Here is a 56,492-nt window from a genome sequence, read left to right on the forward strand (position 1 = left end):
GGGCTCGGACCTGTGTGTTCGCCCCTTTTTTAGCCCGCACATGGGCGGAGTCGAGGACGGCCCGCGACAGGTCGAGCAGGTTCTCGTCGTCCAGGATCGCCTCGTGCAGCCGGCCCCACACGCCGGCCCGGGACCAGATCAGGAACCGGCGGTGGGCGGTCGACTTGGAGATACCGAAGCACGGCGGCAGTGCTCGCCAGGCACAGCCACTGACCAATACGTAAATGATCGCAGCGAACAGCGTCTCATCAGGGATGTCCTGCGTCCCGCCGCCCTGCGGCCGCACCCTCGACGGCGGGATCAGCGGCTTCGCGATCTCCCACAGCCCGTCCGGAACAATCCAACTCCACGTACCCCGCCCCATACACAGCCCAACGAGCCATCACCACATAGGACACCGTCTTAGACGCCGCGTTCGCGTTCGGTGCCCGTGATCACGAACGCCGACAGCAGCAGCGCGGCCAGGGCGATCAGCGAGCCGACGCCGAACGCGCGGGCCGAGCCCTCGGTGAGGATCTCCGACGCCGAGCCGTGGGCGTGCTGTGTCGCCGTGCCGAAGACCGTGACCAGAACGGAGAGCCCGAGGGTGCCGCCGAGCCACTGGAGGGTCTGCAGAAGGCCTGAGGCGGCGCCCGCCTCGCGCGGTCCGATGCCCGCGAGAATGGTGGCGTTCAGCGGCATGAAGCTCAGACCGACTCCCAGCCCCATCACCAGCAGTGGGCCGAGCAGCCCGGACAGATAGCCGTCGCCGGGTTCCAGCAGCCACAGCCAGCCGGCCGCGACGGAGATCAGCGCCATGCCGGTGAGCAGGACCGGCTTGGCGCCGAAACGCTGGAGCAGCCGCGGCACGAGGCGCACGGTCGTGAACATCAGCAGAGTCATCGGCAGGAAGGCGAAGCCGGCCCGCAACGGGCTGTAACCCAGGGCCTGTTGGCTGATCAGGGTGAGAAAGTAGAACGCGCCGAACATGCCCGCGGGCAGCAGCAGGACGCCGGCGTAGCCGCCCGCGCGGTTGCGGCTCGCGAAGAGGCGCAGCGGCATGATCGGCTGCTCGGCGCGCGCCTCCACCAGGGCGAAGCCGGCGAGCAGGGCCGCCGCCGTGCTGAAGCCCAGCATCGCCCGGGTGTCGCTCCAGCCCTCCTCCGAGACCCGGATGAACGCGTAGACCAGCGAGGTCATGCCCGCCGTGCCGGTGAGCGCCCCCGCCGCGTCGAACCGGCCCGCGTGGCGTGGGGTCTCGGTGACGAAGCGCGGGAGTGCGGCGGCGACCGCGATGCCGATCGGCACGTTGATCAGCAGGGACCAGCGCCAGGACGCCCATGAGGTGAGCATGCCGCCGAGGACAAGTCCGAGCGAGGCGCCGATCCCGGCCATCGAGGAGTAGACGCCGAGGGCGTGATGGCGGCGCGGTCCCTCGGGGAAGTTCGTGGTGATGAGGGCGAGGGTGCTGGGGGCGATGAGCGCGGCGCCCACGCCCTGAAGCGCGCGGGCCGCGAGCAGCCAGGAACTCTCGGTGGCCAGACCGCCGAGCAGGGAGGAGGCGGCGAAGAGGAGGGCGCCCGCGGAGAGGGTGCGGCGGCGGCCCGCGATGTCGCCGATCCGGCCGCCGAGCAGGAGCAGGCCGCCGAACGCGAGCGTGTACGTGTTGAGGACCCAGGACAGGCCGGTGGCGGTGAAGCCGAGGTCCCGCTGGACGTCGGGCAGCGCGACGTTGACGACGGTTGAGTCGACTCCGACCATGAGGTAGGAGGTCACGATGACGAGGAGGGCGGTGGTCGCCTCGGCCGGGTGAAGCGGCCGCGGGGGTAAGCCGGCTGACGGTGTGCCAGGGGTGGGGGCGCCCGTGGACGGGGTGGACGGGGTGGACATGGAGTTCTCCTGGTCTGATGTCCCCGGTACGGTGCGGGTGGGCAGCGCCGACTGCCCGCCGAGATAAGCGGGGACTGTCTCCGTTTGACTCTCGTCAAGATACGGAGAGAGTCCCCGGTTCGCAAGGAGTCTCTGAATGACCCAGGTCAAGCCGATGCGTGCGGATGCGCGGCGGAACTACGAGCGGCTCCTCCAGGCGGCGGCGGGCGCGTTCGCCGAACACGGGGAAGGTGCGTCACTGGACGACATCGCCAAGCGGGCAGGCGTGGGATCCGGGACGCTGTACCGGCACTTCCCCACGCGGCAGGCGCTGCTGGGGGCCGTCTACGTGGACGCCATCGAGGCGATCGCCGTGCGCGCGGACGAGATCGCGGCGGAGCTGCCGCCGGGTGAGGCCCTCGTGGAATGGCTGAACGAGCTCGGCGAGGGGATGATCCAGGTCCGCGGGCTGAAGGCGCTGCTCGGGTCGGCTGTCGCGGACGGGAGTTCGGAGGTGCTGGCGCGCTGCGGGACCTCGGTCAAGGAGGCGGCCGGGCGGCTGGTCGAGGCGGCTCAGCGGGAGGGAACCCTGCGGGCCGATGTGGAGCCGATCGAGATGCTGCGGCTGGTGCACGGGGTGGCCAGCGCGTCCGAGCTCGGGAACGGGGACGGGGCGTACATCCGTCGGTATCTGTCGCTGCTGACGGAGGGGTTGCGGGCGTAGCCCTCCGTGCCGCTTTCGGGCGCCGGGTGCCGTCCTCGTGTGCTGGCTGCCGGGTGCCGTCCTCCGGTGCCGGGTGCCGGGTGCGGATTCGGCTTTCGGGCGCGTGGTGGGTCGGGGCCGTGCCCGTACATCCCGGTCGTCACGCTTGGATCGGACGTGGGCTTCCGGGGAGCCGTCGCTCGGCCCGAACGTGAGCGACGGACACTCGGGATGTACGGGCACGGTCCCTCCGCGTGGAACCGGTGCGGGTGGTGCCTGGCGTGGCTGCTGCCCGTCCAGCGCGTTTCGGCAGCGGGGCGGGATTCAGTCCCTCCCGCGCCTGAGGGCGGGATCCGGGCCGGAGTCGCGGTCACGGAGTCGCGGCGGCTGGGCCGGGAGGGTGCTGCCGGAGCCCGGAAAGGTCCTGTCCCAGGGGCTCGGCAGGCCCTGTCAGAGGGACTGGGCCGCCGGTTTCACCATGCCTCGGACCGTGCGGGACTTGACGAAGTCGCCCATCGCCGTCATGTCCCACTCGCCGGAGAACTGCTTGATCAGCTTGGCCATCATGACGCCCGTCTGGGCCTCGGCGTTGGTGAGGTCGAAGCGGACGAGCTCCTCGCCGGTGGCGGCGTCCAGGAGACGGCAGTAGGCCTTGGCCACCTCGGTGAACTTCTGGCCGGAGAAGGAGTTGACCGTGAAGACGAGGCCGGTGACCTCCGGGGGGAGGTGGCCGAGGTCGACGGTGATCACCTCGTCGTCTCCGCCGCCCTCACCCGTGAGGTTGTCGCCGGAGTGCTTGATCGCGCCGTTCACGATGGAGAGCTTGCCGAAGTAGCAGCTGTCGATGTGGTTGCGCTGGGGGCCGTACGCGATGACCGAGGCGTCCAGGTCGATGTCCTTGCCGCGGAACGCGGGCTCCCAGCCGAGGCCCATCTGGACCTTGGAGAGGAACGGGCTGCCGCCCTTGACCAGGGAGACCGTCTGGTTCTTCTGGAGGCTGACCCGGCCCTTGTCGAGGTTGATCTTGCCGGTGGGGGCCGGGGCCGCGGGGGGAGCCGGGGGAGCGGCCGGGGCGGTGACCCGGGGGTCAATGGACGGGGCCGGGGGTGTCACCGGGGGCTGCGGAGGCTGCGCCACGGGGGCGGGCCGGGCGGCCGGGGCGGGTTCCTCGACACTCACGCCGAAGTCGGTGGCGATGCCCGCAAGTCCGTTCGCGTAGCCCTGGCCGACCGCGCGGGCCTTCCAGGCGCCGTTGCGGAGGTAGACCTCGACGATCACCAGAGCCGTCTCCGTGCCCAGCTGGGGCGGGGTGAAGGTGGCCAGGACCGTGTTGTCGTCCGCGTCGCGGATCGTCGCGGTGGGTTCGACGCCCTGGAACGACTGGCCCGCCGCGTCGGGGCTCGCCGTGACGACGATCTTCTCGATGCCCGGGGGGACCGCGGTGGTGTCGACCGTGATCGCGTCGGGCGCCGTGCCGCCGCCCGAGCGGTAGGTCACGCCGGGGCCGGTGGGCTGGTTGTAGAAGATGAAGTCGGCGTCGGAGCGCACCTTGCCGTCGGCGGTGAGCAGCAGGCTCGACACGTCGAGCCGCACCGGGGCGGTGACGTCCACCGTCACGCGGGAGACGGGGAGAGGGATGTTCGAGCCGGGGGTCATAGCTGTCATGCCTGGGGTAACGAGCGGAGGCGCTTTACCGTTCCCTTACCCAAGGGGTGACTTGCGGGGCCATGTCCTCCTTCGCCCCCGCCACTCGGGTTCGTTCCTGGTGAGTGTGCGGAGGAAGCCTTTGGGGGCCTGGGCGGAGCCGCCGGTCACCGGAGGCTCTCGCGTGGTAGCGCGTGACCCCTTCGGTGGATTGGTCGAACACCGGGATGAATTCACTGTCCCCCAGAAGGGTGACGCGGGGCTGTTGCCGATCTTGGTCGTGAGCCGGCGGGGAAGGGATGCCCCGGCCCGAACGATCAGCGGTGTCCGCGCGGGCGCCGCACGTCAGAATGGAGTCGGCCTTGAACTCCGTACCGAACGGAACCTGGGTGATCACCCGTCCCGGCGAGCAGATGCTCACCATGGAGGGAGGGGTGTCGGAGCCCAAGACGCCCGTCGTGCTGCTGCCGCCCACCGGCAGCCCCGGCGAGCAGGAGTGGCAGCTGGAGAACCTCGGCAACGGCAACTGCGTGATGCGCAACGTCAGCAGCGGGACGTATCTGTCCTTCGACACCGATCCGGAGGTGAACAAGCCGGTCGCCGGGTTCCCCGAAGCGCGCGAATGGGTGCTCTACCAGGGCGAGAGGCCGCACACCTTCCACATCGTCGTCCCCGGAGGCCCCGTCGACGGCTACGAGCTGGCCCTCGACCTCGGCCTGCTGCGGATCTTCCCGCCCCGCCTCGCCCTGCGGCCGCTCGAGATCGGCAACGCACGCCAGGCGTGGATGTTCCAGCCCGTGGAGTAGTGGGCGATGTTCCAGCCCGTGGAGTAGCGGCGTGAACCGGGTGCCCGGGTCGGCGACCGACCCGGGCACTGCTCCGGCACGACGGCGATCTCGCGCCCCGCGCCGGCCCGGACTGTTCCAGTGCCGTCCGCTCCCCGTCGCCGCGTCAGTACGGCCAGATCGGCGGGTGCGTCGTGAAGTGGCCGCCCAGGTGGGCGTGGTCCGGGTTGCCGGGGTCGAGGTCGCCCTGTTCGGCGACGAGCTTGTCGGCGTACGGCTCGGAGTCGTCGCGCGGTTCGTAGCCGAGGGCGCGCGCCGTCGAAAGGTCCCACCACAGGCGGGTGTTGGCGGACGAGCCGTAGACGACCGTGTGCCCCACGTCCTTCGCGGTCAGGGCCGCGTGGAAGAGGCGGGCGCCGTCCTCGGGGCTCATCCACACGGAGAGCATGCGCACGCTGGTGGGCTCCGCGAAGCAGGACCCGATGCGCACCGAGACGGTTTCGAGGCCGTGCTTGTCCCAGTAGAACTGCGCCAGGTCCTCGCCGAAGGACTTGGAGAGGCCGTAGAAGGTGTCCGGGCGGCGCGGGGTGTCGACGGGGATCAGGGGGTCGTCGCCCAGCGGGCGCGGGGTGAAGCCCACCGCGTGGTTGGAGGAGGCGAAGACGACACGGCGTACGCCCTCCTCGCGCGCCGCCTCGTACAGGTTGTACGTCCCCTCGATGTTCGCCTTGAGGATCTTGTCGAAGGAGGCTTCCAGGGAGATGCCCGCGAGGTGGATGATCGCGTCGACGCCCCGCACGGCCTCGCGCAGTGCCGCCCGGTCGGCGAGGTCCGCGGTGATCGCGTCCGGCTCGCCCTCGACGGGGAGCACGTCGAGCAGGCGCAGCTCGTAGCCGTACTCCGGCAGCAGCCCGCGCATCAGGGTGCCGAGTCCGCCGGCGGCGCCGGTGAGCAGAACGGTGCGGGGAGCGGGCATGCGGGGGTCTCCTCGGTGCGGGCCGGCGGGTCGGGGCGGAGGTTCCGCCGGACAGTCGGCATGGGCTCTGTCCGGCGGACGTATTCGTGTCCGATATTCACATCCATGGACACGCTAGGGAGCGCTGACGTGCTGCGTCAAGTGTCGCGCGGAGGGGGGAAATCCGCCTTCGTGTTGCGGCTTTGTGTGCTTGACCGGCCCCGAGGTGGCGGCTTAGCGTGGGCGCGTTCAGAGATATGGACGTGGATCAGAAACGTGCACCCGGTGGGCACCTTTCAAAGGAGAGTCCGTGACGTCAGCCCCTCTTGCCGCTCGGCTGAGCATCCCCAGCGGGCCGCTCTTCTTCCCCGTCACCGCGTACGGACCCGACGGCTCGGTCGACCTCGACGTCTACCGGGAGCATGTGCGGCGCGGCGTCGAGGCCGGAGCCGCGGCGGTCTTCGCGTGCTGTGGCACCGGCGAGTTCCACGCGCTCGTGCCCGAGGAGTTCGAGGCGTGCGTACGGGCGGCCGTGGAGGCGACCGCGGGACGGGTACCGGTGGTCGCGGGCGCCGGATACGGGACCGGCCTCGCCGTGCGCTACGCGCGGCTCGCGGAGGCCGCCGGGGCCGATGGGCTGCTCGCCATGCCGCCGTATCTCGTGACGGCAGGACAGGAGGGGCTGCTGCGGCACTACCGGGAGATCGCGGCCGCCACCTCCCTGGACGTCATCGTCTACCAGCGCGACAACGCCGTCTTCACTCCCGAGAGCGTGGTCGAACTCGCCCGCACCGAGGGGATCATCGGCTTCAAGGACGGGCTCGGCGACCTGGACCTGATGCAGCGGATCGTCAGCGCCGTGCGCAGCGAGGCCCCCGGCGACTTCCTCTACTTCAACGGTCTGCCCACGGCCGAACTGACCGGACTCGCCTACCGGGGACTGGGGATCACGCTCTACTCCTCGGCGGTCTTCTGCTTCGCCCCCGAGATCGCGCTGGCCTTCCACCGGGCGCTGAACACCGGGGACGACACGACGGCGAACCGGCTGCTGGACGGCTTCTACCGGCCGTTCGTCGACCTGCGCGCGCGGGGCCGCGGCTACGCGGTCGCCCTCGTCAAGGCGGGCGTCCGGCTGCGCGGACTGGAGGTCGGCGAGGTGCGGCCCCCGCTGAACGAACCGGCCGAGGACCATGTCAAGCAACTCGCGCAGCTGATCGACCGCGGGTACGCGCTCCTTGAGGGGGACATGTGAGGACGTCCGCGTTCCTGTACCCCTGGGACGTCAACGGGGACCCGGAGGCCGCCGCCAGGACCGCCGGTCTCGGCGTCCGCCAGGTGACGCTCGCGTCCGCGTACCACTCCACGCGCGCGTCGACGCCTCGCCACCCCCGGCACCGGATCGTCACGGCCTCGCACGCCTCCGTGCTCCACCCGGTGGACGAGGCGCGGTGGCGGGGGCGTGCCCTTCGCCCGTACGCGGCGGGCGACTGGGCGCCCGGCGACGCGTACGGCGAGGCCGCCGCGGCGCTCGCCGAGGCCGGGCTCGACGTCCACACCTGGGTCGTGCTCGCGCACAACTCCCGTATGGGGGAGGAGCATCCGGCGACCTCCGTCGTCAACGCCTACGGAGACCGCTACCCCTGGGCCCCCTGCGCGGCGCAACCCGCCACGCGTGCCTACCTGGCCGACCTCGCGGTGGAGGCCGCGGTCCGGCCCGGCGCGACCGGTACGGAACTGGAGTCGCTCGGCTGGTACGGGCTCGCCCATCTGCACGCCCACGACAAGATCGGCGGGGTGGCGCTCGGGGACGCCGGGCAGTACCTGATGTCGCTCTGCTTCTGCGCCGCTTGCGCGGACGGGTACGACCGACAGGGGCTCGACGCGGAGGAGTTGGGGTCCTTCGTGCGCGGTGCTCTGGAGCCGGTGTGGCGGGGGGCGCCGTCCGACGGGGACTGGGCCGGTGTCGAGAAGCTGCTCGGGGCGGAGACCGCCGCGGCCACCCGACGGTGGCGCGACGGGGTGGCCCGCTCACTCCAGGAGGACACGGTCTCGGCCGTCCGCTCCGCCGCACCGGCGGGGTTCCAGGTGCTGCTGCACGCCGATCCCGTCTCCTTCCACTGCGGTGCGAACGCCGGGGTGGACCCCCGGCACATCCTGTCCGTGGCCGACGGGGTGGTCGTGCCGTGCACCGCGGGCGCCGGGCCGCTGACCCCGTTCGCGGACGCGGTGCGCGCTGGCGCCAAGGGGCGGGTCCTGGCGGCCAACTTCACCGTGGTGTCGGGGATGGGAGGCCGGCCGGACAGCCTGGCGGCGGACGCGGCGCGCGCGGTCGAGCTGGGCGCGACGGAACTCCGGCTGTATCACGCGGGGTTGGCCTCGGACGCCGATCTGGAGGTGGTACGGGGGGTGTTGGCGGGGCTGTAGTCCAGCCCCTCGGGCGGTGACGGTCCAGCGCCTCGGGCGTGACGGTCCAGCGCCTCGTCAGTCCACCACCGGCGCAGGGGCGGTCCGCAGAAGAGGGCTCAGGGTCACCAGCCGGATCAGGCCCAGCGCGGGCAACAGGACCCGGTAGTCGACCAGTTCGACGAGCCCCGCCCCTAGGGCCAGCCCGACGGCGTTCGGGGCGTACAGCAGCGTGTTCACGGTGGCGGAGGTGCGGCCCAGCAGGTCGGCCGGGGTCTCGCGCTGGACCGCGGTGTACGTGGCGATGAGCACGCAGGGCAGCCCGGCCCCCACGGCCGTGCTGGAGACCAGGGCCACCGGATCGAGGGGAACCGCCCGGAGGGCGACCGCGACGGCGGTCAGCGCGATGCCGCAGGCGGCGAAGCGCCGTTCGCCCAGCCGCCGCAGCAGCGTCCCGGACACCAGCCCGACGCCGACCGACCCGGCACCCTGGGCGACGTACAGGACGCCGACGTATGCGGGGGACCGGCCCAGCCCCTCGGCCACGGCGTAGACCGTCGCGCCGTTGATCCCCCCGAAGAGCATGGTCGTACCGCCGGCCAGGACCAGGACCCGGAGCCGGGGGTTTTGCCGGAGGTGGCGTACGCCTTCCGCGGTGCGGGTGCGCAGGCTCACGGCGGACGTCCGGACCGGCGGGGTCTCGCGGACTCTCAGCAGCGCGTACACCCCCGCCGCCAGCACGAAGGTCACCGCGTCCAGGAGCGCCACCCGCGCGCCGCCGTACGCGGCGTAGAGACCCGCCCCGGCGAGCGGGGCCACCAGTTTCATGCCCTCGTTGGCCGTCATGCGCAGGCCGTTGAGGTCGCCGAGGAGACGCTCGTCGATCGCGCCGGCCAGCAGCGCGGTCTCGGCGGCGTCCTCGATCACCCCCGCCGTGCCGTAGACCAGGAGCACCGCGAACAGGATCCACAGGCGGCCCTGCCCGTCCACGGTGAACAGGACGGGCAGGAGCGCGGCCAGGACCAGATTCGTCCCGATGAGCAGGGGGCGGCGGCGGGTCCGGTCGGCGAGGGTGCCCAGGACGGGGCCGATCAGCGTGGGGGCCCAGAGGACGACGGCGCAGAGCGCCGCCAGACCGTTCGAGCCCGTCAGATCCTTGACCCAGATGCCCGAGGCCAGCCACATCGCCGACGTGCCAAAACCGGAGACGATCACTCCGGTCAGATACGGACCGGCGTTGCGATCGCCCAGAACCCTCATCACTGTCCATGCCATGGCAGGTGATCATGGTTCTAAGGCGGGATCGAGGGGATCGGGCAACTGCCTTAGACACGGGCACTGCCGAGGCCCGTCGGCGGACGACGGCTCAGTCGCTCGCCGCACGGACGGGGGCGCCTCCTCACCCCGGGGTCCCTCAGTTCTTCAGCAGCGCGCAGACGAAATTCTCCTCGACCTTGCGCAGCTCCTTCAGCAGTTCCGGTTTGGTCGCCTCGTTCACCTGGGTGGTGAGCGAGACGGTCAGGGACCGCCGGCCGTCGGGTGTGGCGGCGATCAGCTGTGTGTAGCCCGGGAAGTTGCCCGTGTGGCCGAGGACCACTCCGCAGCGGGTGGAGTAGCGGAAGATCGCCGCTCCCGCCTTGTTCTCGCCGGGTCCCGCCGGCTCCGAGGCCCCGTCGATCCAGCGGCGCTGCTCGCGCAGGGTGGCCTTGGAGATCAGGGCGCCGCCCGCGTAGCCGCGGATGAAGCGGGTCAGGTCCGCCGGAGTCGAGATGATCCCGCCCGACGCCCACACGCCCGACGCGCTGAGCACCTCGCTGATGTCCTCCGGGGGGTTCGGTGGCTGGACGTCGTAACCGTGCATGTACGGCTCGGGCATCTCGTAGCCCTGCGGGAGGCTCGTGTCGCGCAGGCCGAGCGGCCGGTAGACGAGTTCGCGCAGCAACCGCTCGTAGCGCTCGCCGGTCGCCGCCTCGGCCATCAACGCGACCGCGATGTTGTCGGAGTTCGAGTACTTGTACTGCGATCCGGGCCGGAACAGCAGCGGTTCGCCGGCCACGAAGTCGAGCAGCCGGCGCGAGTCGAAGTGGTGACGCGGATCGGCGGTCAAGATCTTGAGGAACTCGGGACTCTGGGAGTAGTCGGGCAGCCCGCTGGTGTGGTTCAGCAGCTGGCGCAGCGTCACGGCGTGCCACTTCCGCGGCAGGGACGGCAGCCGGCGGCCGATGGTGTCGCCGAGGGAGAGCGTGCCCCGGTCCACCAGGCCCAGCGCCACGGCACCGCTGAACGCCTTCGCCGTACTGGCGATCCGCGTGTGGTCGTTCGGTTCGATCGGACGGCCGCTGTCGATGTCGGCGACTCCGGCGCGCACGACGCGGGACTCGCCCTCCCGGCGCAGGACGGCGATGACACCGGGCGGGCCGCCGGGGCTGCGCACGAGCTCTTCGAGCTGCTTCTGCAGCGCGCGGTCGTGGTCGCGGTCCGTGGAGCCGGAGCCGGAGCCGGCGTCAGCCGGTGCGGACACGACACCGGTCAGACAGGCGGCGGCCAGCAGCGCGCTGAGCGGCAGGCGCAGCCGGGGGCGGCGGGGCAGTTGCATGGGGTTCTCCCGAGTCGGACGGTGGCCGGGGCACGCCCAGCTTCGGTCCCGGGCGATCCACTCGCCTGCGCCGCTGCTGCATACGGAGGAGCGGGCCGTCCGGCGTCGGGTCGTCCGGCTGTCCTGGTGCGGGGGCCCGGGAGCGGGGAACCGATGAGTTTTGTGTGCGGACGGGGTCTATCCCATGGGCCCGGCCTCCATGGGCCCGGCCTCCATGGGCCCGGCCCCCATGGGCTTCCCCCTGAAGTGGACACGAGTTCTGAGGAGAATCGGATGACCGGCCAGACTTTCGACCTCGGGCCGCAGGCCCTGATCGTGGCGCGTCTCGCGGACGCGGTCACGGACGACCGGCTCGACGGGGCGACCCCGTGTCCGGACTACGCGGTGCACAACATCCTGGGGCACCTGGCCGGACTGTCCGTCGCCTTCCGTGATGCCGCGCGCAAGGACCTGGGCGCGTCGACCGACACGAGCCCGGACTCCGCCGTCCCCGACATCGGGCCCGGCTGGCGCGAGGCACTGCCGAAGACGCTCGACGAACTCGGCGACGCCTGGCGTGACCCGGACGCCTGGACCGGAATGACCCGAGCGGGCGGAGTGACACTGCCGGGCGCTGTGGCGGCTGCGGTGGCCGCCGACGAACTGGTGGTGCACGGCTGGGACCTCGCGCGGGCCACCGGCCAGGACTACGAGCCCGATGCGGTCGCCCTGCAGGCCTCGTACGAGTTTCTCAGCGCCGCGGCCGAGGACCCGACCCGGGGCGGCGGCATCTTCGGCCCCCTCGTCCCGGTACCCGACGACGCGCCCCTCCTGGACCGCGTGATCGGCCTCAGCGGCCGCGACCCAGGCTGGAAGCCGTAGCGGGGGAGCAGGAAGCGCAGAGCCGTGATCCGCCTTCGCTGAATCACGGAGGCACACGGGTCGGGCGCCAGGTGTGCGACCCGGAAACCGAGGTTCTACGGGCTGCCCGTCGCGTACGCGGGCAGCCCGATCTTGTGCTCTGGTGCCCGTACACCCCAGTTCTGCCCTGCCAGGTCCTTGCCGAACGCGCCGTCGGCACCTGCCCGTGCCCTGCCGGGCCGACCTCGACCGACATCGCGAAAGCGAACGCCCGATGCGCCTCACCCCAAGGGTGGCATCCGGACCCTCCGAGGCCTCGCACCCCGCGCGTCACATCAACTTCCTCTGCCGGAAGCGTTGACGAAACACGGTCGCGCTCCTACCTTCAACGCGTCGTACTTCGTACGTCATATATGAGACGCGATATGCGAGATCCGGGATCGATGTCCACGGTCGGGGCCCGGATCCCGTGATCCGAGCCGTGAGACCGGAGAGGCGCGCATGACCTCTGTGCCCACCCCGATCCCCTCCCGCACGCAGTTCGTGCTGGAAGGGATCAAACACCGCATCCTCACCGGGCAGTTGACCCCGGGACAGGCCCTGGTCGAGACCGACCTCGCCGCACAGTTCGGGGTGTCCAAGACCCCCGTGCGCGAGGCGCTCAAGACCCTGGCCGGTACCGGGCTCGTCGTGATGAACCAGTACAAGGGCGTCACGGTACGCATGGTGGACGCGGACATGGCGCGCGAGGTGTACGACGTACGGCTGCTCCTCGAACCCGAGGCGCTGCGTCGGGTGGTGCGCCGCGGAGCCTCCCTCGACGACGCCCGGGACGCGCTCACCCGTGCCGACGACGCCGCCGACACCGCCGAACGGTCCCTGGCCAACAGGGAGTTCCACCGCGCCCTGTACGTCCCCTGCGGCAACCCGCTGCTCGGCCGGATGCTCGACGAGGTGCGCGACCAGGCCGCTCTCGTCTCGGCGGTCGCCTGGGCGGCCGACCCCTCCTGGGAGCGGGAGGCGAGCGAGCACCGGGAGATCCTGCGGCTCGCCCTCGACGGTGACGCCGACGGCGCGGCCGGAGCGCTGCACGCGCACATCGCGTCGTTCGTGCAACGGGCCTTCCCCCAGGGCCAGGAAGAGGGCGGACAGGAATGACAGCGACGTTCGAGACCCAGCGGGCGGCCCTCGCCGAGGTCGTGGCGATCCCGGTGACGCCGTTCGCCGAGGACGGCACGATCGACCGGGACACCCACCGGGCCCTGCTGCGCCGGCTGATCGACGGCGGCGTCCGCACCCTCACCCCCAACGGGAACACCGGCGAGTTCTACGCCCTCACCCCCGAAGAGCGCCGGACCGTCACCGAGTTGACCGTCGAGGAGGCAGGCGACCGCGCGGTCGTCCTCGTCGGTGTCGGGCACGACGTACCGACCGCCGTCGCCTCCGCGCGGCACGCCCGTGCCCTCGGCGTACCGATGGTGATGGTCCATCAGCCCGTGCATCCCTACGTCTCGGAGAGCGGCTGGGTCGACTACCACCGGGCCATCGCGGAGGCCGTGCCCGAGCTGGGCGTCGTGCCCTACATCCGCAACGCGGGGCTCGCGGGCGCGCGCCTCGCCGAACTCGCGGACGCCTGCCCGAACGTCATCGGTGTGAAGTACGCCGTTCCCGACGCGGCGCGCTTCGCGTCCTTCGCGCGGGACGCCGGGCTCGAACGGTTCGTGTGGGTGGCCGGACTCGCCGAGCCGTACGCTCCCTCGTACTTCTCGGCCGGCGCCACAGGCTTCACCTCGGGCCTGGTGAACGTCGCCCCGGCCGTCTCGCTGAACATGATCGAAGCGCTCCGGTCCGGCGACTACCCGGCCGCGATGAAGGTCTGGGAGCAGATCCGCCGCTTCGAGGAACTGCGCGCCGCGAACGCCTCCGCGAACAACGTCACCGTGGTCAAGGAAGCCCTGTCCTCGCTCGGGCTGTGCCGCCGCGACGTCCGCCCGCCGAGCAGGCCGCTGCCCGCGGGCGAGCGTTCCGAGGTCGCCGCGATAGCCGCCGGATGGTCCCTGTGAAACGGCCCGAGGACCTCAGAAGCCATCAGTGGTACGGCACCGACGGGCTGCGTTCGTTCAGCCACCGGGCCAGGACCCGGCAGCTCGGCTACCTCCCCGAGGAGCACCTGGGCAAGCCGGTCATCGCGATCCTCAACACCTGGTCCGACATCAACCCGTGCCATGTGCACCTGCGCGACCGCGCGCAGGCCGTGAAGCGGGGCGTGTGGCAGGCCGGCGGATTCCCGCTCGAATTCCCGGTGTCCACCCTGAGCGAGACCTTCCAGAAGCCGACCCCGATGCTCTACCGCAACCTGCTCGCGATGGAGACCGAGGAACTGCTGCGGTCGTATCCGGTGGACGGCGCCGTGCTGATGGGTGGCTGCGACAAGACCACGCCCGCGCTGCTCATGGGGGCCGCCTCGGTCGATCTGCCGACCGTCTTCGTGCCCGCGGGGCCGATGCTCCCGGGCCACTGGCGTAACGAAGTCCTCGGCTCCGGCACCGACATGTGGAAGTACTGGGACGACAAGCGCGCCGGTCTCATCGGGGACTGCGAGATGACCGAGCTGGAGAGCGGGCTCGCCCGGTCGCCGGGGCACTGCATGACGATGGGCACGGCGTCCACGCTGACGGCCGCCGCCGAGGCGCTCGGCGTCACCGTGCCCGGCGCGTCGAGCATCCCGGCCGTCGACTCCGGACACGACCGGATGGCCGCCGCGGCGGGGCTCAGGATCGTCGAACTCGTCCACAAGGACCGGACGTTGTCCGACATCCTCACCGCGGACGCCTTCACCGACGCGGTGACGACGGTGCTCGGTCTGGGCGGTTCGACGAACGCCGTGATCCATCTGATCGCCATGGCCGGACGGGCCGGAGTCGCCCTCACGCTGGACGACTTCGACCGGATCGCCCGGACCGTGCCGGTCCTCGCCAATGTCCGGCCCGGTGGACGGACGTACCTCATGGAGGACTTCCACTTCGCCGGCGGTCTGCCCGGCTTTCTGTCGCGGATCACCGATCTGCTCCACCTGGACCGGCCCACGGTGTCCCACGACAGCATGCGCGAGCAGTTGGCGACCGCCCGGGTGCACAACGACGACGTCATCCGCACCCGGGAGAACCCGGTCGCGGCCGAGGGCGGGGTGGCCGTGCTGCGCGGCAATCTCTGTCCCGACGGTGCCGTCATCAAGCACATCACCGCCGAGCCGCACCTGCTCAAGCACACCGGTCCCGCGGTCGTCTTCGACGACTACCGCACCATGCAGCGGACCATCGACGACCCCTCGCTCGGCATCACCGCGGACAGCGTCCTCGTGTTGCGGAGCTCCGGCCCCAAGGGCGGTCCGGGCATGCCCGAGTACGGCATGCTGCCCATCCCCGACCACCTGCTCAAGCAGGGCGTCCGGGACATGGTGCGGATCTCCGACGCCCGGATGAGCGGCACCAGTTACGGCGCGTGTGTGCTGCACGTGGCGCCCGAGTCGTACGTGGGCGGCCCGCTCGCCCTCGTGCGGAGCGGGGACACGATCACCCTCGACGTCGAGGCACGGTCACTCCAGCTCAACGTGGACGACGCGGAGCTGGAGCGCAGGCGGGCGAAGTGGACTCCGCCGCCCGTCCGGTACGAGCGCGGCTACGGCGCGCTCTACAACGAGCAGATCACCCAGGCCGACACCGGCTGCGACTTCGCGTTCCTGGCCCGGCCGGGCCAGGTGCCGGACCCGTACGCGGGCTGAGGCCCCCGCACCCGCACGTGGAAGTGCTCGACGCATGTGGTCGTAGCAAGCGCTTCCTGCACCCGCTGTACTTGCCCCACTGCGAACGGAGAACAGTCATGGCCCAAGCCGCAGCCGTGGCGAAACCGCCCGCGCCACCCCGGCGGCGCCGTGCTTCCGCGACCCCGCGCAGGCTTCCGTATTTGCTGATCGCCCCGGCGGCGCTGCTGATGCTCGGTTTCATCGCCTACCCCGTCATCAGCGTCTTCTACTACAGCCTGCAGAACTACAACCCCACCAAACCCTGGCGCAACGGCTTCGCGGGCTTCGGCAACTTCACGCACGCCTTCACCCAGGACCCCCAGTTCTGGGACACGCTGACCTTCAGCGCGAAGTGGGTCGTCGTAGAGGTGGGTCTCCAGCTGCTGTTCGGCCTGGCGCTCGCGCTGATCGTCAACCAGACCTTCGCCGGGCGGGCGTTCGGACGTGCGCTGGTCTTCTCGCCGTGGGCCGTCTCCGGGGTGCTGACCTCGGCGATCTGGGTGCTGCTCTACAACTCCCAGACGGGCATCACCCGTTACCTCGCGGACGCCGGCATCGGCTCGTACGGGACGAGCTGGCTGTCCGACACCTCCACCGTCTTCCCGGCGGCCGTCGTCGCCGATCTGTGGCGCGGGGTCCCCTTCTTCGCGATCCTGATCCTCGCCGATCTCCAGTCCGTCTCCAAGGACCTGTACGAGGCCGCCGAGGTCGACGGAGCGAGCCGCGTCCGGCAGTTCCTGCACATCACGCTCCCGCACCTCAAGGACGCGATCATCCTCTCCACCCTGCTGCGCGCGGTGTGGGAGTTCAACAATGTCGACCTGCTCTACACCCTGACCGGCGGCGGACCCGCGGGCGAGACGACGACCCTGCCGCTCTACATCGCCAACACCAGCGTGGACGCCCACAACTTCGGCTACGCGTCGGCCCTCACCACGGTCGCGTTCGTGATCCTGCTGTTCTGCTCGATCGTCTATCTGCGGCTGAGCAAGTTCGGAGGCGGGGACAAGTGATCACCAAGGACGCCGGGACGATCGCCCCGGCCGCACCCGCCCCGCCCGTCGAGGTACCCCGCCCGCGTGAAGGGAGGAAGCACCGCGCCTGGGACGAGGTCCCGCGCCGGCACATCTATCTCCCCCTGGGCATCTACCTGCTCTTCACCCTGATCCCCTTCTACTGGATCCTGCTCTTCGCGCTGCGCCCGGCCGGGTCGACCTCGCTCGTGCCCTGGCCCATGACGTTCGAGCACTTCGACAAGGTGTGGACCGAGCGCAGCTTCGGGACCTACTTCCAGAACAGCGTCCTCATCGCCGTCGCCACCCTGGTGATGACCACGCTCGTCGCGCTCGCCGGCGGCTACGCGCTCGCCCGTTTCGACTTCCGGATCAAGCGCGGCTTCATGCTCGCGCTGCTCTGCTCGCAGTTCGTGCCGGGCGCGCTGCTCCTGGTCCCGCTCTTCCAGATCTTCGCCGAGCTCCGGATGATCAACTCGCTGGTCAGCGTCATCATCGCCGAGACGGTCTTCCAGCTGCCGCTGTCGATGATCCTGATCAGCGGCTTCATCAGGAACGTGCCGTACAGCCTCGAAGAGGCCGCCTGGGTGGACGGCTGCAACCGCTTCGACGCCTTCCGGATCGTCGTCCTTCCGCTGCTGCGGCCCGGGTTGATCGCCGTCGGCTCCTTCGCCTTCGTGCACGCCTGGAACCACTTCCTGTTCGCCCTGATGTTCCTCAGCGACCAGAGCAAGCAGACCATCCCGGTCGGCCTCAACACCCTGATGAGCTCCGACAGCGTCGACCTGGGCGCGCTCGCCGCGGGCGGCATCATCGCCGCCGTCCCCGTGGTCGTCGTCTTCGCCTTCATCCAGAAGTGGCTGATCACCGGATTCAGCGCCGGGGCGGTGAAGGGATGACGACCATCTCCCAGCAGGGTGGCGCCCGCCGCGCGGACGGTCCGCGGACCGCGCCGGCCGGAGATACCGCGCACACAGGCCCGCGGACCGCGCCCACCCCCGCCCCGGCGAACACGACGGCCCCCGCGGCCCCCCTGCCCGTCGTCCTCGCGGGCGCCCGGGGCCACGGCCGCTGGCACCTGGACAACATCCGCCGGCTCCAGGACAAGGGCCTGGTACGCCTCGCCGGGGTCTGCGAGCTGAACCCGCTCACCGAGGAGGAGCTCGGCGGGCAACGCGTGGAGCAGTCCGCGGATCTCGGGGCCCTCCTCGACTCCACCGACGCCGTCGTCGCGGTGATCTGCACCCCCATCCCCACCCACACCGACCTCGCGCTGACCGCCGCGCGCAAGGGCGTCCACCTGCTCCTGGAGAAGCCGCCCGCGCCGTCCTACGCCGAGTTCCGGCGGATGGCGGACGGGGTCGCGGCGGCCGGAGTGGTCTGCCAGATCGGCTTCCAGTCGCTCGGATCGCACGCCGTGCCCGCCATCAGGAAACTCCTCGCCGAGGGCGCGCTCGGCCGGGTGACCGGCATCGGCGGGGCAGGCGCCTGGGCGCGCGACGAGGCGTACTACCGGCGCGCGCCCTGGGCGGGAAAGCGCCGGCTGAACGGCGTGGACGTGGTGGACGGTGTCCTGACGAACCCGCTGGCCCACATCGTCGCCACGGCACTCGCGCTGGACGGTTCGACCCGCGCGGAGGACGTCACCGGCATCCGGACCGAGCTGCTGCGCGCCAACGACATCGAGTCCGACGACACCTCGTGCGTACGGGTCACGACCACCGGGGGCCGGATCACGGTCGCCGCGACGCTGTGCGCCGAACACCCCGGGGAGCCGTACGTCCTGGTGCACGGCACCGGCGGCCGGATCACCTTCTGGTACAAGCAGGACCGGGTCCTCGTGCAGCGGTCCGGGCGCGGCCCCGAGGAGACCGAGTACGGCCGCACGGACCTGCTGGAGAACCTCGTCGAGCATCTGACGGGCGGCGCCGAACTGCTGGTCGCGCCCGAGTCGACGGGCGCCTTCATGAAGGTCGTCGAAGCGATCCGGCAGACACCCGACCCGATCGCACTGCCCCCGGACGCCTGGGAGCTGCTCCCCGGAGAGCGGCGCCGGGTGGTGCGCGGCATCGACGGATTCGTCGCGGCGGCCGCCGACACCCTCGCCCTCTACTCCGAGCTGGGCGCCCCCTGGGCGCTCCCGAAAGAGGTGAGCACCCGATGAACAACGACTCGCCGGTCCTGCGGATCGGCGGCCGCCCCGTCGGCCGCTACGTCACCCGGCCCGCGCTGCCGGACCGGCTCTCCCCGCGCCCGTATCTGCACCCCGTCACCACCCTGGCCGGCACGGCCGTCACCGAGCTCAGCCCGGCCGACCACGCACACCACCTCGGCGTCGGTGTAGCCGTACCCGACGTCGAGGGGCACAACTTCTGGGGCGGGCGCACCTACGTCCGCGACCAGGGGCCGACCGAGCTCGACAACCACGGCGCCCAGCGGCACACCGCCTTCCAGCTGTGCGACCCGGACGGCTTCGTGGAGGAGCTGCGCTGGATGGCCGCGGGCACCGAGCTGCTGCGGGAGCGCCGTACGGTGGCGGCCGTCGGACTCACCGACTCCGCCTGGGCGCTGGACTTCACCTTCTCGCTCACCAACGTCACCGCGCGCGGGCTCTCCCTCGGCAGCCCGGCCACCAACGGACGGCCGGGCGCGGCGTACGGCGGCTTCTTCTGGCGGGCCCGCAAGGAAGCGGACGCCCCGCGCGTGTTCACCGCCGACGCCGAGGGCGAGGAAGCGGTCCACGCACGCACCGCCGACTGGCTCGCCCTCGCCGGCGACGGCTGGACGCTCGTCCTCGCCGGGGCGACCGACGCGACGCGCCGCGACCCGTGGTTCGTCCGCACCGCCCAGTACCCGGGCGTCGGCTCCTCCCTCGCCCACGAGAAGCGGCTCACCATCGAGGAGGGCGGCACGCTCGTACGCCGGGTCGTCACCGTCGTCGCCGACGGCACCCTCGACCGGAGCGAGGCCGCGGCGCTGGTCCGCAAGGCGGTGAGCCCCTGATGGCCCTGCCCTCCGCAGACCTGGGTGACGGCACCTACCGCAACCCCGTCCTCGACGCCGACTGGTCCGACCCCGATCTGCTGCGCGTCGGCGACGACTTCTACCTCACCGCCTCCAGCTTCGGCCGTGCCCCCGGTCTGCCCCTGCTGCACTCCCGGGACCTGGTCAACTGGACGCTCGTCGGGCACGCCCTCCAACGACTCGAACCCGCGCGCGAGTTCAGGAGTCCCCGGCCCGACTCCGGTGTGTGGGCGCCCTCCCTGCGCCACCACGACGACCGTTTCTGGATCTTCTGGGGCGACCCCGACCACGGCATCTTCCAGGTGAACGCCCCACAGATCAGGGGACCTTGGAGCCGTCCGCAGCTGGTGAAGGAGGGTAAGGGGCTCATCGATCCCTGCCCGCTGTGGGACGAGGAGAGCGGCGAGGCGTATCTCGTGCACGCCTGGGCCAAGTCCCGTTCGGGAGTGAAGAACCGACTCACCGGGCACCGGATGCGCCCCGACGGCACCGGGCTGCTCGACGAGGGGAAGGTGATCGTCGACGCCGACCTGATTCCCGGCTGGTTCACCCTCGAAGGCCCCAAGGCCTACCGGCACGACGGCTGGTTCTGGATCTTCGCGCCCGCCGGGGGAGTCGGGACCGGCTGGCAGGGCGCCTTCCGTTCGCGCGGATTCTTCGGGCCCTACGAGGAGCGGGTGGTCCTGGAACAGGGCGGCACCCGGGTCAACGGCCCGCACCAGGGTGGCTGGGTGCGCACGGCGGCGGGCGAGGACTGGTTCGCGCACTTCCAGCAGCGCGGGCCCTACGGGCGGGTGGTCCACCTCCAGCCGATGCGCTGGGGCACGGACGGCTGGCCCGTGCTCGGAGACAGGGGCGCCCCCGTCGCCGTACACCGCAAGCCGGACCTGCCGCCCCAGCCGCCGTCCGCGCCCGCCACCGACGACGACTTCCCCGGCGGCCGCTTCGGGCGCCAGTGGCAGTGGACCGCCAACCCCCAGGACGGCTGGGCCACCCAGCACTCCGGCGACGGACTGCGGCTGAGCTGTGTCCGTACGGCGGACGCGCACGACCTGCGCAGGCTGCCCCATGTCCTCACCCAGCGGCTGCCGGGCACGGCCGCCACCGTCCAGGTGGACCTGCGTCTCGACAGCGAGGAGCCCGGGGCGCGGGCCGGACTCGTGGTGCTCGGGGACGCGTTCGGCTGGATCGGACTCCAGCGCGAGCCGGACGGATCGGTACGGCTCGTGCACCGGTTCGCCGAGGAGGTCGCCGCGGCACCCGTCGCGCGGTCCGGGCCGTGCGGGGGTGAGCGGGACGCCGCCCGCGCGCGGCCCGCGCCCGAGGGCCGGGCCCGGCTGTGGATCGAGATCGGCGCGGGAGGCCGCTGTCGCTTCTCCTGCGACGTCGGTGGCGGCCGGCAGCCCTCGGGGCAGGTCTTCGCCGCCAGGCCCTGGCGCTGGGTCGGCGCGCTGCTCGGCCTCTTCGCGCTCGCGCCGCCCGGCGGGGGACACGCCGGAGCCGCCTCGTTCACGCGTTTTCGTGTCACCGCGACCCCCTGAGGGTCACTTCCCGTCGTACGTCCGCCCGTTGGGAGCCGCAATGACGCACCCCCGTGGCAAGCGCTTACCGGATGAGGAAGGAAGGGCGCGTCCCTTCCGGAAGCAGCCGGGTGCCGACCTCCGAGGACACCGCACCGACCCCACCACCCCGTTGGATCCAGAAGAAGAGAGCCGACCGATGAAGAGAAGCCCACTCAAGAACAGCCCACTCGGGACCGGTGAGCCGAAGTCCGGCCCGCTGAACTCCGCTTCAGTGAAGTCCGGTTCGCTGAAGTCCGGCATCCGCGGCGGCGGTCGCGCGGCCGTGGCCGTCGCCCTCGGCTCCGTGCTCGCGCTGACCGCCACCGCCTGCGGTGACAACGGCAGCGGGAGCGCGGGGGACAAGGGCACCGAGGGTTCCGGCAAGGGCGAGATCACCTTCTGGGACAACAACGGCGGTGTCCGCACGGACATCTGGAAGCAGATCATCGCGGACTTCGAGAAGAAGTACCCGGACATCAAGGTCAATTACGTCGGCATCCCGGCGGCCAGTGCCCAGTCCAAGTACGACACCGCCATCCAGGGCGGCGGTCTGCCCGACGTCGGCGGCGTGGGCACCGCGATGCTCGCCGAGGTCGCCGTCCAGGGGGCGCTGGAGCCGCTGGACAGCCGGATCGAGAAGAGCTCGCTGCAGGGCAGGCTGAGCGAGAACCTGCTCGCTGTCAGCCGGGCCGCGGGCGGCGGCGACACGCTGTACCAGGTGCCGACCTCCGCCAACAACGGCACGCTCTGGTACCGCACCGACCTGTTCAAGTCGGCGGGCCTGGACGCGCCGACCTCCTGGTCGAAGTTCTACGACGCCGCCGCGAAGCTCACCGACAAGGGCAAGAACAAGTTCGGGTTCACCATCCGCGGCGGCGAGGGCTCCATCGCGCCGGCGCTGGACGCGGCATACGGCCAGAGTGGCATCACCTCGTTCTGGAACGGCGACAAGACCACCGTCAACGACCCGAAGAACGTGGCGGCCCTGGACAAGTACGTCGCCCTGTACAAGAAGGTCACCCCGTCCGCCGACGTCAACAACGACTTCACCAAGATGGTCGCGCAGTGGGACAGCGGCACCATCGGCATGCTGAGCCACAACCTCGGCTCCTACCAGGACCACCTGAAGGCGCTCGGCGCCGGCAAGTTCCGCGGCATCCCGAACCCCACGCAGGACGACGGCACGCGCGTACAGATCTCCAACCCGGTCGACGGGCTGAGCCTGTTCAAGTCCGGCAAGAACAAGGCGGCCGCCTGGAAGTTCATCGAGTTCGCCGTCTCGGCGGCGGAGAACTCCAAGTTCAACGAGTCCGCGGGCCAGGTGCCGGCGAACACCGACGCCGCCAAGGACGCGTGGATCCAGCAGGCCGAGCCGACCAAGCTGGCCGCCGAGGCGTTGAACGGCGCCGGCACCAAGATCGTGCAGCTGCCGTACTACCTGCCCGACTGGAACACCATCTCCAAGGCAGACAACGAGCCGAACTTCCAGAAGGTGCTGCTCGGCAAGATGAGCGCGAAGGATTTCCTGGACACGCTGGCCGACCAGCTGAACAAGGCGCAGGCCGACTGGAAGGCCCACCACTAGTCCGGTGTGCCCGCAGCGGCCGGCGCGCCGGACCAGTGGTGCGCCGGCCGCTGCGGAGCCGCATATCGCGGCAGCCACGCTTCCCGTTGGGGGCGCCCCTCACCGCTGTCGAAGCCTCCGTCGAAGCTCCGTCGAAGCTCCGACGAAGCCTCCGTCGAAGCTCGGTGGAAACCCTCTGTCGAAACCTCTGTCGAAAGGCACACGTCCGTGTCCCTCACGCGCAGACAGGTCACCTCGGCGGCCGTGGCCGCCCTACCCCTCGCCGTCGCCGCGGCGGCACCCGCCTCGGCGCGCCCGCACCGCCGGCCCCGCACTCTCCACATCGCCGGCGACTCCACCGCCGCCCAGAAGTACGCCGACGCCGCACCCGAGACCGGGTGGGGCATGGCGCTCCCGTTCTTCCTCCACGGGGACATCGTGGTCGCCAACCACGCGGTGAACGGCCGCAGTTCGAAGAGTTTCATCGACGAGGGACGCCTCGGCGCGATCCTTGACGTGATCCGCCCCGGCGACCTCCTGCTCGTCCAGTTCGGGCACAACGACGAGAAGACCGCCGACCCGACGCGCTACACCCAGCCGTGGACGACGTTCCAGGACTGTCTGCGGCAGTACATCGAGGGGGCGCGGGTCCGGGGCGCCCGGCCTGTGCTCGCCACCCCGGTGGAGCGCAGAAAGTTCGACGCGGACGGCAACGCGGTGCCGACGCACGGCGACTATCCGGCGTCGATGCGCGCGCTCGCCGCGGACGAGCACGTGGCGCTCCTCGACATCCAGGCCCTGTCGATCGCTCTGTGGCAGCGGCTGGGCGTCGAGGAGACGAAGAAGTACTTCAACTGGACCGCGACCGAACAGGACAACACGCACTTCAACCCGCCCGGTGCCATCGCCGTGGCCCGTCTCGTCGCGGCCGGACTGCTGCACCGCCGGGTGCTCACGCCCCGGGACGTACGCCGCCTCGACGCGGAGATCCCCGAGTCCTGGATCACCTGGCCACCGCCTGAACCCCTGAGCCAGTGAACCCCTGAACCTCCGAGTCCCCGAACCTCCGAGTCCCCGAGCCGAAGGAAAGAGAGTCGAGTCGCACCATGAACACACGGAAATGGCATGTGCATGCCACAAGTTGGAGTGCGGTCACCGTGCGGCGGACGGCCGCGCTGATCGGCTGCACCGCCCTCGTGCTCGCCGTCACCGGCACCACCGCCGAGGCCGGGCCCCGCGAGCTCGGCCGGCAGACGCTCGCCGCGAACGACGGCTGGGCGTCCGCGGGGACCGGTACCACCGGCGGTTCGGCCGCGGCGGCCGCGCGGGTCAGCACGGTCACCACCTGGGCGGAGTTCAAGGCCGCGCTCGCCGCCGGCGGCACCGCGCCGAAGATCATCAAGGTCAGGGGAACGATCGACGCCAACGCCGAGGGCTGCGACTCCTTCGCGGCGCCCGGCTACGACTTCGCCCGGTACCTCGCCGACTACGACCCCGCCGTCTGGGGCTACGACCAGGTCGTCAGCGGCGAGCAGGAGGATCTGCGCGCCGCCTCCGCCGCCAACCAGGACACGGCCATCAAGGCCTACGTCCCCGCCAACACCACCATCGTCGGCATCGGCCGGAACGCGGGCTTCAAGGGCGCGAGCCTGCAGATCAAGGACGTCGACAACGTCATCGTCCGCAACCTCTCCTTCGAGAGCCCCCTCGACTGCTTCCCGCAGTGGGACCCCACCGACGGCGACACCGGCAACTGGAACTCCGAGTACGACAGCGCGGTGATCTACGGCGCCACGCACGTCTGGCTCGACCACAACACGTTCACCGACGGCGCCCACCCGGACAGCTCGCTGCCGACGTACTACGGCCGGATCTACGAACAGCACGACGGCGAACTGGACATCGTCAAGGGCGCCGACCATGTGACCGCCTCCTGGAACGTCTTCGCCGACCACGACAAGACCATCCTGATCGGCAACAGCGACAGCGCGGCGACCGCCGCCGTGGACCGCGGCCATCTGAAGGTCACCCTCCACCACAACCTGTTCACCGGCCTCGTGGAGCGCGCCCCGCGCGTCCGGTTCGGACAAGTGGACTCCTACAACAACCACTTCGTGGCCGACTCCTCGTACGGCTACAGCTACGGCATCGGCATGGAGTCCCAACTCGTCGCCGAGCACAACGCGTTCACGCTGCCGGACTCCGTCAGCGCCGCCACGGTCCTGAAGAAGTGGAAGGAGGCGCCGCTGTCCGCAGCCGACAACTATGTCAACGGAGTACTGACCGATCTGATCGCCGTGCACAACGCGGAGATCCCCGCCGAGACGCTCCAGTCCGGTGCCGGCTGGACACCGGTCCTGCGGACGAAGGTCGACGCGCCGAGGGCGGTTCCCGGCATCGTCGACCACCGCGCGGGCGCCGGAAAGATCTGCTGACCATGGCCGGACACCCCGTCAGCAGAAGGGCGTTCGTCGCCGCGAGCACCGGAGCCGCACTGGCGCTCGGGCTCGCGGCCCCCGCCCGCGCCACCGGGCGCCCGTCCGTCGGGCGACCGCCGTTCGGGCGCCACGGTTCGCCGTCCGCGCGGCTCGACGCGAGGACGCTGTACGTCCACCCCGGCGGCCTCGGCGACCACACCACCGTGCAGGCCGCCGTGACCGCCGCGACCGGCGCCGGATTCACCCTGGTCATCGCGCCCGGCGTGTACCGCGAGACGGTCTCGGTCGGAGCGGTCGACCCGTCGACCGGCCTGCCCGGTGCCGCGGGCTCCGAGATGACCTGGATCGGCGCCTCCGGCGACCCGCGCGATGTCGTCGTCGTGTACGACAACGCCAACGGCACGCCCAAGCCCGACGGTTCGGGCACCTACGGCACCACCGGGTCCGCGACGACCACCGTGCGCACCGACGGCTTCACGGCCCGCTCGGTCACCTTCGCCAACGACTGGCTGCGCGCCGACCACCCGGGGATCACCGGCACCCAGGCAGTGGCCATCAAGGTGCAGGGCGACCGCTCGGCGTTCCACCGGTGCCGCTTCCTCGGCCACCAGGACACGCTGTACGCGGACTCGTTCGCACTGGGCACCTTCGCCCGGCAGTACTACCGGGACTGCTACGTCGAGGGGGACGTGGACTTCGTCTTCGGGCGGGCTACAGCGGTCTTCGAGCACTGCCACTTCCGCACCCTGAACCGCACGGACCTGGCCGGGGCCCCGTACGGCTTCGTGTTCGCGCCGTCCACGGCCGTCGCCGACCCGCGCGGATACCTGGTCACCCGCAGCCGGATCAGCAGCGCGGCACCGGACGCGTACTACAAGCTGGCCCGCCCCTGGGTGCCCGGCTCGGACCTCACCGCCCGCCCGATGCTGACCGTCCGCGACACCCGCCTGGACGTCGGCATCGACGCGGTCGCGCCCTATACGAACATGTCCGCCGCCTATCCGTGGCAGAGCCAGCGCTTCGCCGAGTACCGCAACACCGGACCCGGCGCGGTGATCAACGTCCCGGAGAACCGGCCGCAGCTCAGCGACGAGGAGGCCCGTTCGGCGACCCCTGAGTCGTATCTCGGCGACTGGACGCCGGGGAGGGGGTGCTGACATGCGCAGGCGCACCCTCCTCGCCGGTGCGGCCGGGGGAGTCGTGGCCCTCGGCGGCACCCCGGCCGCCGCTCGGGGCCGCCGTGTCCTGCATGTGCGTCCCGGTGACTCGGTCCAAGCCGCCGTGGACGCGGTGGACGGACCCGGGCAGACGATCGTCGTCCACCCGGGGACGTATCGTGAAGTGGTCGACATCCCTTCAGGCAAAGGGGAGTTGACGCTGCGTGGCGCCACCCGCGACCCGCGTGACGCGGTCATCGTCTTCGACCGGGCGAACGGCACGCCGAAGCCGGACGGCTCCGGCACCTACGGGACCGCGGGCTCGGCCACACTCACCTCGGCGGCCCCCGGGCTGACCGTGCGCGGGCTCACGATCGCCAACGACTGGCTGCGGGCGGATCACCCGGAGATCACCGGCACCCAGGCGGTCGCGGCCTACGTCACCGGTGACCGTTCGTCCTTCGCGCGGGTGCGGCTGCTCGCGCACCAGGACACGCTGTTCGCGGACACGACGGACCTGGCCGCCTTCGACCGGCACTCCTACCGCGACTGTTACATCGAGGGCGATGTCGACTTCGTCTTCGGCCGCGCCACCGCGGTCTTCGAACGCTGCCACTTCCACACCCTCGACAGGGACGTCGCCTTCAAGCCCGAGGGCATGGTCTTCGCGCCGTCCACGGCCCGCGCGAACCCCCACGGCTTCCTCGCCGTCGGCGGCCGTGTCACCTCGGGCGCCGAGGACGGGGCGTACAAGATCGCCCGGCCCTGGGTCCCCTCGTACGAGACCACGGCGTGGCCCTCGCTCGTGGTCCGCGGATGCGAACTCGGGCCCGGCATCGACGCGGTGGCGCCCTACACCGACATGCGCGCGGCCTATCCGTGGCAGTCCATGCGCTTTCGCGAGTACCGCAACACCGGACCCGGCGCGGTGACCACCGTCCCGGAGAACCGTCCCCAGCTCACGGACACGGAGGCCGAGCAGCACACCCGTGCCGCCTATCTCGGCGACTGGTGCCCGTGATTTCCCCCGTTCGATCCCCCAGCACGACGAAAGGACCGCACTCCATGTCCCGTCGTACCGCTCTCGCCTTAGGCGCCACCCTGGCGCTCGGCGCAGGCCTCGCCGTCCTCCCCACCCAGGCGCAGGCCGCCACCGTCGTCGTCTCCACCACCGCCCAACTGACCAGCGCGATCTCCGGTGCCACCGCCGGAACCGTCATCCAGGTGCGCGGCGGCACCTACTACCCGACGGCCACCCTCCAGTCGACGGCCAACGGCACGTCCTCCTCGCCGGTCACGCTCACGGCGTACGGCTCGGAGACCGTGAAGATCGACGGCTCCTCGCTCCCGTCGGGCTCCTGGATCTTCAAACTGACCGCCGACTACTGGAACGTCTCCAACATGACATTCCAGAACTCCCCGGACAGCGCGGTCGTCTGCCAGTCCTGCACCGGGACCGTCTGGAGCAACGTCAAGACCATCAACGGCGGCGACTCCGGGTTCACGCTGACCGGCGACGGCACCGTCAACAACACGGTGAAGAACATCGACTCGTACGGCAACTACGATGCCGCCGACCACGGCGAGAACGCGGACGGCGTCGCCGTGAAGTTCGGCTCGGGCACCGGCAACCTGGTCACCGGGGCCCGCCTGTACAACAACTCGGACGACGGCATCGACTTCTGGTCGTTCTCCTCGCCCGTCACGGTCGAACACTCCTGGTCCTTCGGCAACGGCAAGAACCGCTGGGGCGACTCGGCCTTCGCGGGCGACGGCAACGGCTACAAGCTGGGCGGCGACGGCGAGGTCGTCGCCCACGTCGTCAACAACTCCGCCGCCTGGGACGACGCGGGCAGCGGCTTCACCGAGAACTCCAACACCGGTGCCATCGTCATCAACCGGACCACCGCCTACGCCAACGGCAAGTACGGCTACTACTTCGCCACCAGCTCCGCCAAGCTCGGCAAGAACCTCGCCGTGAGCAACGGAACCGCGGTGTCCAAGGGCTCCTCGGTGACCTCGGCCGGCAACAACTGGGACTCCGGCATCTCCACCCCGTCGTTCGTCTCCACGGACGCGAGCACCACGTACAACGCCCGCTCGTCCAGCGGCACGCTGCCCGCGACCACCTTCCTCACGACGGGCAGCAGTACCATCGGCGCCACCATGAACTGATCCCTTCCCGAGCAAGGCGCGAGGTCCAACTCGCCTGTGAAGTATGTATCGATCAGGCAACGGGCCTCGCGTCCGCGGGGTGACGCGCGTAGAAAACTGTCATGCATAAGTCACTACGCATCGCGGCCGTCGCCGCCGCCTGTGCCGTCGCCGGTGCCGCCCTGTACGGCACCGGTGTCGCCACCGCCGGTCAGTCGACCGCGAATTCGACGCACGAGCCCTACAACATCGGGCTCCTCGTCAAGGACATCGACACCTACTACGGCACCGCGGCCGACGGCGACGGGGTCTACCAGGCGTCCCCCGACAGTCCGTACGCCAAGGACCTGGCGCGCCTCGACGCCGCCGCGAAGCGGCACATCGACCAGGCGGCCCGCAAGGCCCACCACCGGCACGAGAAGGCCGCGGTCGTGTTCGACATCGACGACACGCTGCTGCTCTCGCTCGACTACGAGAAGAAGACCAACTACACCTACAACTCGGCCTCCTGGGCCGCGTACGTCGCCCAGGCGGACCGCCCGGCCGTCTTCGGCAGCCCCGAACTCGTCGAGTACGCCGCGTCCAAGGGCGTCGAGGTGTTCTACAACTCGGGCCTGAAGGAGTCGCAGCGCGTCTCCGCGGTCGAGAACCTGAAGAAGATCGGCGTCGACGTCAACCTCGACGCCGCGCACATGTTCCTCAAGGACGCGGCCAACCCGCCCGCGTACCTGAGCGGTTGCGCCACCGCCGCCGCCTGGAACTGCACGACCGTGCAGTACAAGTCCGGCACCCGCAAGCACATCGAGTCCCTCGGGTACGACATCGTCGCCAACTTCGGCGACCAGTACTCGGACCTCGACGGCGGCTACGCCGACAAGACCTACAAGCTCCCGAACCCCACGTACTTCGTGAGCTGAGCTCCCCCCCCACGGGGGAACGCCCCCGCCGGTCGTCACCGGCGGGGGCGTTCTGCTGCCGACCGAGGGGGGCTCAGGCCGGCAGGTCCACACATTCGATGACGTCGAAAACGAACGCGGGGTTGTTTCCGAGGGGCGAACGAATCTTCGGACCGGTCGTACGTGGCGCGGACAGGGCTGTCAGTCGCCGCCCGGGGCCGCGAAGTCCCCTGTCACGCCCGCCCGTTCGCCGTCCCGCGCGGTCGCCGTGACCGTGTAGGTGTCGTCCTTCGCGTCCCGGCCGCCGCGGTCGTGGTCGTACTGGCCCGCGAAAACCCACTGGCCCGGCCAGACCGTGCGACCCGGCTTGAGCGTCCAGCTGTAGACGACAAAGCCGTCCCGCTCGGCGACCGTCGTCGTGAAGTCGCTCTCGGGCAGTGAACGCCAGGCGCCCGCCTCGTTCACCCCGCCGGTCTGCCCCACCTTCAACTCGACGGTGAGTGACGTGAGTTGCTTGCCTGTCTTCAGGGTGATGTCGCTCTGCGCCCAGAAGTCGTTGCTGTGCGGGTCGATCGAGCCGTCCGACCACAGCGGGCCGTCCGCGGTGCCCCCGGCCGAGGCCCGGGTCGCGGCGGTCGCGGTCGGCGCAGGGGTGTCCGAGGACGGCGGACCCGGTCTGCGGGACTCGTTCGGTGTCCCGGAACCACGGCCGGGGCCGGGGGTGACGGGGGCCCGGCCGGTCGGGTCGGGTGACGGGTCGGGGGTCGGTGAGACGGCGACCGTCTGCTGTGGCGGGGTGTCGCCCCTCACCGCCGAGGCGACCGCGTAACCGCCCGCCGCGAGGACGCCCGCGACCGCGGCCGTGGCGCCCAGGACGCGGGCCCAGCCGAGCAGCGGCGGGCGCGCCGCGCGCCGCGCGGGCCGTCGCCCGCCCGCGCCCACCGTGCCGCGCTCCACCCGGGCCAGGATGCGCGCACGGTCGGGCTCGTGCGCCCCGGCCGCCTCGCGCAGCCTGGCGCGCAGCTCGTCGTGCACGTCCGGCGCCCCCCTCATCGGTCTCGTCCTCGGGCCCCGCCCGCGGGCAGCGCTCCCGCGTGCATCCGAACCGCCGGCTCGTCGTTGCCGAGCAGCCGCTTCAGCTCCGCCATGCCCTTGGACGTCTGGCTCTTCACCGTGCCCACGGAGATCCCGAGGGCGAGCGCGGTGTCCCTCTCCGACAGGTCGAAGGCGTGCCGCAGCACGACGCAGGCGCGTTTGCGGAACGGCAGCCGGCGCAGCGCCCCCTGGACATCGACCGTGCCCGGTACGTCGGGGTTCTCGGTCCGGTCCTCGCGCTGCGACCAGAAGAGCGTGATCCGTCGGCGCTCTCGCACCGCGGCCCGGATCCGGGTCCGGGCGAGGTTGGCGACCACGCCGCGCGCGTACGCCACCGGATGGTCCGCCGCCCGCACCCGGTCCCAGCGGTGCCACAGCGCGAGCAGGGCCTCCGCGGCCAGATCGTCGGCGGCGTCCGGCTCGCCCGTCAACAGGTTGGCCAGGCGGGCCAGTTCGGCGTAGTGCCGCTCGAAGAAGGCGTGGAACTCCACGGAGGCGGCGTCGTCGACGACAGTGCCCACGGGATACCTCTCCTCGCTGCGGCGGCGGCACCGGTGCGGGTGCGGCGTATACGGCCCCGCGACGCGCCCCGGCGAAGCGGCCCTGTGATTCACCTGTGGGCAAAGGGAGTTCCGGCGGGGCGGGGGGCGTGAGCGTACCAGCCGCTCGTACGGGCCTTCGAACGGCACATGGCGGACCGAACGCGAATTCCGTAACACGGGGAAAACCTGAAAGCAGTTGATCGGGGGCACAATCCAGCCAGCATCCGCACACCGCGCGCGCAGGCAACGAGGAGAATCTCCATGTCCGAAGCTCAAAAGGTCGACAACCGGCCAAGTGCCGCAACACCGGCGGCAGGTGGGGTCGACGGGTTCTTCAAGATATCCGCCAGAGGTTCCACCATCGGCCGGGAGATACGCGGCGGATTCGCCACCTTCTTCACCATGGCGTACATCCTCGTCCTGAACCCCATCATCCTCGGCAGCGCCAAGGACAAGTTCGGACACACGCTCGATACCGGCCAACTGGTCACCGCCACCGCGCTGGTGGCGTGTGTGATGACCGTCATCATGGGCATCGGCGGCAACCTCCCGCTCGCCATCGCCGCGGGCCTCGGCCTCAACGCCGTCGTCGCCTTCCAACTGGCGCCGCTGATGAGCTGGGACGACGCGATGGGCCTGGTCGTCCTCGAAGGCGTCCTGATCTGCGTCCTGGTGCTCACCGGCCTCCGGGAAGCGATCATGAACGCGATCCCGCAACAGCTCAAGCAGGCCATCGGCGTCGGCATCGGCCTGTTCATCGCCTTCATCGGCTTCGTGGACGCCGGGTTCGTCAGCCGTATCCCGGACATCGCGAACACCACCGTCCCCGTGCAGCTCGGCGCCGTGGGCCGCCTCACCGGCTGGCCCGTGCTCGTCTTCTGTCTCGGTGTCCTGCTGACCATCGCGCTGCTCGCCCGCAAGGTGAAGGGCGCGATCCTCATCAGCATCGTCAGCATGACGGTCGTGGCGATCGTCATCAACGCCGTCGCCGACATCAAGAGCTGGGGCCTGACCACCCCCAAGGTCCCGGACAAGATCGTCGCCAGCCCGGACTTCGGACTCATCGGTCACTTCAGCCTGTTCGGCGGCTTCGCCGAGGCCGGTGTGCTCACCGCGGTCCTGCTGATCTTCACCCTGGTCCTGTCGGACTTCTTCGACGCCATGGGCACCATCGTCGGGATCAGCGCCGAGGCCGGGCTGCTCGACGAGCAGGGGCAGGTGCCGGGCATCGGCCGGGTCCTGTTCATCGACGGCGCCGCCGCCGTCGCGGGCGGTCTGGGCTCCGCCTCCTCCAACACCGCCTACATCGAGTCCGCGGCCGGCGTCGGCGAGGGCGCCCGTACGGGCTTCGCCAACCTGGTCACCGGCGGCCTCTTCGGCCTCGCGCTCTTCCTCACCCCGCTGCTGACCATCGTCCCGCTCCAGGCCGCGGCGCCCGCGCTGATCGCGGTCGGGTTCCTGATGATGACCCACGTCAAGCACATCGACTGGGACAAGTACGAGATCGCGATCCCGGCGTTCCTGACCATCGTCGCGATGCCGTTCACGTACTCCATCACCGACGGCATCGGCGCCGGATTCCTGGCCTACGTCGTCATCAAGACGGTGCTGGGCAAGGCCAAGGAGGTCAACTGGCTGCTGTGGGCCGTCTCGGCGCTGTTCCTGGTGTACTTCGCGATCGACCCGGTGGAACAGCTGCTCGGCGTGAAGTAACGGTCCTTCGCGGGATACCGGCCGGCCGCGGGTGACCATGGCCGGCCGAAAGCCCGTGCGACGGAGCCCGTACCACGGAGCCCGTGACGGAGCCCGTACGGGAGGTGACCGGCCCGTCGCGACGGAGCCCGTACGGCAGCCGGCCCCGCACCCGATCAGGTGCGGGGCCGGCTCCCGTACGAGCCCCGCACCTCAGTTCTTCAGTGCCGCCCGCATCATCGCCTTGGCGACCGGAGCCGCCAGTCCATTGCCGCTGACCTCCGAGCGCGCCGCGTCCGACTGCTCGACCATCACCGCGACGGCGACCTCCTTGCCGTTCGAGTCGGACTTCGCGTACGACGTGAACCAGGCGTACGGCGTCTTGCTGTTCTTCTCGCCGTGCTGGGCCGTGCCGGTCTTGCCGCCCACGGTCGCGCCGGGGACGATGGCGTTCGTACCCGTGCCCTTCTCGACGACCGTCTGCATCGCGGACCGGAGCTGCCGGGCCGTGTCCGAGCTGACGATCTCCTTCGTGCTGGTGCTGTCGTCGTAGTCCCTCAGCACATCGCCGTCGGCGTCACTGGTCTGCGAGACCATGTGCGGCGAGACCAGCTTGCCGTCGTTGGCTATAGCGGCGGACACCATGGCCATCTGGAGCGGGGTCGCGGTGACGTCGTACTGCCCGATGCCGGTCAGCGCGGTGGACGACTTGTCCATGCCGGTGGGGTAGACGCTGGTGTACGCCCGCACGGGCACGTCCTGTGCCGTGTCGTTGAAGCCGAACTTCTCCGCCATCGCCCTGACCTTGTCCTGGCCCAGGTCGACGGCCATCTTCCCGAAGACGTTGTTGCAGGAGTACTGGAGCGCGACCCGGATCGAGGCGTTCTCGCACGGTGCGGACGCGCTCTCGTTCTTCAGGACGGTCGTCGTGCCCGGCAGGGTGTACGGGTTCGGGCTGTCCGTCTTCGCGTCCACGTCCGCATACAGGCCGTTCTCCAGCGCGGCGGCGGCCACGACCAGCTTGAACGTCGAGCCCGGCGGCAGCGGCTGTCGCAGCGCGCGGTTGACCAGCGGCTTGTCGGGGTCCGTGGTCAGCTTCTTCCAGACGCTGTCGTTGCCCGCGCTGATCGACGTCGGGTCGTACGACGGGGTCGAGACGACCGCGAGGATCTTGCCCGTCTTCGGGTCGATCGCGACGGCCGCGCCCTTGTTGCCGCCGAGCGCTTCGTACGCGGCCTTCTGCACGTCCGGGTCGATCGTCGTGATCACATCACCGGGGTCGGCGCGCTTGTTGGCCAGGGAGTCCAGCGGGTTCTTCAGCTGGATGTCCGTGCCGTCCAGCAGCTTCCGGTAGATGCCCTCCAGCTGGGTCGCCCCGTACACCTGCGAGCTGTAGCCGGTGACCGCCGCGTACAGGCTGCCGTCCTTGTACGTCCGCTTGTACTTGAGGTCGCCCCCTGTCGTCTGCGCGGAGCCGGTGATCGCGCCGCCGGCCACGATGATGTTCCCGAGCGGATTCGCGTACAGCGAGATCATGTTCCGTCGGTTGCTCTTGTCGTCCGCGAGTGCCCGGCCGTCGTAGAACTGCACCCAGGTCGCCCTGACCAGCAGAGAGAGCACGAGCAGCAGAGTGAAGACGGCGGCACGCCTGATCGTCTTGTTCATCCCGCACAGAAGGACGAGCGATCGGGGGCGAATCGTTCCCGTCCGACCGGTTTCTCATGAATCCCTCATGAAGTCACCGGTGCTTCCGGCCGCCCGTCAGAGCCTGCGGGTGGCCAGGGTGAGACGGTCGCGGGCGTCGAACAGGGCGTCCTTGACCATCTGCTCGTGCGCGGGGGTGAGCCGGGCCACCGGCACCGAGCAGCTGATCGCGTCACGGGCGGGCGTGCGGTACGGGATCGCCACGCCGAAGCAGCGCAGTCCCAGCGTGTTCTCCTCGCGGTCCACCGCGAAGCCCTGCTCCCGCACCTGGCGCAGCTCCCCGATGAGCTTCTCCCGGTCGGTGATCGTGTGCTCGGTCAGCGCGGGGAGCGTCTCCGGCAGCAGCTTGCGGACCTGCTCGTCGGTGTGCGTGGCCAGCAGCGCCTTGCCGAGCGAGGTGGAGTGGGCGGGCAGCCGGCGGCCGACCCGGGTGAAGGGGCGCAGATAGTGCTGCGACTGCCGGGTGGCCAGATAGACGACGTTCGTGCCGTCCAGGCGGGCCAGGTGGATCGTCTCGGTGGTGTCGTCGGAGAGCCGGTCGAGGGTGGGACGGGCCGCGGCGACCACTTCGTCGCCGTCGATGTACGAGGTGCCGACGAGCAGCGCCCGCACGCCGATGCCGTACCGCGTGCCCGTGGCGTCCGTCTCGACCCAGCCGAGCTCCACGAGCGTCCGGAGGAGCATGTAGAGGCTCGACTTGGGATAACCGACGGCCTCCTGGACCGCGGCCAGGGAGTGCATTCCGGGCTTGCCGGCGAAGTACTCCAGCAATTCCACGGTCCGCACCGCGGACTTGACCTGCGCCCCGCCGCCTGTCTCGCCTGCCGACATCGCCCTTGACCCCTTCGTTGGACGGGAAATAGTCTCCAACAGGAGATTCACCATCAGAGACAGCGTTCAGCATATCGAACACCCCTGGTGAGTGACACAAGAACTGTGGCATCACATCTGAAGGGACCCGCGGTGGCAGCAGCACCAGTCTGGAGTGTCGACCCCCGTACCGGGAAGCAGCGGGAACAGGTCGCCGTCGAGGCCACGGCCCAGGAGGTGGACGACACCGTCCGCGCCGCGAACGCCGCCCGTCCCGCTCTCGTCGACCGCGCCGTGCGCGCCGCGTTCCTGCGCACCGCCGCCGACCTGCTCGAAGGCGCCAAGGACCAGCTCGTCGAGGCCGCCGACGCGGAGACCGCGCTCGGCCCGGTCCGGCTCACCGGCGAACTCGCCCGCACCTGCTACCAGTTGCGCGCCTTTGCCGCGATCGTCGACGAGGGCGCCTTCCTCGACGTCGTCATCAACCACCCCGACGGGACGGCGACCCCGCCGATCCCGGACCTGCGCCGCTACAAGGTGCCGCTGGGTGTCGTGGCCGTGTACTCGGCCTCGAACTTCCCCTTCGCCTTCTCGGTCGCGGGCGGTGACACGGCGAGCGCGCTGGCCGCGGGCTGCCCGGTCGTGGTCAAGGCCCACCCGGACCACCCGGGGCTCTCCGAGCTGGTCGCGGCCGTCCTGCGCCGCGCGGCCGCCCGGCACGACATCCCCGAGGGCGTCATCGGTCTCGTCCACGGCTTCGAGGCCGGTGTCGAGCTGGTCCGCCACCCGCTGATCGCGGCGGCCGGGTTCACCGGCTCGATCCGCGGCGGGCGCGCGCTGTTCGACGCGGCCTCCTCGCGTCCGGTGCCGATCCCGTTCCACGGCGAGCTGGGCTCCCTCAACCCCGTGGTCGTCACCGAGGCGGCGGCCGCCGAGCGCGCCGAGGAGATCGGCGCGGGACTCGCCGGCTCGATGACCCTGGGCGTCGGTCAGTTCTGTGTGAAGCCGGGCCTGGTGCTCGCTCCGGCCGGCGCCGCGGGCGACCGTCTGCTGAAGTCCCTGACCGACGCGGTGAGCGACACCGCCTCCGGGGTCCTGCTAGACCACCGCATGCGCGACAACTTCATCGCCGGGGTCGCCGAGCGCGCCGGACTCCCGGACGTCCAGGCCCCGGTGACACCGGGCGCGGGCGGCGAGCACACGGTGAGCCCCGGCTTCCTGACCGTGCCCGCGAGCAGGCTCGCGGCCGAGGGCGAACACGACCTGCTCCTGGAGGAGTGCTTCGGACCGCTCACGGTCGTGGCGCGCTACGAGGACGAGTCCGAGGCCGGCGCGGTGCTCTCCCGGCTGCCGGGCAACCTCACGGCCACGGTGCAGCTCTCCGCCGAGGAGGCGGCGGGCGAAGGGCGCGGCGCGGCGATCCTCGCCGAACTGACCTCCCTCGCGGGCCGCGTCCTGGTGAACGGCTGGCCGACCGGGGTCGCCGTCGCTCCGGCCCAGCATCACGGAGGGCCGTACCCGGCGACGACCTCGACGTCCACGTCGGTCGGCGGCAGCGCCATCGAGCGCTGGATGCGGCCGGTGGCCTATCAGGGCGTGCCCGAGGCGCTGTTGCCGCCCGAGCTGCGGGACGACAACCCGCTGGGGCTGCCCCGCCGGTACGACGGACGGCTGGAGCGCTGAACCAGTAGCGGGCGGGTCTTTTCTCCGGCCTTCTCCGGCCTTTTCGGGCCTTTCCTGACCTTCCCGGTCCTGCCGCTCCTTCGCGGGCAGTGGGTGCCGCGTGGCTGATCACGCGGCACCCCGCGCACCCGAGGGGCGCGCCCGGGAACCTGAGAGACTTCCGGCCATGGACGTCACACTCCCCGAACTCCCCTTCTCCCTGCGCACCTACGGCCCCGGCGGGCACTGGTCGTACGAGGACGGCGTGCTCACCGGCTGGGCAGGGCCCCGGCAGGACCGCTTCGTACCGCCCACCGGTGAAGGACTCGACCCGGCCTCGGACGCGCCGCGCCTGCTCGGCTCCCCGGAGGGCGACTTCCAGCTGATCGCCCGCGTGACGGTCGGCTTCCGGGCGGCCTTCGACGCGGGCGTGCTCTACGTCCATGTCGGGGAGCGGGCCTGGGCGAAGCTGTGCCTGGAGTACTCCCCGGACACGCCCACCGTCTGCACGGTGGTCACCCGGGGACACTCCGACGACGCCAACTCCTTCACCGTGGAGGGCAGTTCCGTCTGGCTGCGGGTGAGCCGCACGGGTCGCGCCTTCGCCTTCCACGCCTCCCGCGACGGCGAGCGCTGGACTTTCGTCCGCCTCTTCACCCTGTCCGGCGAGAAGGAGGCGGGGGCTGCGCTGGTGGGCTTCATGACCCAGTCACCGATGGGGGAGGGCTGTGTGGTGACGTACGACCACATCGAGTTCAGGCCTGACTGGCCGAGCGACCTGAGAGACGGAAGCTGAGGGCGAACGTCACGGTGAGCAGGGCCGCGCTGACGGCCAGGCTCAGCCGCATCCCGGTCTCGAAGCCGCTCGCGACCAGCGCCCCGAACACCGCGATGCCCAGGCCCCCGGACACCTGCCGGGCCGCGTTGAGCACACCGGCCGCCAGCCCCGCCCGCTCGGCGGGCACGGCGTCCATCATCGCGGCGGTGAGCGGCGGCACCGTCAGAGCGCACCCCAACGCGAGCGGGACCAGCAGGACGGCCACCAGCACCGGGGACGTGCGGGCGTCGACGCAGAGGAGGGCGAGCAGCCCGGCGGCGGCCACCGGCTGTCCCACCAGCATCGGCAGCCGCGGCCCGTAGCGCCCCGTGATCTTGCCGGCCACCACGTTCGTCACCGCGATCAGGCTCGTCATCGGCAGGAACAGCAGCCCGGCGTACAGCGCGGAGTGATGCTGGACCTGCTGGAAGAAGAGCGAGAAGACGAACACCATGCTGTAGAAGGCCACGCTGACCGCCGAGCCCACGGCGACCGCCGTGGCCACGGTCCGGTTTCGGAACAGGCCGAGCGGCACCACGGGGTGCGCCTGGCGCGCCTCGATCCGCAGGAACGCGGCGCCCGCGACCACTGCCGTCAGCAGCGCGACCCGGCCCGCCGTCCCGCCCTCGATCACCGCGAAGGTCAGCGCGGTGAGGGCCACCACCGCCGTCAGCTGGCCGGGCAGGTCCAGCGGGGCCGGGCGGGGCCGCGAGCGCGGGGCCCGGAGGAGCAGCAGCAGGATCACCGCGCCCACCGGCAGATTGACGAAGAAGATGCCCCGCCAGTTCCAGGCCGCGATCAGCGCGCCGCCGGCCACCGGCCCGAGCGCCACCGCCAGCGAACCGCCCGCCGCCCAGGCGGCCACCGCGCGTGCCCGCCGCGCCGGTTCCGGGTACGCCTGCCGCACCAGCGCCAGCGAGGCCGGGAGCACGACCGCCGCCGCCACACCCTGCACCACCCGGGCACCGACGAGGGCAGGCAGGTTCGGGGCAAGTCCGCAGGCCGCCGAGGCGAGCGTGAACACCACGGTGCCCAGCGCGTACGCCCGGCTCGCCCCGACCCGGTCCGAGAAGGCGCCGGTGGACAGCATCAGCGCGGCGAAGGCCAGGGTGTAGGCGTCCACCACCCATTGAAGGCCGGACATCCCGGCGCCGAAGGAGGAGCCGATCGTGGGGAGGGCCACGTTCACCACGGACGCGTCGAGACAGGTCAGCGCGAAGCCGAGCAGGGAGGCGGTGAGGGTGAGTGCGGAGGAGGGCTTCCCGGACCCCGACTCTGACCCCGACTCCCCCTGACTGAGGACGGGTTCGGAGGCCCTGGACATCTGGTTCGTTGGCATGTCCCCATGCTGTGGACCCGCGGCGCCGTACAGTAGTGGCCTGAACGCCATGCTTCCGGAGGTTCTGGCCATGCCCGAGCGGCTCGCCCCGCACCGCGTCACCGTCATCGCCCCTTCCCCCGTCGCGCTGTTCAACCTCGCGATGCCGGAGATGCTGTTCGGCAAGGTCGTGGTGGACGGCCGGCCGGGTTACGAGGTGGTCGTCTGCACGGCCGAGCCGGGACCCGTGCCCACGACCGGTGGACTCGACCTGCACGTCCCGCACGGTCTGGAGGCCGTGCGGGACGCGGACACGGTGGTCGTCGCGGGCACCGGGGCGCCGTTCGAGCCGGACCCGCGGATCGTGGCGGCGCTCCGCGAGGCGGCCGCCGCGGGCAAGCGCATCGCGTCCATCTGCACCGGCGCCTTCCAGCTCGCCGAGGCGGGCCTGCTCCAGGGCCGCAGGGCCACCACGTACTGGGCCCACGCCGAGGTGATGCGCCGGCGCTACCCGCAGGTCGAGCTGCGCGGAGACGTGCTGTACGTGCAGGACGGGCCGTTCCTGACGTCGTCCGGCTACGCCGCCGGCATCGACCTGTGTCTGCACGTCATCCGCACCGACTACGGCGCCGCCGTCGCCAACGAGGTCGCACGCCTCGCCCTGGTCGCTCCCGTACGGCCCGGCGGCCAGACCCAGTTCACCCAGACCCCGCTGCCCCCCGAGCGAGGCAACGCCTGTGCCGACACCCGCGGCTGGGCCATGCGCAACCTCGACAAGCCGCTGACACTCACGGACCTGGCCCGGCACGCGGGTGTCAGCGTGCGCACCCTCACCCGCAGGTTCCACGCCGAGAGCGGGGTCAGCCCCCTCCAGTGGCTGCTGCACCAGCGCGTCGAACGCGCGAAGGAACTCCTGGAGACGACGACCCTGCCGATGGATCAGGTGGCCGCGGCCTGCGGACTCGGCACGGCCGACTCGTTGCGCGCCCACGTGGTCCGCCGGACCGGTCTCACCCCGAGCGCGTACCGGACCCAGTTCAGCCGGCACGGAACCGTGACCAAAATCGCGACCGGAGCCGGGATCGGAACCGTGACCGGAGCCATGACGTCCTCCGTTGCATGATCAGTGGACGTGTGACCGGCGCGCTGGTGATCCGCACCGCCCTGCCCGCCGAGGCCGAGACCATCGCCGATCTGCATTTCCGGGCCCGCTCGACGTACTACCCGGACGGCGTGCCGCAGGGTGACGTCGACTGGGCCGAGGCGTGGCGCGGCTCCATCGCCCGCCCCGACGGACATGCGCTGTGCGCCGTCACGCAGGGCCGGATCGTCGGCATCGCCTCGTTCCGTACGGCCGACGGCGCGCCCGCCGACACGGTCAGGCTCTTCCAGTTCCACGTCGATCCCGGCCACTGGCGCACCGGCATCGGCAGGGCCCTGCACACGGCCTGCGTGGCGGAGTGGCAGGCGGACGGGATGCGCGCGGCGACCCTCGACGTGCACACCGACAACCTGCGCGCGCAGGCCTTCTACGCCCGCCTGGGCTGGGTCCCCGATCCGGAGAACCCGCCCGCGGAGGGTGATCACCACCTGTATCTGCGGTACGCCGTGGCTGGGCGTGCGGACGGGGCCGGGCGTGCGGACGGGGCCGGGCGTGCGGACGGGGCCGGGCGGGCCGGCGGGGCAGGGCGGGCGGCCGGGCCCGGGGAATGACCCGAGCCGCTTGAATGTTCACTTAACGACGTCCCTGGAGGGTGTCCCGTATCCGTACGACCTGGAGAGAGCCGAAGAATGCGCGTCGAGATCTGGTCCGACATCGCCTGCCCCTGGTGCTATGTCGGAAAGGCCCGTTTCGAGAAGGCGCTCGAAACCTTCCCGCACCGTGACGAGGTCGAGGTCGTGCACCGTTCGTTCGAGCTGGACCCCGGCCGCGCCAAGGGCGACATCCAGCCGGTGCTCACGATGCTCACCAAGAAGTACGGCATGAGCGAGGCGCAGGCGCAGGCGGGCGAGGAGAACCTCGGCACGCAGGCCGCCGCCGAGGGCCTCGCGTACCGCACCAGGGACCGCGACCACGGCAACACCTTCGACATGCACCGCCTGCTCCACCTCGCCAAGGCGCGAGGCCGGCAGGACGAGCTGATCGGCCTGTTCTACAAGGCCAACTTCGCGGAGGAGCGGACCGTCTTCGGTGACGACGAGCGGCTCGTGGAGCTGGCCGTCGCCGCCGGGCTCGACGCCGACGAGGCCCGCGGGGTGCTCGCCGACCCGGCGGCCTACGCCGACGACGTCCGCGCCGACGAGCGCGAGGCCGCCGAGCTGGGCGCGAACGGCGTCCCCTTCTTCGTCCTCGACCGCACGTACGGGGTCTCGGGCGCACAGCCCGCCGAGGTCTTCGCCCAGGCGCTGGCCCAGGCCTGGGGCGAGCGTCCGCGGCTCACGCTGCTTCAGGACGAGGGCGCCGACGCCGAGGCGTGCGGCCCGGACGGTTGCGCCGTTCCGCGGAACTGAGAAGCGCGGAAGGGGCCCCGGCGCCGGAAGACGCAGGTCGGGGCCCATTCATAAGTGCTGCTTGGGTAAACCACGTAAAAGTCCGCAATGGACTTGGGTATCTTCCGGGCGCACAGTGGTCTTATGGAGATCTTCGAGACCCTCGTCCGTGCCGAGTTCGCCCCGAAGAGCACGTTTCTGAACACCGCGAGCAGCGGCCTGCTCCCCGCCCGTACCGTCGCGGCCATGCACGAGGCGGTGGCCCTGCGGGCCGCGGGCAGGCCGATCGACTCCCTCTTCGAGGACGTCGAGCTGGCCCGCGCCTCCTTCGGCCGGCTGGCCGGTGTCCCGGCCGCCCGGGTCGCGGCCGGCCCGTCCGTCGCGGCCCAGACCGCGCTGGTCGCCTCCGGGCTGGCCCCGGGGTCCGAAGTCCTCACCGCCGAGGACGACTTCACCTCCGTGCTGAACCCGTTCCACGTCCGCGGTGACCTCAAGGTGCGCGCCGTACCGCTGGAGCGGCTCGCCGAGTCCGTACGGCCCGGCACGGCGCTCGTCGCGGTCAGCGCCGCCCAGTCCGCCGACGGCCGGATCGCCGACCTGCCCGCGCTGCGCGAGGCGGCCCGCACCCACGGGGCGCGCACGTACGTCGACTTCTCACAGGCGGCGGGCTGGCTGCCGATCGACGCGGACAACTACGACTTCACCGTGTGCACCACCTTCAAGTGGCTGCTGGGCCCGCACGGCGCGGCCTTCCTCGTGGTGCCCGAGGACTTCGGCGGGCTCACCCCGCTGTACGCCGGCTGGGTCGCCGCGGAGCGGCCCTGGGACGCCTGTTACGGCCCGGTGCGGGAACTCGCCCACTCCGCCCGCCGGTTCGACGTCAGCCCCGCCCTGTTCACCCATGCAGGGGTGCGCCACTCCCTCGCCCTGATCGAGGAACTCGGCGTGGACGCCGTACACGAGCACGACCTGGCTCTCGCCGGACGGTTCCGTGCGGGGCTGGCCGCGCTGGACCACGAGGTGCTGCCCGCGCCCGGCTCCGCCATCGTCTCCGTGCCCGGACTAGGCCACCGGCAGGGCGAGTTGAGCCGGGCCGGCATCGAGGTGTCCAACCGCGTGGGCAACCTGCGGGCGTCGTTCCACCTCTACAACACGCCCGCCGACGTCGACCGTCTCCTGGACGTGCTGGCCGGCTGACACGGCCGACGGCCCCGGGGGAGCACGTGCTCCCCCGGGGCCGCTCGATCTCCCGCTCACCCCGCCGGAGTTCACCGCACCGGCGTGAAATCCCGCGCCCCGATGAACTCCGGCCTGCGTACCGGGGCCGCGAAGGGTTCCACCGCCGCGTTGTCCACACTGTTGAAGACGATGAAGACGTTGCTGCGCGGGAACGGGGTGATGTTGTCCCCCGAGCCGTGCATGCAATTGCAGTCGAACCAGGTCGCCGAACCGGCCCGGCCCGTGAACAGCTTGATGCCGTGGCGGTCCGCGAGGCGGGTGAGCGCCTCGTTCGAGGGCGTTCCCGCGTCCTGCATCTGGAGCGACCGCTTGTAGTTGTCCTTCGGCGTGGCCCCCGCGCACCCGAGGAACGTCCTGTGCGACCCCGGCATGATCATCAGGCCGCCGTTGGTGTCGTGGTTCTCGGTCAGCGCGATCGAGACGGACACCGTCCGCATGTTCGGCAGCCCGTCCTCGGCGTGCCAGGTCTCGAAGTCCGAGTGCCAGTAGAAGCCACTGGCCCCGAAACCCGGCTTGACGTTGATCCGCGACTGGTGGACGTACACGTCCGAGCCGAGGATCTGCCGGGCCCGGCCGACCACGCGCTCGTCGCGCACGAGCCGGGCGAAGACCTCGCTGATCCGGTGCACCTCGAAGACGGACCGGATCTCCTGCGTCCTCGGCTCGACGATCGAACGCTCGTCGGCGCGGATCGCCGGATCGGTGACGAGCCGCTCCAGCTCCTGCCGGTGGACGGCGACCTCGTCCTCGCTGATGAGCTCCTCCACGGAGAGGAAGCCGTCGCGCTCGTACGACTGGAGTTCGAGGACCGGGATCGGGCCGGGCTCGCCCGGCGCGCCCCAGACGACCGGGTCCTGGCGGGGCAGCGCCACTTCGGTGGCGCCTCGGCTGGGGTACAGATCGGTGAGTGTGGTCATCGGTGTGTCACACCTCCTCGGGTTCGGTGAGCAGGGGGTATATGCCGTTCTCGTCGTGGTCCTCCCGTCCGGTGACGGGCGGGTTGAAGACGCAGACGCACCGGAAGTCGGTCCTGGGGCGCATGGTGTGGCGCTCGTGGCCGTCCAGCAGGTACATCGTCCCGGGCGCGATCCAGTGCTTCTCGCCGGTCTCGTCATTGGTGAGCTCGGCCTCGCCCTCCACGCAGAGCACGGCCTCGATGTGGTTCGCGTACCACATCCGCGTCTCCGTACCCGCGTACAGGATCGTCTCGTGCAGGGAGAAGCCGACCTTCTCCTTGGCGAGGACGATGCGCTTGCTCTCCCACGTACCGGACGCCGCCTTCACGTGCCGGTCGGTGCCTTCGAGATCCTTGAACGAACGGACTATCACGGTGGTGCGATGCCTCTCTCTCGTGCTTCTCGTGCTTCTCGTGGTCTCTCGCGCCGCCCGGGTTCAGGGGTTCCCGGCCGGCCGGTCAGGCGGTCTCGCGGACGGCGCGGGCGAGGGTCCGCAGGCCCTCGTCGAGCTCGTCGGGGGTGATGGTGAGCGCGGGCAGCAGTTTCACGACCTCGCTCTCGGGGCCGGACGTCTCGATGAGCAGCCCGAGTTCGAAGGCGCGCTGTGCGACGCGTCCGGCGCGGGTCTTGTCCTTGAACTCGACGCCCCAGACCAGCCCGCGGCCCCGGTACTCCTTGATGTCGGCGAGGTTCTCCTCGGTGATGGAGATCAGCGCCTGTTCGATCTGCTCGCCGCGGGCACGGGTCTGCTTCTCCATGGCGGAGCCGTCGGCCCAGTAGGCCTCCAGGGCGGCGGCGGCCGTGACGAACGCCGGGTTGTTGCCGCGGAAGGTGCCGTTGTGCTCGCCCGGCTCCCAGATGTCCAGCTCCGGCTTGAACAGGCACAGCGACATCGGCAGCCCGTACCCGCTGATGGACTTGGAGACGGTCACTATGTCGGGCACGACCCCGGCCTCCTCGAAGGAGAAGAACGCGCCGGTCCGGCCGCAGCCCATCTGGATGTCGTCGACGATCAGCAGCATGTCGCGGCGCTCGCACAGGTCGGCCAGGGCGCGCAGCCACTCGGGCCGCGCGACGTTGATGCCGCCCTCGCCCTGCACCGTCTCGACGATCACCGCGGCGGGCCGGTTGAGCCCCGACCCCTGGTCCTCCAGGAGCCGTTCGAACCACAGGAAGTCCGGGACCCGGCCGTCGAAGTAGTTGTCGAACGGCATCGGGGTGCCGTGCACCAGTGGGACACCGGCCCCCGCCCGCTTGAAGGCGTTGCCGGTCACGGCGAGCGAGCCGAGTGACATCCCGTGGAAGGCGTTGGTGAACGACACGATCGCCTCGCGCCCCTTCACCTTCCGCGCGAGCTTCAGCGCGGACTCGACGGCGTTGGTGCCGGTCGGCCCGGGGAACATCACCTTGTACGGCAGATCGCGCGGGCGCAGCACCAGGTTCTGGAAGGTCTCCAGGAAGCCGCGCTTGGCTGTCGTCGACATGTCGAGCCCGTGGGTGACGCCGTCGCGCTCCAGGTAGTCGAGCAGGGCCCGTTTGAGCACGGGGTTGTTGTGCCCGTAGTTCAGGGACCCGGCACCGGCGAAGAAGTCGAGGTACTCGTGGCCGTCCTCGTCGTACATGCGGCTGCCCCGGGCCCGGTCGAAGACGGTGGGCCAGTTGCGGCAGTAGCTGCGCACCTCCGACTCAAGGGTCTCGAAGACACTCAGGTCCGGCGGGGTGATGGTCACGGCGAATCGCTCCTCTGTGCGTGGGGGGAGGAAGTACGTGAGGGAGGAAGAAGGTGGGGGAGAAATGACGCGGGGGAGAAGAACGTGGGGGAGGAAGAAGGTGGGGGAGCGGATCGTGCGGGAGGACGAGGATCAGCGGGCGAACGGGCCGATGCGGTACAGCACTTCGGGGTCGTGCGGTCCGTCCGGGAACTGACCTGTCTCGAACAGCACCTCGCGCTCGACGTCCGCGCCATGACGCCGTGCGAACGACGTGAACAGGCGCTCGGAGGCGGTGTTGCCCGGCGTGATGGTCGTCTCGACGACGGACAGCCCCCGCTCGGCCGCCACCCGCGCGGTCAGCCCGTCGAGCAGTCGTGCCGCCAGTCCGCGGCCACGGTGCGCCGCGTCGACGGCCACCTGCCACACCAGGAGCGTGCGGGGACGCTCGGGGCGCACGTACGCGGTGACGAAACCGACGGGCCGTCCCTCGGCGTCGCGCGCCACCGCCGAGGTGCCGGCGAAGTCACGGCACCACAGCAGATAGCTGTACGAGGAGTTCAGGTCGAGGGTTCGGGAGTCCTTGGCGATACGCCAGAGGGCGGCTCCGTCGGCCACCTCCGGACGGTCGATCCGAAGGCCCTCCGGCATTTCCAGGAATTCCGCTGACAGGTCTGTGGGTGCGGCGGTCATGCGGATTGAATTTACCGACGGAAAGTTCAAATTGCATCGTCGGACGGGGTTACCTGCGGCGCGCCCATGTGTTATCACGCGCCCGTGAAAGGCCGACATCGTATGCGACTTTACGTACCGGTTTCGCCCGTAAAATACCGCATGAAACGGACGCGTTGTGGAGTCCGTCACAGGGGTGAAATGTGCAGGTGACCTGCTCGAATCGCTTCTTCGGTGTTCGCGAAATCTTTGCGTTTAGGTACGCGGTGAGCGGGCAGAAGATTGCGGGAAGCCGTGCCGGGCAATAGCCGCGCCCGACATTCCGCTCGGAATTGAGCACAGGGTGAGTGCGAGAAGGAGACGTGTAATCCCGCCGTATTTTCGCGTCAGGGTTCCGGGTCCGGCTTCCCGCGCCCCGGCAGGCCGGGGTGCCGGGCCCCCGCCTCTCGCGCCCCGGCAGGCCGGCCTCCCGCCCCTGGCTCCCGTCCCGGCGAGCCGGGATCCCGCGTCCCGGCGGAGGCGCGGACACCTCCGCCGGTCGCCTCGGCGTCAGCCCCAGGCCAGTGCCACGGCCCGGCGCGCCCCCTCCAGGTCCACCGGCAAGCCGGACTCGGCCAGTGCCGAGCCCAGTCCCGCGAGGCAGGCATGGACGGCACCCCGGGTGGCGTCGGGGCCGTAGTGGTTCACGCGGATCATCGACGCCGCGAGAGCGCCGCCACCTGCAGCGAGCGGCAGCGAGGGATCCGCGGCCAGCGCCTTGGCGACCACGGCGGACGCGTCCACGTCCTCCGCCACCCGCAGCGTGGTGGCCACGGGCGCCGCGTCGGAGGCTGCGTCCACATACGGCGCGAGGCCCCCGCCGAGGGCCACGGCTCCCGCCCGGGTGGCCGCGGCCGCCGAGGCGTGACGGGCCATCACCACGTCGAGACCCTCGCCCTCGATCCGCTCGACACACGCCTCCAGTGCCAGCATCTCCAGCTGCGCCGGGGCGTGCGGCAGAGCGGTGCGGCCCGCGTCGACCCATCGCTCCTTCCAGTCCAGCAGGGAGAGGTAGGAGCGGCGCGGGGCGCCGGGGTTCGCGGCCATCCGCGCCCACGCCCGCTCGCTCACCGACACCGCCGACACCCCGGCGGGACCGCCCATCGCCTTCTGCGCTCCGATCACGCACAGGTCGACGCCCCAGGCGTCCGGCAGCACCGGCTCGGCGCCGATCGACGCGACGGCGTCCAGGTAGAAGAGCGCGCCCCTCTCCCGTACGACCTCGCCGATCTCCGCCACCGGGTTGGTGTTCCCGGTGGCCGCCTCGGCGTGCACGAGCGACACGAAGTCGATCGACGGGTGCTCGTCGAAGGCCTCGCGGACCTGTTCGGCGGTGACCGCGGTGTGGAACGGCACCGCCAGGTCGATCACGGTCGCCCCGCAGTCCCGCAGCCAGTTCCCGAAGGTCTGGCCGTAGGGGCCGGTGATGACGTTCAGCGCGGTGGTGCCGGGACCGGCCGTGCCCCGAATGGCCCCCTCCAGGGGCAGCAGTGCCTCGCCCTGCATGATCACGACGTCCTGCTCGGTGGAGAGCAGCCGGGCGACCCGGTCCTCGATCGACGCGAAGCGGGCGGCGCTCAGCGGCGCCAGGTCAAGGAAGGGGTGGGTCACGGTGGTGCTCTCTTCGCTCACGGTGGGGTCGACGACCCGAGCGTAACCGGCGGCCCGTGGCGCACCCGGACCGGCGAATTCTGAGGCCAGACGGCTCAGTGACCATCGGATTGATTTGAGGATCTCAAACCTTTCCTTATAATCGGATCCCTCTGTTCCCCCTCACAGGAGGTCTCCGTGTACTCGGTCCCCGGACGCCGGACCCGCATTCTGGCCGCCACCACCGCCACGGCCGGGCTGCTGCTCGTGGCCGGTTGTTCCTCGGACAACGGGGGCGGAAAGACCACGACCGCGAGCGGGGTCCCGCTGGTCAAGAGCGGTCAGCTCACGACGTGCACCCACCTGCCGTACCCGCCCTTCCAGTCTGAGATCGACGGCAAGGTGCAGGGCTTCGACGTCTCGCTGATCGACCTGGTCGCCAAGAACCTCGGCGTGAAGCAGGCCGTCGTCGACACCCCCTTCGAGAACTTCAAGACGGGCGCGTTCCTCAACTCCGAGCAGTGCGACCTCGCCGCCGCCGGTATGACGATCACGCCGGAGCGCAAGAAGAACGTCGACTTCTCCGACCCGTACTTCGACGCCACCCAGGGGGTCCTGGTCGCCAAGAACAGCGGCATCACCTCCCTCGCCGACGTCAAGGCGAAGGGCAAGAAGCTCGGCGCCCAGGCGCAGACGACCGGTGAGGACTACGCCAAGAAGCAGGGCTTCGACCCGGTTTCCTTCGAGTCCTCCGACGCGGTCCTCAGCGGGCTGCGCAGCGGTCAGGTGCAGGCCGTCATCATCGACTACCCGGTCGTCCAAGGCTGGCTCAAGGACAAGGCCAACGCCGACGCCTTCAAGGTGGCCGACAACATCAACACCGGTGAGCAGTACGGCTTCACGGTGAAGAAGGGCAACACCAAGCTCGTCGCCGCCATCAACAAGGCCATCGCGGACGCGAAGGCCGACGGCACGTACAAGAAGCTCTACGAGCAGTGGATCGGCCCGTACGACGCGGCCGCGGCCTCCGCCTCCCCGTCCGCCTCATGAGTGGTGGCGACACACCCCTCCAGCCCCGCAGGTCCGGCCTGAGCCGGCGCCAGAAGCGCTCGCTCTCACGCGGCGCGCAGTACGTCGTCTTCGTCGCCGTCGTGATCGCCTTCGCGGTCACGGCGGACTGGGGCCGTCTGAAGAACCAGTTCTTCCAGTGGGACCTGGTCAAGCAGATGTTCCCGGAAGTCATCACGCTGGCGCTGAAGAACACCGTCCTCTACACGACGTTCGGTTTCGTCGTCGGGCTCGTACTGGGCATCGTCATCGCCTTGATGCGCCTGTCGTCGGTGGGCCCCTACCGCTGGGCGGCCGGAATCTACATCGAGGTCTTCCGCGGTCTGCCCGCCCTGGTGATCTTCATCTTCGTGGGCGTCGCGGTACCGCTCGCGTTCCCGGGCACGGAGATCCCGGGCGGAACGTACGGAAAGGTCGCCATCGCGCTCGGCCTGGTGGGGGCCGCCTACATGGCCGAGACCTTCCGCGCGGGCATCCAGGCCGTGCCCAAGGGGCAGATGGAGGCGGCCCGTTCGCTGGGCTTCTCGCATGCGCGGGCCATGGTCTCGATCATCGTCCCGCAGGCGTTCCGGATCATTGTCCCGCCGCTCACCAACGAACTCGTGACCCTTTTCAAGGACTCCTCGCTGGTGCTGTTCCTCGGCGTCACCCTGGAGGAGCGCGAGCTGTCCAAGTACGGTCGTGACCTGGCCAGCACGACCGCCAACTCCACGCCGATCCTGGTCGCGGGCCTGTGCTACCTGCTCGTCACGATCCCGCTCGGCTTCCTCGCACGACATCTCGAAGCCAAGAGGAAGGAGGCCACCAAGTGACCACCCCCGAGGTCCAGGTGAAGGATCTCCACAAGTCCTTCGGCGACAACGAGGTGCTGCGCGGCATCGACCTGGAGGTCGGGCAGGGCGAGGTGGTCTGTGTCATCGGGCCGTCCGGTTCCGGCAAGTCGACCCTGCTCCGCTGTGTGAACCTCCTGGAGGAGCCCAGCAAGGGTCAGGTGTTCGTCGGCGGTACGGAGGTCACCCACCCCGACGTCGACATCGACGCCGTACGCCGCCGTATCGGCATGGTCTTCCAGCAGTTCAACCTCTTCCCCCATCTGTCGGTGACCGGCAACCTCACGCTGCCGCAGCGCCGGGTGCTCGGCCGGGACAAGGCGGAGGCGGCCCGGATCGCCGCCGAGAACCTCGACCGGGTGGGCCTCGGGGAGAAGGCCGGCGCCTATCCGGCCTCGCTCTCCGGCGGCCAGCAGCAGCGCGTCGCGATCGCCCGCGCGCTCGCGATGGGGCCCGATGTGATGCTCTTCGACGAGCCGACCTCGGCGCTCGACCCCGAGCTCGTCGGAGACGTGCTCGCCGTCATGCGGATGCTCGCCGACGAGGGCATGACGATGATGGTCGTCACCCACGAGATGTCCTTCGCGCGCGAGGTCGCCGACCGGGTCGTGTTCATGGACGGCGGCGTGATCGTCGAGGAGGGCGCCCCGGCGCAGGTCATCGGCAACCCGGCCCAGGAGCGGACACGGCACTTCCTGTCCAGGCTGCTCGACCCGGCGAGGGCGGACGTCGAGGAGGACAGGACACCGGACGCGACGGACCACGAATAGGACCGGCCAGGACCGGTCGGGCGGGAAGCCGGACGGGCCGGGCGGGAAGCCGGACCGGCCGAGTGGGCAGGGGGAGCCGCCTCACTAAGGTGATTTCCATGAGCGATCACCCGGTACTGCACGTGAAGGGGCGGGTCCTCGTCGGACCCGACGACGTCCGCGACGAGCTGTGGGTCGTCGGCGGCCGGATCTCGTACGAGCGCCCCGGCGGCGCCCGTGACATCCGCACCGTCGAGGGCTGGGCACTGCCCGGCCTGGTCGACGCGCACTGCCATGTCGGGCTCGACGCGCACGGCCCGGTCCCGGCGGACGTCTCCGAGAAGCAGGCGCTGACCGACCGCGACGCCGGCACTCTCCTCCTCCGGGACGCCGGCTCGCCCTCCGACACCCGCTGGATCGACGACCGCGACGACCTCCCGAAGATCATCCGTGCGGGCCGGCACATCGCCCGCACCCGCCGCTACATCCGCAACTACGCCCACGAGATCGAGCCCGAGGACCTCGTCGCGTACGTCGCCCAGGAGGCCCGGCGCGGCGACGGCTGGGTCAAACTCGTCGGCGACTGGATCGACCGCGGCACCGGCGACCTGAGCGCCTGCTGGCCCCGCGAGGCGGTCGAGGCGGCGATCGCCGAGGCGCACCGGCTCGGCGCCCGGGTCACCGCGCACTGCTTCGCCGAGGACTCGCTCCGCGACCTGGTCGAGGCGGGCATCGACTGTATCGAGCACGCCACCGGCCTCACCGAGGACACCGTCCCGCTCTTCGCCGAGCGCGGTGTCGCCATCGTCCCCACACTCGTGAACATCGCCACCTTCCCGCGGCTCGCGGCCGGCGGCGAGGCCAGGTTCCCCCAGTGGTCGGCGCACATGCGACGTCTGCACGAGCGCCGCTACGACACCGTGCGCGCCGCCTACGACGCCGGCATCCCGGTCTACGTCGGCACCGACGCGGGCGGCTCCCTCGCGCACGGTCTGGTCGCGGCCGAGGTCGCCGAGCTCGTCACCGCCGGCATCCCACCCGTCGAGGCGCTCTCCGCCACCGCCTGGGGCGCCCGGCGCTGGCTCGGGAGGCCCGGCCTCGACGAGGGGGCACCCGCGGACCTCGTGGTCCACGAGGGGGACCCGCGCGCGGACGTACGGGTGCTGGCGGCTCCGCGTCGGGTGGTCCTCAACGGGCGGATCGTCGGCTGACACGTACCGCCCGGCTCGCGCGGCCGGTACGGCGAACACGGGCCATGCGCTGATACGGCGAACACGGGTCAGGGACACCCGATCCGGCGACGGACGGCACCGCCCCGCGACGACCAGAGCGATCGTCGCGGGCATCGGACCGTCCAGGCCGAACCAGGCGTTTCCGGGCGTGAGGGAATCCGTCCCCGCGTTCCCGGACCACGGACACGATCCGTGCCGCCCGGACGCGGAGCGAACACGGGGGACCAGCGTGCCCAACACCGTTCGGGCACACGGCTGAGCACGGATCCTGGCAACAGGACTTAATCCCGCTCAGCCCTCAGGAACGGTCCCACCCTTGAACAGCATCAACCACCGTGTGTCCGCACGCCGTTTCGCCGTCACCGCTGGTCCCACCGTCCTCGCCACGGGTCCCACCGCGCTGGCGGGCACGGGCTCCGCCCACGCGACCACCGACCACGGTCGCGCGAGCGCAGTCGTCCTCCGCACCGGACTCGACGTGTCCCTCCTCGACAAGACCCTGAACGTCCCGCTCGCGGTCTCCCTGAACGAGGTGCGGGCACCCGCCGGGGCCCCGCCGCCCTGAGCTCCGGCGGGTCCCGCTCCTCGGGCGCCGGACGGGCTGAACGGCCTCAGCCTGTCCGGCGCCCGAGGACCAGGCCGTTCAGGCCGAGGAAGAGGTCCGGGGCGGCGGCTCCGGTCACGGGCCGGACGAGGGCGGGGGAAGGGGCTGCCGGGGCGGGACAATCCCCGTTCCGCCTCCGCCCGTGCTTCCGCTCACGGTCATCGCCCGGTCCAGCGCCTGCAGGAACCGGTTGACCGTCGCCCGGTCCCGCACCGCGATCCGCAGCCACTCGTCCCCGAGCCCGGGGAACGTGTCCCCGCGCCGCACCGCGAACCCGAGATCGCGAAGAACCCGGCGCACCCCGGCGGCTCGCGGCAGCCGTACCAGGGCGAACGGTCCCTCCGCCGGCTCCACCACCCGTAGCCCGTCCGAACAGCCGAACTCCCGCAGCCCCGCCACCAGATGGGCACGGTCCGTGGCGATCCGCCGCGCCGCGTGCGCCGCCTCGGCGAGCGCCTGCGAGGACATGCAGGCCTCGGCCGCCGCGAGCGCGGGCGTCGAGACGGGCCAGAGCGGCTGGGCGCGCTCCAGTGCGGCGATCGTCCCGGGATCGGCGAGCACATAGCCGATCCGCAGGCCCGCGAGCCCCCACGTCTTCGTGAGACTGCGCAGCACGACGAGTCCGGGCACGTCCGTCCGCCCGGCCAGCGCCTCGCGCTCACCCGGCACCGCGTCCATGAACGCCTCGTCGACCACCAGCACCCGCCCGGGGCGGGCCAGTTCGGCGATCGCCGCCGCCGGGTGCAGGACGGACGTCGGATTGGTCGGATTGCCGATCACGACCAGGTCGGCGTCCTCGGGGACGGCCGCCGCGTCGAGCCGGAAGCCGTCCTCCTCGCGCAGCAGGACGCGGCCCACCGTGTGCCCGGCGTCCCGCAGCGCGGCCTCCGGCTCCGTGAACTGCGGATGCACGACGACCGGCCGGCGTACCCCCAGCGCCCGCGCGAGCAGCACGAAGGCCTCGGCCGCGCCCGCCGTGAGCAGCACCCGCTCCACCGGCAGCCCGTGCCGCGCCGCCACCGCGGCCCGCGCGGCCCGTCCGTCCGGGTAGGCAGCGAGCCCCGGCAGCGACGCGGTGATCCGGTCGAGCAACCAGGTGGGCGGGGTGTCCGCGCGGACGTTCACGGCGAGATCGGTGAGCTTGGATCCGTCGTCGCGCACCTCGGCGTCTCCGTGGTGCCGCAGATCGTGCCCGCCCTCGGCGGCCTCTTCAGCTCGCATGGGAATGCGTGTGTCCCCCGTGATGGTGGTGACCGTGTCCGTCGTGGTGGCCGTCGTCGTCCGGGTGGAAGTGCGGCTGCTGGGGGAGCCCCACCTTGTCCTCGAAGCCGGGCAGCGCGATCCGGTAGACGCAGGAGTCGCAGTTCATCCGCAGATCACCCTTCACCGCCTCCCGGTAGCGCTCCATGACCAGATCGAGCAGCTCGGGCTCGGGGCCGATGACCTCGGCGGAGCCCACCTCGACCCGCGGGTGAGCGGCGGCCCAGTCCTCCGTCTGCCGCCGCACCCGGTCCGGCAGGATACCGGTGAACAGGAAATAGGGCAGGACCACGATCCGGCGCGCGCCCAGCTTCACACAGCGGTCCAGGCCGGACGGCACGTCCGGCGCCGCCAGGGACACGAACGCCGTCTCGACGCCCGCGTATCCCCGGCCCTCCCACAGCAGTCGCGCGGCCTTGTGCACCTCGGCGTTGGCGTCCGGGTCGGTGGACCCGCGGCCCACGAGCAGCACCGTCACCTCGGCCCGCTCCTCGGGGGTCAGGACGCCTCCGCCGAGGGCTTCGTCGAGGCGCCGCTCCAGCACGGCGAGCAGCGAGGGATGCGGGCCCAGCGGACGGCCGTACGTGTAGGAGATCCCGGGGTGCCGCTCCTTCTCGCGGGTCAGCGCCGCCGGGATGTCACCCTTGGCGTGCCCGGCGGACACCAGCATCAGCGGCACGGCGGCGAAACGCCGTACCCCCTGCCCGACGAGTTCGCTCACGGCGTCGCCCAGCGGCGGCGGCGACAGCTCGATGAACCCCCCGGCGACGGGCAGTTCGGGATGGCGGCGCCCCAACTCTCGTACGAAGGAACGGAAGGCCTCGGCTCCGGCCTCGTCCCGGGTGCCGTGTCCGGCGATGAGCAGCGCGGGGGGCGGGGTGGTCACGATGTCTCCTTGGCGGCCGAGGTGGCCTCAGCGGTCGGCGGGGCCGTCTCGGCCCGATCGGTCTTCGCGGCCTGGTCGGCCTGAGCGGTTTGCGAGGCCTGGTCGGCCTTGGGAACAGGGTGGTACAGCAGGGCGTTGAGCGCGGCGGCCGCGACCGCCGAACCGCCCTTCTCGGACACGTTGCTGACGGCGGGCAGGCCGCTCTCGCGGAGCGCGGCCTTGGACTCGGCCGCGCCGACGAACCCGACGGGCAGACCGATCACGAGCGCCGGACCGGCGTCCAGTCGCAGCAACTCCTCCAGCGCGGTGGGCGCGCAGCCGATCACCCACAGCGCGCCGGGCCCGACCTGCTCGTACGCGAGCCGGACCGCGTGCGCCGAACGCGTCAGCCCTGGCCCCGACTCGGCGTCCTTGAGGCGGCAGACCGTGGCGCGGCGCGTGATGCCCGCCGCCACCATCTCGACGTCCACCACGACCGGCGCCCCGGCGTGCAGCGCCGCGTGCGCCCGTATCAGGACGTCCTCGTCGGTGACGAGATCGCTCGCGTACTCCAGGTCGGCGGCGGAGTGGATCACCCGCTCCACCACCGCGCGTGTCAGCGGCGGGAAGTGCGAGGTGTCCAGACGGGCACGCAGCCGCCGGAAGGACTCCTGCTCGATGGGGTGCACGACCCGGCTCCCGGGGAACACCCGGCTCGTTTCGCTCACTTGGGTTCCTCCTGCCAGCGGTAGCCGCGCGGTGTCACCATGCGCCCGGCGATCTCACGGGTCGCCGTGTTGCCCACGGTCACCACGGTCATCATGTCGACGATCGCCGGATCCAGGGACCCCAGCGACGTGACCCGGCTCGACTCGTCCGGGCGCGAGGCGTTGCGCACCACACCCACCGGAGTCGTCGGCTGCCGGTGCTCCGCGAGGATCGCGAGCGCCTTGGGGAGCTGCCAGTCCCGGCCCCGGCTGCGCGGGTTGTAGAACGTCACGACGATGTCGGCCTCGGCCGCGGCGCGCACCCGGCGCTCGATGACCTCCCACGGTGTGTGCAGGTCGGACAGGCTGATCGACACATGGTCGTGGCCGAGCGGCGCGCCGAGGATCGCCCCGGCCGCGAGCGCCGCGGTCACGCCCGGCACCCCGACGACGTCGATGTCGTCGGACGCCTCGGCCAGCGCGGGCGACGCCATCGCGTACACGCCCGCGTCACCGCTGCCGATCAGTGCGACGGCCTGCCCGCGGCGCGCCTCGGCCACCGCCGTGCGTGCGCGTTCCTCCTCGGCGCCGAGCCCCGACTCCAGGATCAGCGTGCCGGGCCGCAGCAGATCACGGATCTGGTCGACGTACTGGTCGAGCCCGACGAGCACCGCGGCCCGCCGCAGCTCCGCCGTCGCGCGCGGGGTGAGCAGATCGCGGGCGCCGGGACCGAGGCCCACGACCGCGAGCCGCCCGCGGGCCGGCCGGCGCACGACCGCGCAGGTCGCCATCGCGGGCCGCCCGTCCGGCCGCGCCGACTTCCGTTTGGGTACGAGGAGTTCGCCCCCGCCCACCAGTGCGGCGGCCTCCGCCACGGACGGCGTTCCGACGGCGGCGAGCGGCGCGTCGGAGGGATTCGGGACCGCCACGGCCGCCAGTTCCTCGGCGCTGTACGTGAGGACCGTCACCCCGAGCCGAGCGGCGGCGCCGAGGATGCCGGGCTCCCCGGACTTGGCGTCCACGGTGGCGAGTGCGGCCACCGACCTGGCGGAAAGACCGGCCTCCCGCAGAGCGTCCTCGACGAGCCCGAGGACCTCCTCCACGGGAGCGCCCCGGGAGGCGCCGACCCCGACCACGAGGGACGGCGGGCGCAGGACGACCTCGCGCGCGGCGGGTTCACGTACGCGGTCCGAGACGCGAACGACGGCGGCCCCCGCCGCCGCCGGGCTCCCCACGTTCGGCGGCAGCGCGGGCAGCGGCCAGACCGACTCCGCCTCCAGCAGCACCGGTTCGCCGTCCAGCATGGCCCGCGAGACCCCGGCGACATCCCCTTCCACCGGGAAGCCCAGGGTGTCGAGACCGGGCACCCCCACCGCGTCGGTCGCCGTCGTCACCACCGGCTCGGCGCCGAGCAACTCACCGACCTCGCGGGCGAGTTCGTTCGCCCCGCCGGCGTGG

At 71.2% G+C, this 56,492-nt stretch carries 49 protein-coding genes and 4 pseudogenes (1 of these 53 running past the window's edge); 33 read left to right on the forward strand and 20 right to left on the reverse strand.

From position 1 onward, the window contains the following. Both ACFYW8_RS34670 and ACFYW8_RS34675 read right to left on the reverse strand, forming a co-directional pair. A pseudogene (locus ACFYW8_RS34670) lies at positions 1-364 on the reverse strand (transposase); the annotation flags it as partial. A 38-nt stretch (positions 365-402) separates the two neighbouring features. Continuing rightward, entirely contained in the window at positions 403-1,869 is a 1,467-nt protein-coding gene (locus ACFYW8_RS34675; RefSeq protein WP_389087402.1) for an MFS transporter, read from the reverse strand. Positions 1,870-2,005: 136 nt separating this feature from the next. Between ACFYW8_RS34675 and ACFYW8_RS34680 the strand changes: the two genes are divergently transcribed. Further along, positions 2,006-2,572: a TetR/AcrR family transcriptional regulator gene (locus ACFYW8_RS34680; protein ID WP_389087407.1), complete on the forward strand. Its 567-nt coding sequence runs from the start codon at positions 2,006-2,008 to the stop codon at positions 2,570-2,572. Positions 2,573-3,001: 429 nt separating this feature from the next. Here ACFYW8_RS34680 and ACFYW8_RS34685 read toward each other — a convergent pair whose 3' ends face one another. Next, a complete protein-coding gene (locus ACFYW8_RS34685; RefSeq protein ID WP_389087933.1) occupies positions 3,002-4,207 on the reverse strand; it encodes a TerD family protein in 1,206 nt (401 codons plus the stop codon). A gap of 350 nt (positions 4,208-4,557) precedes the next feature. On the opposite strand from ACFYW8_RS34685, the gene ACFYW8_RS34690 reads away from it, so the two are divergent. Continuing rightward, positions 4,558-5,001 (forward strand): hypothetical protein, encoded by a 444-nt coding sequence (locus ACFYW8_RS34690; RefSeq protein ID WP_389087412.1) that lies wholly within the window; start codon positions 4,558-4,560, stop codon positions 4,999-5,001. Between the two features lie 145 nt (positions 5,002-5,146). On the opposite strand, the gene ACFYW8_RS34695 is transcribed toward ACFYW8_RS34690, so the two are convergent. Next, a complete protein-coding gene (locus ACFYW8_RS34695; protein ID WP_365877727.1) occupies positions 5,147-5,956 on the reverse strand; it encodes an NAD(P)-dependent oxidoreductase in 810 nt (269 codons plus the stop codon). A gap of 289 nt (positions 5,957-6,245) precedes the next feature. On the opposite strand from ACFYW8_RS34695, the gene ACFYW8_RS34700 reads away from it, so the two are divergent. Together ACFYW8_RS34700 and ACFYW8_RS34705 are read left to right on the forward strand one after the other, a co-directional pair. Next, complete coding sequence (locus ACFYW8_RS34700) at positions 6,246-7,187, forward strand: 5-dehydro-4-deoxyglucarate dehydratase (protein WP_389087420.1); 942 nt, start codon at positions 6,246-6,248, stop codon at positions 7,185-7,187. After that, entirely contained in the window at positions 7,184-8,359 is a 1,176-nt protein-coding gene (locus tag ACFYW8_RS34705) for a hypothetical protein (RefSeq protein ID WP_389087425.1), read from the forward strand. The genes ACFYW8_RS34700 and ACFYW8_RS34705 overlap by 4 nt, the downstream gene beginning before the upstream one ends. A 57-nt stretch (positions 8,360-8,416) precedes the next feature. Here the strand turns inward: ACFYW8_RS34705 and ACFYW8_RS34710 are convergent, their stop codons facing one another. Together ACFYW8_RS34710 and ACFYW8_RS34715 are read right to left on the reverse strand one after the other, a co-directional pair. Continuing rightward, positions 8,417-9,613, reverse strand: coding sequence for an MFS transporter (locus ACFYW8_RS34710; RefSeq protein WP_389087430.1), 1,197 nt, complete (start codon positions 9,611-9,613; stop codon positions 8,417-8,419). A gap of 139 nt (positions 9,614-9,752) precedes the next feature. Further along, positions 9,753-10,934 (reverse strand): serine hydrolase domain-containing protein, encoded by a 1,182-nt coding sequence (locus ACFYW8_RS34715; RefSeq protein WP_389087435.1) that lies wholly within the window; start codon positions 10,932-10,934, stop codon positions 9,753-9,755. 273 nt (positions 10,935-11,207) lie between these two features. On the opposite strand from ACFYW8_RS34715, the gene ACFYW8_RS34720 reads away from it, so the two are divergent. The 16 genes from ACFYW8_RS34720 to ACFYW8_RS34795 all read left to right on the forward strand — a co-directional run bounded on the left by ACFYW8_RS34720 (position 11,208) and on the right by ACFYW8_RS34795 (position 29,405). Beyond that, positions 11,208-11,795 (forward strand): TIGR03086 family metal-binding protein, encoded by a 588-nt coding sequence (locus ACFYW8_RS34720; RefSeq protein ID WP_389087440.1) that lies wholly within the window; start codon positions 11,208-11,210, stop codon positions 11,793-11,795. Between the two features lie 480 nt (positions 11,796-12,275). Then, positions 12,276-12,932 (forward strand): GntR family transcriptional regulator, encoded by a 657-nt coding sequence (locus tag ACFYW8_RS34725; RefSeq protein ID WP_389087446.1) that lies wholly within the window; start codon positions 12,276-12,278, stop codon positions 12,930-12,932. Then, positions 12,929-13,837 carry a dihydrodipicolinate synthase family protein gene (locus ACFYW8_RS34730; RefSeq protein ID WP_389087453.1) on the forward strand — a complete coding sequence of 303 codons (909 nt, stop codon included), beginning with the start codon at positions 12,929-12,931 and terminating at the stop codon, positions 13,835-13,837. The genes ACFYW8_RS34725 and ACFYW8_RS34730 overlap by 4 nt, the downstream gene beginning before the upstream one ends. Continuing rightward, positions 13,825-15,555 (forward strand): L-arabinonate dehydratase, encoded by a 1,731-nt coding sequence (gene araD, locus ACFYW8_RS34735; protein WP_389087458.1) that lies wholly within the window; start codon positions 13,825-13,827, stop codon positions 15,553-15,555. The genes ACFYW8_RS34730 and araD overlap by 13 nt, the downstream gene beginning before the upstream one ends. A gap of 98 nt (positions 15,556-15,653) precedes the next feature. Beyond that, complete coding sequence (locus ACFYW8_RS34740) at positions 15,654-16,589, forward strand: sugar ABC transporter permease (RefSeq protein WP_365877709.1); 936 nt, start codon at positions 15,654-15,656, stop codon at positions 16,587-16,589. After that, positions 16,586-17,488 carry a carbohydrate ABC transporter permease gene (locus ACFYW8_RS34745; protein ID WP_389087467.1) on the forward strand — a complete coding sequence of 301 codons (903 nt, stop codon included), beginning with the start codon at positions 16,586-16,588 and terminating at the stop codon, positions 17,486-17,488. The genes ACFYW8_RS34740 and ACFYW8_RS34745 overlap by 4 nt, the downstream gene beginning before the upstream one ends. After that, on the forward strand, positions 17,485-18,753 hold the full coding sequence (locus ACFYW8_RS34750; protein WP_389087472.1) for a Gfo/Idh/MocA family protein: 1,269 nt from the start codon (positions 17,485-17,487) through the stop codon (positions 18,751-18,753). Before ACFYW8_RS34745 ends, ACFYW8_RS34750 begins: the two co-directional genes overlap by 4 nt. After that, entirely contained in the window at positions 18,750-19,592 is an 843-nt protein-coding gene (locus tag ACFYW8_RS34755; RefSeq protein WP_389087478.1) for a PmoA family protein, read from the forward strand. The genes ACFYW8_RS34750 and ACFYW8_RS34755 overlap by 4 nt, the downstream gene beginning before the upstream one ends. After that, positions 19,592-21,154: a family 43 glycosylhydrolase gene (locus tag ACFYW8_RS34760; protein ID WP_389087484.1), complete on the forward strand. Its 1,563-nt coding sequence runs from the start codon at positions 19,592-19,594 to the stop codon at positions 21,152-21,154. The genes ACFYW8_RS34755 and ACFYW8_RS34760 overlap by 1 nt, the downstream gene beginning before the upstream one ends. A gap of 268 nt (positions 21,155-21,422) precedes the next feature. Next, the gene (locus ACFYW8_RS34765; protein ID WP_389087937.1) at positions 21,423-22,760 is read left to right on the forward strand and encodes an ABC transporter substrate-binding protein; all 1,338 of its coding nucleotides are present in this window, start codon (positions 21,423-21,425) and stop codon (positions 22,758-22,760) included. Between the two features lie 207 nt (positions 22,761-22,967). After that, on the forward strand, positions 22,968-23,777 hold the full coding sequence (locus ACFYW8_RS34770) for a rhamnogalacturonan acetylesterase (RefSeq protein ID WP_389087489.1): 810 nt from the start codon (positions 22,968-22,970) through the stop codon (positions 23,775-23,777). Between the two features lie 68 nt (positions 23,778-23,845). After that, positions 23,846-25,174: a polysaccharide lyase family 1 protein gene (locus ACFYW8_RS34775; protein ID WP_389087494.1), complete on the forward strand. Its 1,329-nt coding sequence runs from the start codon at positions 23,846-23,848 to the stop codon at positions 25,172-25,174. A gap of 2 nt (positions 25,175-25,176) precedes the next feature. Continuing rightward, positions 25,177-26,334, forward strand: a complete 1,158-nt coding sequence (locus ACFYW8_RS34780; RefSeq protein ID WP_389087499.1) for a pectinesterase family protein — start codon at positions 25,177-25,179, stop codon at positions 26,332-26,334. Between the two features lies 1 nt (position 26,335). After that, positions 26,336-27,355, forward strand: a complete 1,020-nt coding sequence (locus ACFYW8_RS34785) for a pectinesterase family protein (RefSeq protein ID WP_389087505.1) — start codon at positions 26,336-26,338, stop codon at positions 27,353-27,355. Positions 27,356-27,399: 44 nt separating this feature from the next. Next, entirely contained in the window at positions 27,400-28,509 is a 1,110-nt protein-coding gene (locus ACFYW8_RS34790) for a pectate lyase (RefSeq protein WP_389087511.1), read from the forward strand. A 101-nt stretch (positions 28,510-28,610) separates the two neighbouring features. Continuing rightward, positions 28,611-29,405, forward strand: a complete 795-nt coding sequence (locus tag ACFYW8_RS34795) for an HAD family acid phosphatase (RefSeq protein ID WP_389087517.1) — start codon at positions 28,611-28,613, stop codon at positions 29,403-29,405. Between the two features lie 180 nt (positions 29,406-29,585). Here the strand turns inward: ACFYW8_RS34795 and ACFYW8_RS34800 are convergent, their stop codons facing one another. Together ACFYW8_RS34800 and ACFYW8_RS34805 are read right to left on the reverse strand one after the other, a co-directional pair. Next, positions 29,586-30,437 (reverse strand): hypothetical protein, encoded by an 852-nt coding sequence (locus tag ACFYW8_RS34800; RefSeq protein ID WP_389087522.1) that lies wholly within the window; start codon positions 30,435-30,437, stop codon positions 29,586-29,588. Then, positions 30,434-31,000: a SigE family RNA polymerase sigma factor gene (locus ACFYW8_RS34805; RefSeq protein ID WP_365877686.1), complete on the reverse strand. Its 567-nt coding sequence runs from the start codon at positions 30,998-31,000 to the stop codon at positions 30,434-30,436. Before ACFYW8_RS34805 ends, ACFYW8_RS34800 begins: the two co-directional genes overlap by 4 nt. Positions 31,001-31,282: 282 nt before the next feature. Between ACFYW8_RS34805 and ACFYW8_RS34810 the strand changes: the two genes are divergently transcribed. Further along, complete coding sequence (locus tag ACFYW8_RS34810) at positions 31,283-32,734, forward strand: NCS2 family permease (RefSeq protein WP_389087529.1); 1,452 nt, start codon at positions 31,283-31,285, stop codon at positions 32,732-32,734. Between the two features lie 192 nt (positions 32,735-32,926). Here ACFYW8_RS34810 and ACFYW8_RS34815 read toward each other — a convergent pair whose 3' ends face one another. Together ACFYW8_RS34815 and ACFYW8_RS34820 are read right to left on the reverse strand one after the other, a co-directional pair. Beyond that, positions 32,927-34,378 (reverse strand): peptidoglycan D,D-transpeptidase FtsI family protein, encoded by a 1,452-nt coding sequence (locus tag ACFYW8_RS34815; protein WP_389087535.1) that lies wholly within the window; start codon positions 34,376-34,378, stop codon positions 32,927-32,929. Positions 34,379-34,474: 96 nt separating this feature from the next. After that, positions 34,475-35,248, reverse strand: coding sequence for an IclR family transcriptional regulator (locus ACFYW8_RS34820; RefSeq protein WP_365877679.1), 774 nt, complete (start codon positions 35,246-35,248; stop codon positions 34,475-34,477). 132 nt (positions 35,249-35,380) lie between these two features. On the opposite strand from ACFYW8_RS34820, the gene ACFYW8_RS34825 reads away from it, so the two are divergent. Both ACFYW8_RS34825 and ACFYW8_RS34830 read left to right on the forward strand, forming a co-directional pair. Further along, positions 35,381-36,910, forward strand: coding sequence for an aldehyde dehydrogenase (NADP(+)) (locus ACFYW8_RS34825; protein ID WP_389087543.1), 1,530 nt, complete (start codon positions 35,381-35,383; stop codon positions 36,908-36,910). Positions 36,911-37,076: 166 nt separating this feature from the next. After that, positions 37,077-37,685 (forward strand): DUF1349 domain-containing protein, encoded by a 609-nt coding sequence (locus ACFYW8_RS34830; protein ID WP_365877675.1) that lies wholly within the window; start codon positions 37,077-37,079, stop codon positions 37,683-37,685. On the opposite strand, the gene ACFYW8_RS34835 is transcribed toward ACFYW8_RS34830, so the two are convergent. After that, positions 37,645-39,045, reverse strand: a complete 1,401-nt coding sequence (locus ACFYW8_RS34835) for an MFS transporter (protein WP_389087550.1) — start codon at positions 39,043-39,045, stop codon at positions 37,645-37,647. The two genes, ACFYW8_RS34830 and ACFYW8_RS34835, sit on opposite strands and share 41 nt — an antisense overlap. A 49-nt stretch (positions 39,046-39,094) precedes the next feature. On the opposite strand from ACFYW8_RS34835, the gene ACFYW8_RS34840 reads away from it, so the two are divergent. The 4 genes and pseudogenes from ACFYW8_RS34840 to ACFYW8_RS34855 all read left to right on the forward strand — a co-directional run bounded on the left by ACFYW8_RS34840 (position 39,095) and on the right by ACFYW8_RS34855 (position 42,711). After that, complete coding sequence (locus ACFYW8_RS34840) at positions 39,095-40,147, forward strand: helix-turn-helix domain-containing protein (RefSeq protein ID WP_365877671.1); 1,053 nt, start codon at positions 39,095-39,097, stop codon at positions 40,145-40,147. Then, positions 40,144-40,641 (forward strand): annotated as a pseudogene (locus tag ACFYW8_RS34845) (GNAT family N-acetyltransferase); the annotation flags it as partial. The gene ACFYW8_RS34840 and the pseudogene ACFYW8_RS34845, both read left to right, overlap by 4 nt. A 174-nt stretch (positions 40,642-40,815) precedes the next feature. After that, on the forward strand, positions 40,816-41,535 hold the full coding sequence (locus tag ACFYW8_RS34850; protein WP_389087559.1) for a DsbA family oxidoreductase: 720 nt from the start codon (positions 40,816-40,818) through the stop codon (positions 41,533-41,535). A gap of 123 nt (positions 41,536-41,658) precedes the next feature. Next, complete coding sequence (locus ACFYW8_RS34855; RefSeq protein ID WP_389087565.1) at positions 41,659-42,711, forward strand: aminotransferase class V-fold PLP-dependent enzyme; 1,053 nt, start codon at positions 41,659-41,661, stop codon at positions 42,709-42,711. Positions 42,712-42,782: 71 nt separating this feature from the next. Here ACFYW8_RS34855 and thpD read toward each other — a convergent pair whose 3' ends face one another. From thpD to ACFYW8_RS34880, 5 genes are all read right to left on the reverse strand, one after another. Beyond that, a complete protein-coding gene (thpD, locus tag ACFYW8_RS34860; protein WP_389087571.1) occupies positions 42,783-43,670 on the reverse strand; it encodes an ectoine hydroxylase in 888 nt (295 codons plus the stop codon). Positions 43,671-43,677: 7 nt separating this feature from the next. After that, positions 43,678-44,082 (reverse strand): ectoine synthase, encoded by a 405-nt coding sequence (locus ACFYW8_RS34865; RefSeq protein WP_389087578.1) that lies wholly within the window; start codon positions 44,080-44,082, stop codon positions 43,678-43,680. An 85-nt stretch (positions 44,083-44,167) separates the two neighbouring features. Beyond that, positions 44,168-45,439, reverse strand: coding sequence for a diaminobutyrate--2-oxoglutarate transaminase (ectB, locus tag ACFYW8_RS34870; protein ID WP_389087584.1), 1,272 nt, complete (start codon positions 45,437-45,439; stop codon positions 44,168-44,170). Positions 45,440-45,571: 132 nt separating this feature from the next. Continuing rightward, entirely contained in the window at positions 45,572-46,111 is a 540-nt protein-coding gene (gene ectA / locus ACFYW8_RS34875) for a diaminobutyrate acetyltransferase (protein WP_389087589.1), read from the reverse strand. Between the two features lie 528 nt (positions 46,112-46,639). After that, positions 46,640-47,740, reverse strand: coding sequence for a pyridoxal-phosphate-dependent aminotransferase family protein (locus tag ACFYW8_RS34880; protein ID WP_389087942.1), 1,101 nt, complete (start codon positions 47,738-47,740; stop codon positions 46,640-46,642). A 177-nt stretch (positions 47,741-47,917) separates the two neighbouring features. Between ACFYW8_RS34880 and ACFYW8_RS34885 the strand changes: the two genes are divergently transcribed. The 6 genes and pseudogenes from ACFYW8_RS34885 to ACFYW8_RS34910 all read left to right on the forward strand — a co-directional run. Continuing rightward, positions 47,918-48,769 (forward strand): transporter substrate-binding domain-containing protein, encoded by an 852-nt coding sequence (locus ACFYW8_RS34885; RefSeq protein WP_389087594.1) that lies wholly within the window; start codon positions 47,918-47,920, stop codon positions 48,767-48,769. Continuing rightward, positions 48,766-49,599 (forward strand): amino acid ABC transporter permease, encoded by an 834-nt coding sequence (locus ACFYW8_RS34890; protein ID WP_389087599.1) that lies wholly within the window; start codon positions 48,766-48,768, stop codon positions 49,597-49,599. Before ACFYW8_RS34885 ends, ACFYW8_RS34890 begins: the two co-directional genes overlap by 4 nt. Continuing rightward, positions 49,596-50,387, forward strand: a complete 792-nt coding sequence (locus tag ACFYW8_RS34895) for an amino acid ABC transporter ATP-binding protein (protein ID WP_389087605.1) — start codon at positions 49,596-49,598, stop codon at positions 50,385-50,387. Before ACFYW8_RS34890 ends, ACFYW8_RS34895 begins: the two co-directional genes overlap by 4 nt. Positions 50,388-50,485: 98 nt before the next feature. Beyond that, on the forward strand, positions 50,486-51,577 hold the full coding sequence (locus tag ACFYW8_RS34900; protein ID WP_365877649.1) for an amidohydrolase family protein: 1,092 nt from the start codon (positions 50,486-50,488) through the stop codon (positions 51,575-51,577). A 72-nt stretch (positions 51,578-51,649) separates the two neighbouring features. Then, a pseudogene (locus ACFYW8_RS34905) lies at positions 51,650-51,918 on the forward strand (IS200/IS605 family accessory protein TnpB-related protein); the annotation flags it as partial. Further along, positions 51,915-52,151 (forward strand): annotated as a pseudogene (locus ACFYW8_RS34910) (hypothetical protein); the annotation flags it as partial. The pseudogenes ACFYW8_RS34905 and ACFYW8_RS34910, both read left to right, overlap by 4 nt. A gap of 126 nt (positions 52,152-52,277) precedes the next feature. On the opposite strand, the gene cobC reads toward ACFYW8_RS34910, so the two are convergent. The 4 genes in view from cobC to cobJ are tightly spaced (each overlapping or abutting the next) and all read right to left on the reverse strand, a layout consistent with a single transcriptional unit that may run on beyond the window. Further along, positions 52,278-53,423 (reverse strand): Rv2231c family pyridoxal phosphate-dependent protein CobC, encoded by a 1,146-nt coding sequence (gene cobC, locus ACFYW8_RS34915; protein ID WP_389087612.1) that lies wholly within the window; start codon positions 53,421-53,423, stop codon positions 52,278-52,280. Next, complete coding sequence (locus ACFYW8_RS34920; RefSeq protein WP_389087617.1) at positions 53,413-54,348, reverse strand: sirohydrochlorin chelatase; 936 nt, start codon at positions 54,346-54,348, stop codon at positions 53,413-53,415. The genes cobC and ACFYW8_RS34920 overlap by 11 nt, the downstream gene beginning before the upstream one ends. After that, positions 54,345-55,055, reverse strand: coding sequence for a precorrin-8X methylmutase (locus ACFYW8_RS34925; protein ID WP_389087622.1), 711 nt, complete (start codon positions 55,053-55,055; stop codon positions 54,345-54,347). Before ACFYW8_RS34925 ends, ACFYW8_RS34920 begins: the two co-directional genes overlap by 4 nt. Then, positions 55,052-56,492, reverse strand: partial view of a precorrin-3B C(17)-methyltransferase gene (cobJ, locus tag ACFYW8_RS34930; protein WP_389087627.1) — the 3' portion only. It continues 266 nt past the right edge of the window; only the last 1,441 of its 1,707 coding nucleotides appear in the window; its start codon lies beyond the right edge, outside the window; the stop codon is at positions 55,052-55,054. The genes ACFYW8_RS34925 and cobJ overlap by 4 nt, the downstream gene beginning before the upstream one ends.

The organism is Streptomyces sp. NPDC002742 (genome assembly GCF_042888885.1).
Taxonomy (GTDB): domain Bacteria; phylum Actinomycetota; class Actinomycetes; order Streptomycetales; family Streptomycetaceae; genus Streptomyces.

What these genes read in the sequence shown, in the direction of transcription:
- ACFYW8_RS34675 (WP_389087402.1), bottom strand. Translation starts at nt 1,869, where the DNA reads ATGTCCACCCCGTCCACCCCGTCCACGGGCGCCCCCACCCCTGGCACA.
- ACFYW8_RS34680 (WP_389087407.1), top strand. Translation starts at nt 2,006, where the DNA reads ATGACCCAGGTCAAGCCGATGCGTGCGGATGCGCGGCGGAACTACGAG.
- ACFYW8_RS34685 (WP_389087933.1), bottom strand. Translation starts at nt 4,207, where the DNA reads ATGACCCCCGGCTCGAACATCCCTCTCCCCGTCTCCCGCGTGACGGTG.
- ACFYW8_RS34695 (WP_365877727.1), bottom strand. Translation starts at nt 5,956, where the DNA reads ATGCCCGCTCCCCGCACCGTTCTGCTCACCGGCGCCGCCGGCGGACTC.
- ACFYW8_RS34710 (WP_389087430.1), bottom strand. Translation starts at nt 9,613, where the DNA reads ATGGCATGGACAGTGATGAGGGTTCTGGGCGATCGCAACGCCGGTCCG.
- ACFYW8_RS34715 (WP_389087435.1), bottom strand. Translation starts at nt 10,934, where the DNA reads ATGCAACTGCCCCGCCGCCCCCGGCTGCGCCTGCCGCTCAGCGCGCTG.
- ACFYW8_RS34720 (WP_389087440.1), top strand. Translation starts at nt 11,208, where the DNA reads ATGACCGGCCAGACTTTCGACCTCGGGCCGCAGGCCCTGATCGTGGCG.
- ACFYW8_RS34725 (WP_389087446.1), top strand. Translation starts at nt 12,276, where the DNA reads ATGACCTCTGTGCCCACCCCGATCCCCTCCCGCACGCAGTTCGTGCTG.
- ACFYW8_RS34730 (WP_389087453.1), top strand. Translation starts at nt 12,929, where the DNA reads ATGACAGCGACGTTCGAGACCCAGCGGGCGGCCCTCGCCGAGGTCGTG.
- araD (WP_389087458.1), top strand. Translation starts at nt 13,825, where the DNA reads ATGGTCCCTGTGAAACGGCCCGAGGACCTCAGAAGCCATCAGTGGTAC.
- ACFYW8_RS34740 (WP_365877709.1), top strand. Translation starts at nt 15,654, where the DNA reads ATGGCCCAAGCCGCAGCCGTGGCGAAACCGCCCGCGCCACCCCGGCGG.
- ACFYW8_RS34750 (WP_389087472.1), top strand. Translation starts at nt 17,485, where the DNA reads ATGACGACCATCTCCCAGCAGGGTGGCGCCCGCCGCGCGGACGGTCCG.
- ACFYW8_RS34755 (WP_389087478.1), top strand. Translation starts at nt 18,750, where the DNA reads ATGAACAACGACTCGCCGGTCCTGCGGATCGGCGGCCGCCCCGTCGGC.
- ACFYW8_RS34760 (WP_389087484.1), top strand. Translation starts at nt 19,592, where the DNA reads ATGGCCCTGCCCTCCGCAGACCTGGGTGACGGCACCTACCGCAACCCC.
- ACFYW8_RS34775 (WP_389087494.1), top strand. Translation starts at nt 23,846, where the DNA reads ATGAACACACGGAAATGGCATGTGCATGCCACAAGTTGGAGTGCGGTC.
- ACFYW8_RS34780 (WP_389087499.1), top strand. Translation starts at nt 25,177, where the DNA reads ATGGCCGGACACCCCGTCAGCAGAAGGGCGTTCGTCGCCGCGAGCACC.
- ACFYW8_RS34785 (WP_389087505.1), top strand. Translation starts at nt 26,336, where the DNA reads ATGCGCAGGCGCACCCTCCTCGCCGGTGCGGCCGGGGGAGTCGTGGCC.
- ACFYW8_RS34790 (WP_389087511.1), top strand. Translation starts at nt 27,400, where the DNA reads ATGTCCCGTCGTACCGCTCTCGCCTTAGGCGCCACCCTGGCGCTCGGC.
- ACFYW8_RS34795 (WP_389087517.1), top strand. Translation starts at nt 28,611, where the DNA reads ATGCATAAGTCACTACGCATCGCGGCCGTCGCCGCCGCCTGTGCCGTC.
- ACFYW8_RS34800 (WP_389087522.1), bottom strand. Translation starts at nt 30,437, where the DNA reads ATGAGGGGGGCGCCGGACGTGCACGACGAGCTGCGCGCCAGGCTGCGC.
- ACFYW8_RS34810 (WP_389087529.1), top strand. Translation starts at nt 31,283, where the DNA reads ATGTCCGAAGCTCAAAAGGTCGACAACCGGCCAAGTGCCGCAACACCG.
- ACFYW8_RS34815 (WP_389087535.1), bottom strand. Translation starts at nt 34,378, where the DNA reads ATGAACAAGACGATCAGGCGTGCCGCCGTCTTCACTCTGCTGCTCGTG.
- ACFYW8_RS34820 (WP_365877679.1), bottom strand. Translation starts at nt 35,248, where the DNA reads ATGTCGGCAGGCGAGACAGGCGGCGGGGCGCAGGTCAAGTCCGCGGTG.
- ACFYW8_RS34830 (WP_365877675.1), top strand. Translation starts at nt 37,077, where the DNA reads ATGGACGTCACACTCCCCGAACTCCCCTTCTCCCTGCGCACCTACGGC.
- ACFYW8_RS34835 (WP_389087550.1), bottom strand. Translation starts at nt 39,045, where the DNA reads ATGCCAACGAACCAGATGTCCAGGGCCTCCGAACCCGTCCTCAGTCAG.
- ACFYW8_RS34840 (WP_365877671.1), top strand. Translation starts at nt 39,095, where the DNA reads ATGCTTCCGGAGGTTCTGGCCATGCCCGAGCGGCTCGCCCCGCACCGC.
- ACFYW8_RS34850 (WP_389087559.1), top strand. Translation starts at nt 40,816, where the DNA reads ATGCGCGTCGAGATCTGGTCCGACATCGCCTGCCCCTGGTGCTATGTC.
- ACFYW8_RS34855 (WP_389087565.1), top strand. Translation starts at nt 41,659, where the DNA reads ATGGAGATCTTCGAGACCCTCGTCCGTGCCGAGTTCGCCCCGAAGAGC.
- thpD (WP_389087571.1), bottom strand. Translation starts at nt 43,670, where the DNA reads ATGACCACACTCACCGATCTGTACCCCAGCCGAGGCGCCACCGAAGTG.
- ectA (WP_389087589.1), bottom strand. Translation starts at nt 46,111, where the DNA reads ATGACCGCCGCACCCACAGACCTGTCAGCGGAATTCCTGGAAATGCCG.
- ACFYW8_RS34890 (WP_389087599.1), top strand. Translation starts at nt 48,766, where the DNA reads ATGAGTGGTGGCGACACACCCCTCCAGCCCCGCAGGTCCGGCCTGAGC.
- ACFYW8_RS34900 (WP_365877649.1), top strand. Translation starts at nt 50,486, where the DNA reads ATGAGCGATCACCCGGTACTGCACGTGAAGGGGCGGGTCCTCGTCGGA.
- cobC (WP_389087612.1), bottom strand. Translation starts at nt 53,423, where the DNA reads ATGCGAGCTGAAGAGGCCGCCGAGGGCGGGCACGATCTGCGGCACCAC.